This is a genomic window from Fibrobacter sp. (assembly GCF_045112255.1).
Lineage (GTDB): Bacteria > Fibrobacterota > Fibrobacteria > Fibrobacterales > Fibrobacteraceae > Fibrobacter.
Window position 1 is genome coordinate 1 of sequence record NZ_JBGUHR010000060.1, and the last position, 47,768, is coordinate 47,768.

The window sequence follows — 47,768 nt, forward strand, 5'->3', positions numbered from 1 at the left end:
CTGTGCGAACCAGACCGTGGAACCTTCGACGAATTTCCGGAAGGAACCAAGATCAGAACCTTCTTCATCCGCAACGAAGAGTCCAACACCGATGTCACCGCCACGGTGATCTTCTTGCCGGACGGAAACCGTCTCTTCCGCTACATCACCAGTAAGCTCGGAAACCGTCTGATGGCATACACTTCCGACGAAGTCGGCACTATCCACGCCTTCAACTGCTGGCTCTCCGAACACCAAGACAAGCTCTACCCGACTGGCGATCATCCGGCGGGACTGCCTCTCGACCAGATTGAAGGGTACGTCGATCAACCTACAACCAACAACCAAGGAGATAACAATGCCGAATTGGGTAAATAATCAGCTCGTCATCAAGGGCGAAAAAGCAACTCTCGAAGAAATTGCCAAGAAGGGCAAGCCCGTCTATATCGTTCCGGCCAATATGACCGTGGCCGAATTCATCCGCCACGAGTGCGAAAAGGACAACCTCACCGAGCACTGCACCAATCTGCTCATCCAACGCTATGAAGGTGTCGAACCGGATGCCGAACGCAAGATCCCCGTCTTCGACATCTACGGCAATACCGATGCGTTCTCCTTCAACCTCTTTGTGCCCCAGGACAAGACCGACCCCAACTACCATAACGGTCTCGAAGCGCACTGCGGAACCGAGTTCAACTGGTTCGACTGGAACATCGACCACTGGGGAACCAAGTGGGATGCCTCCGACTCCTCCGTCGAATGGGAAGGCGATGCACTCGTCGTCAAGTTCAACACCGCCTGGTCTGTTCCGGAAGAATTTATCAAAGCGCTCTCCAAGCTCTACCCCAAGGTCTCCATCGCAGTCTACGCCTACGAAGAACAAGGCCAGTACACCCACGGTGTCTATGCCGACGGCGTTGGCGATATGGCTCCCTATGTCTGGTGCAGCGAACAAGTTGACCGTGACGAAATCGCCAAGAAGTTCCTCGACGACTTCGCCCAGAAGAACGGTATCGAAAACATCGCCGATATCATCAACCTCGAAACCTTCAAGGAAAAGGCGTTCTTCGATGTCCAAGACGAAGAAGACATCAGAAAGTACGCCGAACCGACCGTCGTCATCAACTACTTCGACGACAACAAAGAACTCCTCGAACTCCTCAAGCAGTCCACCGACGAAGGCGACTGGGAGTACGACGAAAAGGAAAACAAGTTCTCCTTCAAGAAATAATTTTTTCCTTGGTTGGCCTACGGTTCCTCCTCGGAGCCGTAGGCTTTTGTTTCTTTTTCTTTACAAGAGGCTATCATGGCTACCATCGCTGAACAGACTGTCATCGACGAACTCACCAAGAGAAAGGTCAAGTTCGACCCCAATTCTATCAAGGAATCCAGTTCCGGTAGGATCGTCGAACTGCCGAACCCCACAATAAAACTTATCCGCGAAGAAGACGGTTGGACGATCTTCGACTGCAAAAAAGGCAAGGTAGGCGGCGGAGACTCCATCGCCGAATGCATAGAAGCCCTATACTAGTGAACTGGTAGATCCATCGCGGGACTGCCGCCCACAGTTATCAACTGGTACACAACCACAAGGAGACTATCATGAAGATCAACTTCCCTCTTACCTATACCGTCGAATACCTTCCGTCGGAAAGACACACCAAGACCCGCCGCCAGCTCAAGACCGAAAACACCAAAATCAATATCGCGACGATCACCCAGGAATCCTTCTTCCCGATCGCCTACAAGGTCAAACGCTATACGACCGTGTACCCCAAGGTTCGCGACGGCGAACAGCTCTGGGAACTCGTCCACCACGGCGACCAAGTAAACGGAATCTACTTCACGGAAACGATCCGCCGCTACAAGAAGACGCTCTACAGACCGATCCGCCATACCTACGGATCAGCCATCGCCCGTTCCTTCCCCAAGCCGAAAGAAGAACTCGCCAAGCGCCTCGAACAGTACCAGAACTTCTGCCGCCGCTTCTCAGACTGGAACGAACCGGATATTCCGTTCGATCCGGAAAAGTCCGTCGTCCTCGCTTGGAACCGTCCGAGCAACACCGCCGACGTCCAAAAGGAAGCCAACAAGTACGTCGTATTCAAGGGTGTCCTCTGGGAACCAGTCGAGGAACCTCTCTACACCTATACCACCTTCGGCTGCGGCAACAACCACGGCGGAACCGGATTCTTCATCGAATACGGTAAGCGCTGCAACGCCGACAGAAAGATCTACTGGAAGGCCAACGAAAGGGAAGCCGCTATCAAGGCAGCCATCAAGGCGGCTCGCGAACGCGGCGACACCCAGTATATCCAGGAAATCGCCCACGCCAAGGAAATGATCACGAAGTTCTAAAAAACTGGCAGCCCCTCGGCGGGACTGCCTCTTTCGCCTATGCTTTAGGCACAACACCAAGGAGATTAACCATGTTCGTAAAATCCACTGCCACGCTCGTTCCCTGCGTCACCGTCAGCCACTCTGGCGATATCATGTTCCATGTGTTCTCTTCCTCCGACGACAAGTTCGTCGAATTCCATGGAGACAAGTACTACAAGAAGGGCGAATTCCACAGCGACAACGACAAGCCTACCAACGTGCCGCTCTTCCTTACCGACGACGAAGACATCCGTAAAGTCGCCAAGGAATTCATGAGGTCTCGTCCAGAACCCTTTGGTCGCGACGTTGCTGCCGTCATGCTCCGCGACAAGGGCACTACCAACATCCACTGGTTTAGTGTCTCCAACAAGGGCACGATCAAGCTCTTCGGCAATGCCGACCCCATCGACATTACCAACATGGAAGAAGGTGAAACCTACAGCGGCACCAAGACCCAGATCTTCTTCTCGCCGATCACCGCCATCAGAACCGTTAGGGACTATCTCGTAGGAGTCTGCAACGAAATCATCGCCGAATCCACCGAACGCGAAGCCAAGGAACAGCAAGAGATCCTTAACGCCAAGTCCTTCATCGACAAGCTCCACCAGGCTCAAGAAATCTAAGGAGGCCGACATGAACAAAAAAGATTCTCAATTCATGGACGCCGTCAGAACCTTCGACAAGAAACTCCTGAAGTACGTCCAGTCCTATCTGCTCCCTGCCTTCAAGGGCATGAAGTTCGGATCCCCCAAGTGCGACTACGATATCGACGACGAAGGTACATCCTCTGTCAACGGTATCATCTACGACGACCCTAACGACAACACGTTCCACTACACCATCGCCGTCTATCCGAAAGACGACAAAGTCCGTGTCAGCATCACCAAGTTCCACCAAGGAAACCTCTGCCGCATCAATGATATCGACCACTGGGATATCAACGAAGCCAACGTCACCAGCAAGGACATCAAGGACAAGTTCCTGACACTCACCGAAATGGAACACAAGTATTCAGCCAAATATTACGGAGAATAATTTTTTATGCCTAGACTTACCGACTTCATCGACAACCTCGTCGTCCCCTGGATCAAGGAATCCCAACAAGAAACGACGCCCGAATCGCCGTCCGACAACCAGTGTCCCTATGGGGAACGGTTTGGGACGGAGCTGAACCTTGCCCTCGGCGACGGCGCAGTACCTGTCAATCCCCATGCCGACACCGATCTCCTCACGGTCACGTTCGAGGCCGACATCAAGGGATCCATCGATCCGGATCCGGATATCATCATCAACCTCAGACTCCGTGTCGATCTCGACCACAACAACCCTAACCCGTCCATGACGTGCCGACTCCTCACCGACGAAGGAGACACCACTCTGTTCGAACGCACCGAAGGACAGACGGCTCTCCAGAACCCAAGAGGTTTCATCCACAGCACGATCTCGGCATACAAGGATCAGCAGTACCAGGAAAAGCTGGAGAAGATCAAGGCCCAGGTCGCCGAAAACGAACTCAAACTCAACCGATTGTTTTAACAATCTATCAACAATCTATCAACAAGCTGTGAACATAGCTTCACGGCTTCTTTTTTCGCCGTCGGATCGGACAGACTGGCACGGACAGCACGGGGCTGACATGTCCCAAAATGTCCAGACCGTCGCGAACCCTTAAAAATATTTTTTACTTACGTGCGCACGTCTGGAACCGTGGGGCACAGTTGAGCACCATTGCCGATTACATTGATTATGTAAACCAAATTTATCATCTGTCAACAACCTATCAACACTGTCCGCACACTTCCGCTATGTCGGTTCGTTCGCGAAGCGTTGTCTCCATTTAAAATCTCCACGAGGAGGAAGCTAACTTTATTAACCTGGGCTAACTTAGTCGCGCCTATCTTATTACCTTATCCGAACTCGTCCGCGCAGTCCGCACAGAGCCGCCGAAGGGCGAACCGAGGCCCACACGCGAGACCCCCAGGCCGACCGATGTTTCCCTACTTAATTGTAAACATTTAGCTACAAAACGTGCTTTTGTGTTTGACTGACGGACGGGGACTGCCCAACTCCGTGTACCAGTTCCCAACCCCACGAACGCCATCCCAACAGAATGCACAAGTGGGCATGATGTGAACCCCTGATCTTGAAAACAACTTATCAACAATCTATCCACAATGAATACCCAACTATCCACACTTGACCGACAGTTCCCATCCAATGCCCCATAGGGCGCTAGTCGGGAACCGAGGGACTGGTCGTGGGACTGCGGGACTGCCTCTCTGTATTATGGTACGCGAGGACAACCTACTAGGAGAATGCAATATGAATGAAAAGGAACACGTAAAGGACATGACATCTACCGTATGGCGCATACTTGGGTGTGTGCTCTTGGGGCTGGTCGCTCTGTTCTGTCTTGGGTGGTTCACTGGCTGTAGCGGTGACAATGGTACAAGTGCGTCCGTTGACACCTACACTAAGAAGGTGTGCGACTACGAGGTCGTGAGGTCACGCGCAGTCAACGGATATTATCACTACGACATCAGCCCCGTCGTTGCTGAGTTCTTTGGTCTCGGAGATCCTAGTCTGGATATGTCGGCTACTGGATGGTCACTCAAGGGCTACTTATCGGCGATAAACGACAACTTCATAGTGACCGACACATTCCATATCCGAGGGCTGTACACTACCGAGGAGATACTAGAGCAGATTCCTGGTGTGCGAGTAATCGGTACATCATCCGATACTCTTGTTCGGATGTTGGTAAACGAAGGCGACGCACTTCTGTTAGATGGCATGGTCGGTAGGATATACGCTATGACCAAGGGTGTACCCAAATGGGATTCGCTCATGCAGAACGACTACAGCGAGTCAAGGTTTCGGAAGGATGTTTCCGAACTGCGTAGGCTGTTCAGCGACACCATACCGCAAGTATCTACATCTACTAGGGTGAACGAGGTTTCTTGCGAGGATGTTCCCTATGCGGTCGAGAAGGACACGACCAAGTTCTGCTACGATACCCAGATAGGCTTCCAATACATCGTTTCGGACACGAGCAAAGTCAACCGATACTACGACCGATGGGTCAAGGAGACTTGCTTGGAATGGGATGGCGACACTTGTGCCAAGAACGACCCAAACGGAAAGATATACATAACCAAGTGCAATTATAAGTAAAAATTTTTAAACATTGAGGGCATTATGAAAACGGATCGCAGACACGCTACCAATGTGGTGACGGGCGGCGTAGAGTACACCTTCTTGGTGGACGGTGCGCCCGTACCGAAGGAATTGGACTTGAAGGACTACTACATCGTCCGTCTTGGGAACTTCACCTACCGCATATTCAAGAAGGTCAAGACGGAAGTGGATCATGCGGTTCTCGAAAGGTGGAACGCCAAGGGTCGCGAGTACTTGAACCTCTCTTGGGTTCCGAAGGGCTGGAGTCCGTCTGGGGCTTCGCTGATGGCGATAGCGAAGGGCGGAGAAGACCAGGTGGTCAGCGGTAGCCAAGCGGAGTGCAAGGCCGAGGACGGACAGATTCTGTACGCCCTTCCTCACGACTTCGACTGCTTGGGAGCCGCAGAGGACAACTTGCGCCTTATTGACGCCTTTCTGAAGATGCAAGGGAATGGCTAGGGCGTGGCGGGACTGCCTCGTCCTCATATATGGTATGCACAGCCGAAAGGAGAAACGATATGAACAAGAATGCTACTACCGAGAAGGAACTGACCGAGACCGCCGTGAAGAAGGGTCTCGCGGTCGTGGAAACCGTCAAGTACTTCAGGGACGAACTGAACCGAGTGATCGCCGCTAGCACGAAGCGCAAGATCGTCGCAAGCTGTCTCTACAGCGTGGGTATAGGGGCTGGCACTTGCCAAGTCCACTTCTCGCTGAAAGAGGACGACAGGAACAACGTCGGCGAGGCTTTCGTCCTCGTCGAAGGGAAGACCGTCAAGGTCAGCATCCGTAAGTACACCAAGCACGGACAGTGGGGAAGCGCATACGTGAACCTCTACGGAAAGTCCGTGAAGAAGCAGTTCGAACGGTTCGAAATGGTCTAAAGGAGAACGAGAATGGACGCAAAGCAGTTCGCAGAGCATATAGCCGAGTGGGGCAAGGGACGCACCTTCGGAAGCGTGGAGCAGATGCTTAGAGGAATCGAAGCCGAGGCCAAGTCGGTAATATCCGCTGGCTGCATAGCCCGTTTCGCTTCCGTCCGCGACGCTGGCAAGGGATACTTTTTCGTAGTGGGCGACGGAAGTCCGTTCTGCTACCTTCGAGTGTTCACCACTGGCAAGAAAAAACTTTCAATCGTGAAGGTTCAGCAGCCTCGTCTGCTGAAATAAGCACAACCCTATCAAGGAGACAGAAAATGTTAATAACCGAAAGAATCGCCAAGATGGCGACAAAGACAATCATCAAGAACGCCAATTCAGACCTCGAAGCCACCCAAGGCAAGATGAAGAACGGGTTTGTTTCCGTGGAATCCGCGCTCGAAAAGGTCTTGAATGCGTACGACACCGCCTTCGAAAGGGGCTATGTGGTCAAGAAGTATTCGTACAAGGTGACGGCGTACAGCGAGACCCAGGGCTACAGCCGTTCAATGAAGTACAAGAAGCCGACGGTGAAGTGTACCGTCCGCATCGAGGGCGGCAAGATCAAGGACATCGCGTTCGAGCGTGACGAACTCTATCCTGAGCAGAAGGTATGGAGCAAGGTGGTCACGGACGGCTACGAGACGAGGAACGACGCGCTGACTCGCTTCATCGGCACAGACCATCCGTTCCGTACCGGAAACGAGAACGCCACTTGGGACGCAATGCTCCACAACATGCGCGACTTCGCCGTGTTCGGCTAGACTGCTACATAGGTGGCGGGACTGCCCCTTCTCCGTATGGATATGGGGCAACCGACAAACATTCAACCAAGGAGAATCACCATGAGTGACCAAGCATCTGAATTTAAGGCAATCCTGAAGACCAAGCCGAAGCCGTTCACCGCAAGCCTCAACATGAGGTGGAAGAGTCTCTACAGCCGAGTGAACAACTACATGACCAAGATGGTCGCGCACTACAACGCCCTCGTGGACTACCACGCAGCTCTGTGCGACAAGTGGGGCGACCCCGGCTGCTACTTGACCGAGATCTGCTGCGAGATCGACCGAGCCAGACACGACGCCGTCGCGTTCCTCGAAAGGATTCGCGGCGTGATGGAAGGGCTGACGCTTGCTGGCTACGTCGTGCTGAAGAAGGACGTCAAGGACATGGCGCTGAAGGCACTGCGTCCGGAAATCAAGGGCATCTTCATGTTCTGCAACAGCATGGAAGAGGCCGCAGAAAGGCTCCGTATCTCCAAGGTAGGCGGTGTCGGGCTGGTCGAGGACACGAAGAAATGGGGTTTAATGACTTACAAGGCGGTATTCGGATGGGAAAAGGACTGATTCGCAGACCCCTCGAAAGGGCTAAATTTGAAAATTTTTATGTGATGACACGCGCCTACTACCCAGGCGCGGAGTTCACCGCAGAGACCGAACGCGACGGCTTCGGATGGCTCTTCGGCTACGACACCAAGAAGCACGAGTTTGCCATGCATTCCGCTTGCGTGATGGTTCAAGGCACGGTTGACGGGCCTATGTACTATGTGGCGGTAAGGCACGGAAGGCAGTCTCACTGGCGCAGACTCTGCAAGAGCCACAGCGCGAAGCGCTTCATGACGGCCTTGAAGAAGCTGGCGGAGATCGACTGGATCTGTACCGAGACGAACAAGTGGGTAGGCGGACTGTCTGCTGAGTCGCGGGACTGCCACGGCTAGTCATTGATAATGCGCACAAAGGAGTTTTAAATGGTTGGAACTATTACCGCACTTGTGATAGCGTTCGCCGTCGGACTGACGGCGGTAGGCGCTGTGGCCTTCTTTATGGCTAAACGCTACGAGGTCGCGTTCGTCTGCAACCTCTTCGCGCTGTTCCTCTGGCTCCCGCAGATGTTGATGGACATCAACGAGCCGTTGTTCGTGGTTGGAGACCTTTTGCTTGGGTGCTACTGCTTAGTGATTGTCATGTTAAGCGAGGACGAAGCCGTAGAGGACTCTGACTCAGTAGAACAATTTTTATTTGGTGAGGAAGAATAAATGAATTACGAACTGATTATCGGAATGATAATTTTCGCGGCTGCAATGACCGTGTTCGGCACGATCTCCGCTTTCTGGCGCAAGTCCTTCGAGGTCGCGTCGCTGTCGTACGGCATGGCCTGGTTCGTCTCTATGGTCTGGGTTATGCTGGACTTTCTTGAAACAGACCGAGTTGGTGCGACCACGCTTTCAACTATTTTGGACACTTATTTTATGCTTGTCGTGGGCGGTATGTGCTTATTGTGCTACAAGTACGACATGCGGTGGAAGGAATTCTTGGAGCGTAGAAGCATGCTCTATCCGAAAATGCGTATCGAGGATTTCAACGGTCGCCGTGGGACTTTACTCGTATGGGTGAACCGAAAGGCCGGAAGAACCCCAGATGAAGTCGAAGAGTTCTTCAAGCCGTGCGGACACGTTGAAGTGACCGTACTCAGCCAATACGCCGTGGTAAGGGTCAAGGACGCCGAGAACTGCCCAGATCGTGAGCTTGACAATATCAGACAAGAGATAATGCAACTCACGGAATTTCTCACCAAACCGAGAGACACCGACAAGGAGGTTTAGAATGGCAGAAACGAAAGGAACCGCATACCCCTTGAAGAAGGGGCAATGGGCTGAAATATCCGTCCTTGAGAACAAGAAAGTCAAGCTGGGCAGCGAGAAGCGTCACCCGTTCAGCGCACAAGTCTCTGGCAAGAGGGTATGCTTGCTCGTGAAGAAGCTGAAGGACTTGGGAATCGACATCACGGACGAAAAGAAGTGGATTGCCACCTTGTACGTGAACGACGGCGACAATCGACCGGATATCTTGAGTTTCGTGAACGGACACTGGAACTGATAGGGCCGTGGCGGGACTGCCACGACCCTTTATTCATTTGGCACAACCAAACGAGGTATAACATGGAATTTACAGACGAATTACTAAAGAAGCTGGCTTCCGAAGGCATCAACTTCAGCCGCGAAGACGACGGACACATCTGCTATATGTCCAACTACGAACACGCAAGCGCGGAAATCGACCCTGTTGCCGAGAGCTTCAAGGTCGTGAACGAATGCCGCGACGGCGACGAGTCCGGCGTCATCTGCGAACGTACGTTCGCCAACCAGTTCGACGGTCGCGTACCGAGCGCCGAGGAAGTCCTGAGGGACATCTCCAAGGCATGCGAAGCGATCGACCAAGGGCTTGAAAACGCATTCAACACTTTAAGCGGATACGACATCAAGTCGTACTAGGAGGCAACCATGGCAAACATGACCACAATACTCAACCAGCTCAGCGACTTCAAGTTCCACGACAAGAAGCTCCAGACAGTCTTGGGGCACAGTCTGTTCGACTTCGCCGCTGGCCACCTCGACGATATCGACAGCTTGCACTTGACCGAACGATCCGTCCGTATTAGGCTTACCGATGGGCGTGGTGATTTCTGGCTCACTTGGTTCGATGACAAGTGCATGTCCGGATGCGGATGTACGGTCGAAGGCGACCAGTGCTACCTCTACTGGAAGGACGGCGAACCGCTGAAGGCTGTCAAGGACAGAATCAGCAAGGTCTACGACTTGTTCGTGATGTACCTCAACACCAAGAATATCCAGAAGGAACTCAAGGAGAAGTACGACGCCACCTTGAATGACGTAATCAGATAAAAATAATTTTTATTTCTCTTGAAAGTATTGACAAAATACTTTTCAAGAGTTATATTTTAGCCAAGGAGACCTAAAATGACCGATAATTTTGTACAAGCCGAATGCTATCTTGAAAGCGGAACGTCCATCAAGGGCGATCTTGGCAGACCCTTCAACAAGAAGATGAAGGAAATCATCAACGAGCATAGGGCCGAATTGGAAGCCGCTGGCGTGTGCGTACAAGACTACGGCACGATCCTGGAGTACACCGACAGACCGTTTGCTGGGAGAGACTTGACTGGTCGCACTCAGCGTATCGGCTTCGTGGATGCCAAGACGAGGTACTGGCTCATTCCTACTTGTCACCTCGAAGGATGCGACAACACTTATCTGAAGTCCATCAACGCGAAGGGAATCGAAGCCATCGACAAGCTGTTCGAGAACGAATGGTTCAAGGAACATGTCACGCTGATGAAGTACCTTGGAAGTTCCTTCAAATATCGTCCGTTAATCAGTCCGTGCATTTGGTCTGCTTGATAAGGAGTATCTATGACAATCGCTACCGACGCCCTGATTAAGGGCAACCAGTTAATACACGAATACGTGAACTCTGGCAAGCAAGGGTTCCGCAACGAAATCGTGGACACGGAAATGAAGACGATTCTGTCCAACTTCCGTGCCGACTGCCACATCACCAAGGCCCTGCTCGTCACCGAGAACGTTGTCCGTATCGACGTGGCGGACTACGAACACGACGCCAACATGTATCTGGTCACTTGGCACGAGCACCTTGGTATGTATTCCGTCCACTTCCGAGTGGACATTGACCAGTGCAACATCTACTTCCACGACAACGACAGCAAGACGAAGATCCGAACGCTGCTCCGTAGGACTTTCTCCGTGTTCCGTACTTGTCTCGACCACAACAAGGCCATTATGCAGTTGAGCGAACAATATCCGGAGTGCATGGACGAATGATCCGCCGACGGCGGGACTGCCATACATCGCCATTACCAAACCAACCCCAAAAGGAGACAACAACCAATGGAAACCAAGAACCTCAAGAAAATCGTCACCAAGAACCACAACTGGGATTTCAGGATCGACTTCACCCAGATGCGCGAAGTCAAGTGGGAAATGATCTTCGTCACCGTGTCTTTCGCGCTTGCCATCACGTCCTACGTCGGCATGGGCAAAGCGACTAGCGTCAGCGGATTCCTCGTTTCGTACATCAGCATGGTCGTGATGCTGGTGGCGTTCTCCATCAACTTCGTACATCTGTTCCGTCACCTCGTACTGATGGTATGTGGCTGCTACCACATCGTCAAGCAGAACGTGGAAGAACAGAAGGACTTAGACTACGGTACGACCACGGTCTTCTACGACCCCGATACCAAGAAGCTGTATTCCGAAGAGGACTACCTCGCTATGGTTCGTTCGGAAATGCAGAAGGATATGGAAGAACAAGCCAAGAAGAACGGAGAAGCGCGTATACAAGCCGAAATGGCACGAAAGGAATTTGAGAGAAAGGCGTGTACCGTTCCCCATGGCGACGAATTGACCGCCGATCCGAAAACCGAAGAAAAAGGAGTCAACTAATGGAAAAATTCGTAAACATCTGGATTAGGCTATCGGTCATTATCATATCCGCTGTTGGCGGTGCTCTGATTAGCAACATCTATCACTATGCCCAGGATGACTCCGCCAAGAAGAAGGTCGAGATCGAACAGAAGGTCTCCGAAGTATGCTTCACTAACTTGGTGGATATGGACAGAACGGTACGCTACCTCAAGGGCTTGGACACCAACGGAGTCTCTTGCTCCAAGGTCGTGAACCACTTGACCGCCAAGTACAACCGCGATCTCCGCGACTGGGAACTGAACAACGAGATAGTACACAAGCGGTACGACGAACTGAAGAAGGTAGGCCGTAAGTACTACGAGTTGACGAAAGATACGTCGGTGATACGGCTTCTCTATTAGCCAGACTGGGACAGTCCCGGCGGGACTGCCCCTTCTTACCATTCATAAAGCACAACAAGGAGTATATCTATGTCAGAAGCACCGTTTATAATCGTGATTCCGCCTACCGAGTCGCCCATCAAGTACGATGACGGCTTCTCCACCACATTCAAGAGCGATTTCACCATCGCCGATGCGTTCGGCGAAGACGCCGTGAGGGACACCTACAAGCGAGCCTTCAACGAATGGAAGGGCCAGTACCGCTACCTCACCGACCTCGTGATTACGCTGAACCACAAGATCTATGAACACCACGAGAAGGGCAACAAGGCGCTTTCTCAGGTCTACGACGAACTCTGGAAGGCCGCTGACGCCTACGCTTGCGATAACCTCAAGGGCGACGAACTCGCCTACTTCTACAAGACCACCGACTAGGAGGAACCAATGAAAAAATACATTCTCAATACGATTTTCAGCGGCATATTCTCTGGAACGACTTTGGTCGTGTTCATCTACTTTCTGCAACAGTACATGTACCTTAGTACCGAACTCTTGATGCACACTTCCTTGTTCAACCGAGGCTTCATGTTCTGTGTGTGCGCTGGCGCGTTCGCCACGTTCTTGTGGAACACGATAAATTGCGTGTACAACATGGTGAAGCTGCTTTCGGAAGAATAGACTGGAGGCAGTCTTGCGGGACTGCCACCTTCTTTTATCATTTGTACAACCCCAACAAGGAGACTTATATGAAGAACTTGACCAACACCATCACCGCCACAGAAACCGCATTACTAGTCCGCGTTCGCGACATCTTGCTCGAAAGTCCTTTGTACAAGGACTACGGCGACAAAGACCGCCTCTCAATGATCCCGGAATCCAAGTGGGTCGATTACCGAAAGGGCATCGTGACGATTCCCTTGGTAGACAACTGTTTCCGCACTGGCGGCTACGCAAATATGAAGCAGTTCGCAGTGAAGCGCGTAGAAAACACTGTGAAGGCCATTCTCGAAGAGCATGTGATCAACGTGAAGTGGATTCGCAGCGACAAGCTGTGCGACAGCGTTGACTTCTGTGTAGAACACTATCATACGCCCAAGACAGTCAACCTTCCCAAGACCTACGGCAAAGACGCACTGAACGGCTACGACAAGAAGGTCGCCAAGTTTGCAGCCATCATCAAGGAACTCTGGGAGACTGATAAATCGGAAGGCTCCTATTCCGTGGTGTTCTACTTGCACGAAGGCGATAAGGTCATCAAGACCAGCACCAAGCTGCTCATCGAAGGGCTTTGGAAATATTCGTACGAAAACACTGAACTTTCCTCGCTCATGGAAGCGGCTCTTATTATGATGCAAGTTCGCGATGACCAGAAATGCAAGTTCTTTAACCCGGATTCGCTGACCATCGAAGACAAATTCACTAAAGACAAGTTCAACATCACGCTCTAACTGATCCGCCGACGGCGGGACTGCCGTCGGCCTTTATTACGTAAGCAACCCACAAGGAGACCAATCATGACACGTTTTAACCTCGACACCATCACCTCGCACGAAGACACCTTAATAGACACTATGAAGATCATGGTGTCCACGTCCAAGTTCTACAAGGAACACAGCCAGAAGGACTCCATCATCAAGGTAGACCGCCGTGCTGGCTCCGTGGAGTTCCGCATCGCGGACACTTCCTTCACCAAGGCCGATGACACGCTGAAGGTCGTTGCAAGGAAGCAAGCCAACGAGCTGCTTGCCGCCATGGACAAAGTGTTCGCTGAGGAGAAGACTTCGGTCGCGATCTCGTACGACCGCTACAACAACGTCAAGTACAAGTTTACTACTTATCACACTGCCGTCAAGCAGACCGTTCCGGTTTCTTTCGGCAAGGGTGGCCTGGGTAGCTGGACTGCAAAGGTGGTTCGCTTGGCAGAAGTCATCAACGAGTTCTACCACTTGAACACTTGCGAATTTCCGTTCTTCGTCCATTTCTTCAAGATCGAAAATGGCGTAGCCGAGAAGGCCGCATATCCTCTCCAGATCCACAAGATCGACACGACCCACTCGAACTACGGCGCTGCCGTGTTCGCCGAAGCCTCCAGGCTTCTCCGCGCTTGCGAGGATGCCAAGGAATACGAATACTTCGAACCGAACTTCGTCAACATCCTCTGTGAAGACACAAAGGACATCTACCAGTTCAACCTTTAATTCCGAGGAGACCGCATGTCGTACTACCAGACCACAATATCTTTTGTGAAGCCCACGATACTCAAGTCTACCGAAGACAAAGTACTGGCCGATTGCAAACAAGCGTTTACTGGAAGCTTGTCGGTAAATACTTGCTGCGACGACCTGGTATGTATCAAAGGTGACGGAAAACTGTCGTTCGGCGGTATAATCCAGTTGATCAACATCCTTGAGAAAAACGGACTCACCGTTGACGATGTACGCCTCTATCTGAACGAGTCACGAGAATATTAAAAGGAGTCATTATGACCGAAGTCCAGAAAAAAATTTCTGCTATGTTCAGCAAGGCTAACTTCGCTTGCATCACCTCCTTAAAGTACAGCCGAGTGGTGTTCGATTTCCGAGTCCTGACCAAAAAAGAATTTGATGAAGGCTGGGGAAAGACGCACTCGTCCGGATGCGTGGGCGGATGGAACGAGGTTAAGAAGACTCACCGCTTTGTCGGCGTACTCACCATCAAGTATTGCGGACAGTACTTGCACTATGCGGTAAGCCACCGCGAACCCGTGTTCGCCGCCGCGCTCGTCCTCAAGAACACGCTTGCCAAGTTCGACGGCAAGAAACCAGATCCGATGCACCGAAAGATCATGCTCGTACACAAGAAATTTTTCGATATCGTGTGCGAACCGCCAACCGCCAAGGAGTAATCCTGGGTTCAAGAGACTGTTCCGCCGACGGCGGGACTGCCTCTTTGCTTTATTCAAGTTTCAACCAGAGGTTAAAATATGTTGCCACCCAGAACGATTCATATCCTTCAACGCATGGACAGTCATGAACGTGAAAGTTCGCTCCATCTGCTTCACAAACTCGGTGTGATTGACGGCATGGAAATTGCTGAATACATGGCCATGTGCCGTGAAGAGTCTGAACCTTCCGAATTTATGAAAGCGGCAAGCGCCATGCTTCAACGAGAAGTAAAAGAATTCGACGAAAGAACCAGAAAAATCAAGTACAAGAAATGCCCCGAATGTCACGGCGAAGGGAAACGCTACGTCACGACATGCATTTCTCTTCGTCAAGGAAACTACCGCCGCAATGACGGTTCATACCATTTCGAACAAGATGGGACAGAACGAGAAGACCATTATGAATGGAAGACTTGCCCTGACTGCCACGGAACCGGAAAGGTAATGGTATAACCCCTTGACAAACGCTTTGTCAAGAGTTATATTTTGACCAAGGAGATCTAAAATATGTCCGTAACGCTTTACCACATCTTGCTAGCCGTGTTTTTCATCGGATTTCTCGCCGAATGGTTTAACAACCGCAAGAAACACCCTTTCATCAGCCTCGCCGTCAACACTATTCTCGTCATCGTGCTGCTTCCGATTCTCTATTACGAGATAGCAAACAACATGATGTGGGATATCATCTTGGATTTTCTGATCGGCATATCGATCGGATATAGGGCGGCTGAAGCCGTAGACCACATCGACGACATCATAGGAGACGAAAATGACGATACACCATAACGGTTCCACCGTGAACATTACTTTGCTTGGAGGCACGACGATCGTCGCCGCTTGGGATGTCCTTGAAGAATCCTACGGCGCTGAACTCGACGTCGAAACCCTCACACACATCGTCCGCAAGGTTGAAAACTCGTCTGGCTACTCCTACATGACAGACGCGGAACGCGAAAAGGAGTTCTGGAAGGAACTCACGATGGCAGACCTCGTAAGGTGCCAAGAACGCTACGCGGAACGCTGCAAGAGTATGGACACCTACGATGCGTACGACGACACGCCGTTCAGCAGCCACGAAGTCGACCCGGAATGCCAGAAGCTCGAAGCATACATTGCGAAGGTCAAGAAGAAACTGGAGGCTCTTGATGGCTAAGGAATACCAGAATCTCGCAGACCAGAAATGGAACGAGTGGTGCGACAAGAACGGCATCACGAACAAGGAAACCTTGACGAGGGAACAGATCGTTCGCTTCCAAGACAGCGAAGAGTTCGGTGAAATCCTCGCCTCGCTTCCGCCAGACGCCCAGATCGCCTACTGCGTGTCCGTACGAGCATGGCCTCGGCTCAGGAAACTCTACGAGGAGTTCAAGAAGGAACAAGCATACTATCCGTATGCGATGATGCTGGAAGCCTTGTTCGCTCGGTACGAACAATGGAAGGCCAGTCAACCAAAACCCAACTAAGGAGAATGCACATGGCAACCTTTACGAAACAAGATGTAAGGAAGATGCTCTATCAAGCCGCCGACCAGATTAAGGAACTCGCAGACGATTACGTACAAGGTCGTCCGGCTGACATGGGCAAGATATCCCAGATTCACCTCGGCGTCAAGACTGGACTTGCCGTCATCGACGGATCCTGGGCACACGGCCTTGACAGCGAATTTCCGAAGCGCAAATGAGCTACGAAGAAGTCTACAAGAAAGGGCTGGCTGTCGGCTGGACTGGCTTGACCGTCCAAGAGCATGCCATCCTTCTCTATTACAAGGTCACTGAACGTGTCCTTGAATCCGAACGCACAACCAAAGGAGAATCCGAATGTTCCTCGAAATAATCTTGGCTGGTTTGGTCGCATACACCGCCCACAGCTCGGCCCACAATGCCGCCAATAACGCAACCGCATCGGTAATCAGCGAAGTCGAAAAGTCTACAAACAAGCTGGAACGCCATTTGTCCGTAGTCGATCTGAAGGTAGACCAGATCAGCATCAAGATAGACACCAACCAAGTCCGTCTTATGAGGGCGCTGACATGGCACGACTACATCCAGACGCTGCATGTCAAGGGCGCGAAGTACAAGGGCGACAACTTGTACGTGTACAAGGAGAAGCGCACCACCACGACGGCTAACCTCGTGACGAAGGAAGTCAAGGAAGTCAACGGTCGCTTTACCTTGCTCAAGAACTTCAACGACGATACAGAGAAGCTGTATGCAGAAGAGTACCTTGTCTACGAAAAGTTCCCAAATGGCGAGATAAAGGTATATGATGACCAAGGTCGCGTGTATATGCACACGAACCTATCGCACGACACCTACACATACTTGCCCAACGGAAAGACCCATTCAATCAAGTGGCACGACGGGGCTGTATGGATATACAAGTACGATAGGCACGGTCAGCCCATCGAAATCGAATCGTACAACATGCAGCCTACATCAAGGAAGCCAGTCCAGCCATTGGTTGAACTAGCCATCGACAAGTGGCAGAAATGCGTCCAGAGTCATCCAGTTGGCGCATGCGTGACGAAGTGCGACGGTTCAATGATGTACAATGTCTGGACGGGCCGGACATATCCGTCACACTGCTTCGACAAATGCAAAGCAGAACAGCAGTCCATTTGCGGAACAAAACCAGTCGGCCCAATAACGTAAGGAGAACCCATGTACGGATACAAGAAAGCGTGGTCTGCCAAAGGCCCAGTGGTAGTAAAGCTGGAGATCGACCCGACAACCGCCTTCATGGTGGTAGACATCGCGCACGAGCGTATGCGAGTGAACCAGTGCAAGGTGGTCGATATCCTAAACCTCGATGGGACAAAGGCCAAAGTCGATTTCGCCGCGTCCTACTACGATCCGTCGTTCATCTACTGCGTGGACGGAAAGACGATGACCATGGAGAAGTTCGATTTCCGTTCGAGGTCGCAGCATTCAAGGGGCATCCATTGCTACACCTCGTTCGAAAAGGCGGCAAGCTACAATGTGTTCATCCGTAGGTTCACTTGGCCTCTATGGAAGCTGAAGACGTGGGTGTTCTACGACGTTTGCTACTAGAGGAGTCCGAATGATCGATTGTACGCCCATTATCGTTGTCCTTGACCTACTTGTTTCCGCGCTGATAGCCGGAATGCTGTGGGGATTGAGGAACCCTGGCGACTTCGGCGGTCTGACCGACGAGGAATACGCAAGGGAAGAATTTAGGAAACAGCACCCAGGAAGGGAACTGGCGATCTACTTGACCCTATTCGTGATAGTGTCCGCCATATCACTTCCGATCGTGCTATCGCTGCACTGGCGAACGATCTGCATCTGTCCGTGATGTCGATACATGACTGATCCAAGGTCTGCGGGACTGCCCTCGCAGACCATTTTAACACGCACACGCAAGGAGACAACTATGAAGAAGCTCTTACTAATCATTCTCGCATTCGCCATGTCCGCAGTCGCGGTCGTGTTCGACAATACCATCAACCGCAAGGAAATGCGCATCTACATGCGCTCTGGGAACTGGAACACTGGCGACCGATACACTACCATGCCAGTCATCGTGAACGGCAAGGTGACTTGTCCCTACGTCGGCAGCATCTTCGCCGATCCGTACAAGGACGGCACATGTCCGGCGGTGAACGTGTACCACTTGGTACGCATAGCCAGATCCAATAAGGGTCTGGACTGCTATTACGACTACACGATAGGCAAGGACTTCATGTTCTCCGTCTACAACCAGCAAGGGTGTCCAGACATCCTAGCCGCATACGACGGACTAGAGTTCTTCCGTGGGGTCTACTTTGATTCCGTTGACAATTTCAAGCTGTACTACCCGGATTCGCTGCTCACGCAGACCTTCGAGGGCAACTTCGATTTGTATCCGAGGGTGAAGGCCCAGATCCGCTACCGACGGATCAACATGCGCAAGGACAAGAAGAACGAAGTAATCAGGTTCGGAGACTGATTCCGCCACGGCGGGACTGCCTCCTTTTGTTATAAAAATACACGCAAGGACTTGACAAAAGTCAAAATAAGAGTTATATTACTAGGCGGAGGTTTCACCATGCAGAAAGGTTGCTACAAGAAGTGCTACGGATTGGACTTGACCGATACTCACGCTATCGCCTATTACGGCATTGATACGCGGAACTTCAACTTACTAAAGGCTTGTTCCATCTTCAATGTCACTACCAACTTGGAAGGCAGCGCAGACCAAGACTTGTCCGAACGTGTCATCGAAGCGCTCAATAGCTTCGGTGTCCACGGCGTTCAAGTGGACAGCATCGAGTGCGGCCCCGTCGTGACTCGCGTGAACTTGAAGCTTCCGCGTGGTGTGCGCATCAAGACGGTTGCTGACTTGTCCAACGACCTCGCCATGCAGCTCACCGTGAAGAGCGCTTCGGTGACTTCCGTACCCGAAAAGGGCGTTCTTGCGCTTGACCTTCCGGCCAAGGATCGCAAGGTAGTCCGTCTCGGCAATGTCCATACCATGGCTTCGTCCAAGATGGCTCTGCCTCTCGAACTCGGTGTGACCGTCACTGGTGATGCTCGTGTCATCGACTTGGCTAAGGCACCGCATCTGCTGATTGCTGGACAGACAGGCTCTGGCAAGTCCGTCTGCATCAACTCGCTCATCTGCTCGTTGCTCCGCAACGTGTCGCTGAACGACTTCGACTTGATGCTCGTCGATCCGAAGGGCGTGGAACTGAACGAGTACCACTCGCTTCCCAACTGCATCAACAGAAAAATTCTTGTCGAGCCGAACGAATCCCTTGATGGACTCCGTTGGCTCTGCAAGGAAATGGATCGCCGCTACGAAATCCTTACCAAGTACGGCAAGCGCAACATCACCGTCTACAACGAATGGGTGAACACGCAGCCTGTCGGCAAGGATTGTGTCGAAAAGATGCGCTATGTTGTCTGTGTCGTCGACGAGTTCGCTGACTTGATGATGACTGCTGGCAACGAGCTGACGGAAATCGTGCAGAGACTCGCTCAGAAGAGCCGTGCGGTTGGCATCCACCTGGTTCTCGCCACGCAGAGACCGTCCGTCAAGGTGGTCACTGGCGACCTCAAGGCTAACTTGCCGTGCCGCATCGCATTCAAGGTAAGTTCGTCTACCGACTCCGTGACCATCCTCGGTCATGGCGGTGCCGAACGCTTGCTCGGCATGGGCGACATGATCCTCAGCAGCAACGATGCTGACGAGCGCTTGCATGGCGTGTACTTGACCGATGACGAAATTCACAACATGACTTCGTTGCTCTCAATCGCACCCGTCAACACCATCACCCGTACCGTCGACTATGTCAGCGGACATGTCTCAAACACATTGGGCATTCCGTCTTGGCTTCTCGAAACCATGAGCGAATGCGGTCATCGCTCCCTCGCTAGCGGTTCTCCGTCTTGGCTTGTCAAGCTGGTCGAAATCAACCGCAAGGTGTGGGCTGATGTCCCGCAAGCCGTCACTGGTGTCCACATGGGCGTGGCGATGTGCCGAATGGCTAAGTTCTTCGGCGAAGTCGAAGCGATCCGTCCGATCGTCGAAAAGACCTTGTTCGGAAAGGATGTGGTGTCTCGTAGCTCTGTGGGCGTGTACGAGCAGATTGTCGATACGATGATCCGCTTGGATGTGTGGAGCGCCTACGGCATTGGCTACAGACCGACCATCGCCGACAAGGCTCGTAACCGCACGGCGGAAGTCAATCAGTCGCTCGTCTACTTGAAGGCGGTCTAACTGATTCAATGGGTACGGGGCTGCCACGGCTCCGTATCCATTTTTCACAAACTAACCAAAGGAATCAATATGAAAACTGGATTAAAAGACCTCAAGGGCAATGAAATTAACATCGGCGACAAGTTTCGATTCATTTATACGGATCCTATGGGCAAGCCGTTTCCGGATACGCTCGATGACGGCTTGTACGAGATCGCCTATGAACACGGCGCTGTCGTAGCCAAGTACATCGAAGGCCACGGCGTAGAGACCGAGAACCCTCGCCTTCTCCGTAACTGGATAGAGACAGAGGAAGGCCGCTACATCAGCAACTACGGCAATCTTACCGTCTTCAAGAACGATGTCGTGCTTGGCGAAGTCGTCGAAAAGGGCCCTGGCGAACTCGATATCGAGAAGCTTCTCATGACGCTCATCGACAACATCGACTATGTCTACGCAAAGACCGACGGCACGTACGGAGACTTGCATCCGAACATCGCCGGAAATGTGCAGTACATCCGCGACCAGATCCGCAAGCACAACAAAGATTAACTTTTTAGCTACTGCCTATTGACAAACCAGTAGGTAGAAGTTATATTTTAACCAGAGGTAGAAACATGATTAGATTCAAGGTCACATCGACCCACGTAAACCCGGCCTACAGACCGAAAATAACTTGGACGAACACCAAGGAAGAAGCCGAAGCTGTCAAGGCACACGAGTCTCCGATCGCCGTCAGCGACATTCAAGAATGTGAAGTTCCTGATGTCATGTACGAAAAGATCAAGGCTCGTCTCTCCGAAAGCGAACAGTTCTGCAAGCTGGACGAATACGACAAGTTCGACGACATCTATATGTGCTATCGTCGGATGCTCTGCTCCATCGACGATTTCTACGACGGTCGCTACGCCTACTAGGAGCCGCCATGAAGACAAAGTATATGATTCGTCGTGAGTTCTACGGACTCATGCCTAAGCTGGGTGTATTCGACACCAAGGAGCTTGCCGAACGGCAGATTCAGTTGCTTCCAGAAGTAATGACGGACTACGACCACTTCGCCGTAGAGGAAATACCTTGTCCGGAATGCGAGGAAGAGTTCACCATCGACTTCCGTCGATCAAACAAGAAACACGATGAGGAAAAATCCAATGGTTAAATTCTACAAAGTCAGTTTGTCGCTCACTGGACTGATGTGCCTAGCGTCTGGCGTATACACGATATGGCGTTTCGACAAGTGGAATGATGGCGTTCTCCAAGTGATTCTGGGAACGATCTTACTGGTCGGCTACATCCTCTTGGATGTCTTGTCGAATATGGCGATCGTCACCAAGGTTGAAGTCATCAAGCCGGACAACATGGACGTGAAAATCGTCAGCAAGAACTGTTCCGACGGCGACGGGACTGCCTCGAACAACGATAAATAAGGCACACGCGAAGAGGTAAACAAATGAAAATCACCGAAAAGCAGTTTCTGAAGCTCGTCCGAATCACACAGATACTCCGAGCCGAATTCAAGCGCATCGTCAGTATCGAGTTGCTTGGTCGTCCCCAGTTCGAGAAAGAGTGCAAGGATCCCAAGACGGCATATCCCTTGGTCAAGCCGAAAGACCAGCACATCGCCATCGTGGTTTACAAGGGCACGAAAACCGACATCAAGGTTGCGTTGTCCGACAACAAGTCTCCGGTCAACGCTCTGCACAAGTGTTTGTATCACTTGATGAACGTATTAAGTCCGAATAACAAGCAGTCCAAGACGATCGCCAAGATCATCGACCGACTCAACGAACTCGATGCAGCCGAATGCGGTTACGCATACTTGGTCAAGTTCGGTGTCTGCCACGACGGCGACTTCGACTACGGTATCAGCCAAGTTCCGTATTCGTCTCGCAAGAAGGCCGCAAAAGCCGCAGAAGAACTTACTCGTCAGCTCGGAGTCCAGAACCATCGAATCATCGGTGCGACTGCGAAGGACTTCGAAAAGGGTGGCGTGGTCGATTGTCCGATTTCTCGTGGCGGCAACGGCTACCAAGTCGCAATACTCGCATACGCCGTCTTCCCGGAGAAGTACGGAGTATAACAAACAAATTCGTAGCCACGTCGAGTGGCGTGGCTACTTTTCAACAAATTAAACAAAAAGGAAATTTTTATGCGCTGTGGATTACGAAAAATTGATAAGTCTATGCAAGACATCGTCAAGAACGCTGTACGAAGCGGTCGATGGGAACAGAAATGGGGTCGAAAGCACATGAAGCTCGTCATGAAGGATACTCCTTCCAAGTGGATCCCCATTGCTGGCTCCTCTCGCGACCAGGCCCACGCAGCCAAGAACTTGACTTCCGAAATCCGCCGTCTCGAAAGAGAAGCTGGCTTCACTGAATTTTCTGTGTAGGGGTCAAAATGACTTTTGACGAATACGAACAAAAACAGCACGAAGTCGACATGTTCAGAATGAATGTACAGTGTGCAATCTGCGGAGTTCTTGGCATCAATGCTGGCGACACCGACGGATCCACATTCCACTTCAACCGCGTAAGCGAAACCGATATAGAATACCATATCGACTACGTGGATGGTCGCCGCAAGCCAATCGACCGCAAGATGGACATCAAGCTCGTAGAGCTTGCAATGGAAGGCAACGTGGCCATGGCGCGTGACCAGTACCTTGAACTTTATTGCCGAGCGAGGTAAGTATGGCAATCGAAAACATCGAAGACTATTGGCGAGGAGAACCGAACTTCGGACTCCGCAGACAAGAATGGGTGATCGAAGTCGACTGCCGAGGCACCGACATCGAAGACATCATTCCGAGACAGCGCATCAAGCTGGCGACTACCAATCTCAAACAGCCTAGCGACGACAGATTCATTAGCATGTGCGCTATGGGACTGGTGCCGACTGTTGGCGAATTACTCACAAGATAATCACAAAAGGAATTACAACCATGTTTACGAAAATCAGCAACTTCATTGAACGCATTTCCGAATGGTTCTTGTGGAGAAGCATCAAGAAGAAACTGCGCCCATTTGTCAAGGTAAGGAAGGTATTGCAGCCGAACGAAGTTCCGAGCTACATGCATCTCATTCTTCGTTCGCTCCAGAATCGCGAGTATTCCGGAATCATCTTGCTGTCCAACAACAAGCGGATCTACAACTACATCAAGCGGACTCTGGGCGATACCAATACGGTGTTCTTCCGTGAGCCGTTCACCTTCGATCCGGACAAGCTCTTCGCCAAGATCAAGGAGAACGCCAATCCTCTCCATGTCGATTATGCGGTGACTGGCTACGAGAACGACTCTCCGTTCTACATTCTGGCTGTGCCGAACGACAGACTGAACCAAGATCGGCGGGACTGCCACAAGAAACCATTGAATAAGCGCACCAAAAACCACAACAAACACAACAAGGAGTAATCAACCATGTTTACCACACTCAGTATCCTCGTCTACCTCGCAGAAGTTATCGAACGTGTCGAAGACGTCACCTTCGGAATCGGTCTGTTCTTCGGCATTTCCGCCTGTATCTCGCTCATCGTAATGGGCTGTGCCGCTGCTGAAAACGAGTTCGACACGGCGAAGACTAGCGTCAAGAAGTGGTGCAAGTACACATTCATCAGCATGATCGTCGCAGTCGTGTTCATTGCCTTGTCCGCTTTAGTTCCGACCAAGAAGGCCGTATACATGATCGCTGGCATACAAGCCGCCGAATACCTGGTCAACACCGAAACCGCCAAGGACATCGGCAACGAAGGCGTCAAGATCTTCAAGGACGTTGGAACCATCATCCACAGCTATGCGGTTGATGCGGTCGGCACAGTGAAGGAAACGGTCACTGACGGAGCCAAGAAGGCGGTTGAAACTACTAGCAAGGTAGTCGACGCCGTGAAGGACAGTGCATCTTCTGTGGTGAAGGAAACCGTCAAGGAAACCGTCAAGGAAACCATAGGCACGGACAAGTGATATGATTGACACGAAGTTCGAAGAAGAAATTTCTGTACAGCTTGCTCAGCGCATCGAAGCTCGCATGCCGTTCGCCCAGAAAATCTATGACGCGGTAGGCAGTTTCTATGTGGCTGGCAACAGCCTCAACGAGGAAGCCCCGAACGATTTCGACATATACCCCGTATGGAGGAATCAGTTCGACGATGTCCGCAGCAAGATCGGCGAAGACAATGTAGTGTGCGTGACGAAGAACGCCGTTACGGCGAAGATCGATGGCAGAACCGTCCAGTTCTGCAACTACTTCAAGCCGTCGCTCGAAGAACTTCTGAAGTCATTCGACTTCGCCCATGTCCAAGTGGGAGCGAGGTTCACCAAGGCGCTCAACGGTTCTCCGATAAGCCACGTGGACTTCACGCCTGACTGGCTCGTCGCCAAGTCCACCGGGCAGACGTTCTATACACATTCCGAATATCCTATTTCCTCGCTCGTTCGTATCAACAAGTACATCAAGCGTGGAAACTATATCGGAAAGTCGTATATCAGGGATGTCATCCGCATCTTGACCGACATCCTCAACCGTGGCATCGAGGACTACGAAGACTTCAAGGATCAGCTCGACGCCATCGACCTCGGATTGTTCGGAGAAGACGCCAGTACGGTTATCGGACTGTTCCACGCATTCCAGCACGTGAAGCCGACTCCGACGGCAGAATGACACGAACCTCGCGGGACTGCCTCGCGCCGAGATGCAAGTGGCAGCCACCGAAACTAATTCACCCTCAAACAAAGGAGCTTGACCATGGCTAAGAAAGACAACATCGCAGTACGTTATGAAGCGTTCCAGAAGCGACCGGGCAGCATGAACAATGCGCTCCGCAATTTCTCCAGAATCACTGAAGAGACCTATGCTAGCTTCAAGTCCGTCGTGGCAGATCATGCCGATATCGGCAAGGCCGCCATCGTCATCATGGCAAGCAACTTTGCCTCCCATCTGGTGAAGCTCGCCACCGACGAGTCCAAGGACAAGGCGCGTCGCATTTACGAAGTGTCTGGTGCTATCGCACCCATGTACGAAATGATGTACGATCGTCTGACCAAGGAGACTATCGAAGACATGCTCAAGCAAGTGGGAACGGAGGAAAGTCCCAATGCGTAAGTTCCTTCTAGTCCTCTTTCTGCCGACATTGATTTTCGCTTCGATGAAGCTGGAGTGCGGTGTATTCGCTGGTGCGTGGGAAAGCGTCACCAAGCAGAAGATCGAACCGCCTACCGAATGCTTCGCCGAGACGAAGTCGATGGCGGCGTTCTCCAAGAACCTCGACCGTGCTTGGATCCTCGACTCCGACAAGTACATCTTCTGTGAGTTCAGCGCACCCAACATGAACTACTCGTGTATCGTCAACAGTGCGGACACGACAAGTATCGTTCCTAGCTATATTGTCAACACGCACTACAACCTTAAAAAATTTTTACATTAGGAAGTAACTCGACTGTCAAGGTCTTTACTATATTTCATCACATCAACAACCCTTAACAAAGGAAAAGGAATGAATACCAATACAGCAGAAACTAAGACTACTGGAGATCTTTCACGAAAGAACCTCCCCTACACCGTCCAAGAAGACAAGAAGCTTCGCGATGGTGCAACCACGCTTCCTGGCCGTACGCTGAAGGCCGTGTATCAGCGCCGTCGTCAGCTCGGACTCGTGAAGCAAGCCGCGTGGAATGAGGATGAACTCAAACTCGCTCGTCAGAACATCGTTCCGGCTGGCCGTACTAAGGCAGCGCTCCGCTGTCTCCGCCACAAGCTCGGCCTTAACAAGAAGACCACCATGACCGCTAGCGGCCAGATGGAACTGACGCTTGCTCCGGTGTCCGCACACAACAACCAGCACATTTCCGACATCGTCGGCAAGTTCGTGAAGACCGTGACCATTCTCCGCAAGAGTGGAATGTCCGTCGCCGACATCGCCGACCAGACTGGCAAGACCAAGGAACAGGTGCAGAACGCCATCAATCTGTCCGATTCTCTCCGTTCCAAATAATTTTTAATTATCGCAATGGGAGTCTGGGCGTGTACCGGATTCCCATTTTTATAGCACAAAGAGGTGTTTGTATGGAAAAAGTTTTTACCAAGCGCGTATACAACAAGTGGACGCCCGAAGAGGACGACATGATCCGCCGTGGCGAGATTCCGCCCAACCATCCGAGCTACGCCAACTGTCTAACTCGCGCACGTAAGCTGGGCTTCAAGTTCGTCAAGAAGCGCCAAGAAGGAGGCCGCTGGAGCGAACTCCAGGACAACATGGTGCGCAAGGGCGTGGTGCCCCCAGAGAAGGGTCTGGAACGCGCCATACAGCGAGGAAACGAGCTTGGCGTAGACTTCTTGAAGCTGTTCTACGAGAAGATGGACACCAACGGCTTGCAAGGGCTTACGAAGGACGAACGCATGCTCATCATGGCCGCGAACGAGAACTCCTTGAAGGAGTTCAAGGTCAAGGACAGCGCTTCGATACACCGAGCCGCGCAGCGAGGAAAGAAATTCTTCTTGATGCATGCGAAGTCGCTGCTCTCGATTCAGGACATCGCGAACAAGGAGAACTGTTCTCGACAGAATGTCCACCGACTGATCGATGCGTACAAGATCCAGTATTTCAACGAACACTGTTTCGACCAAGCGGTCAAGGAAGCTGAAGATGAAGGAATTCTTTAAGGATGTGGGCTGGAATGCGTTGTGCTTTACTGGCGCACTCATCTTGCTGACGGTCGCACTCGTGCTGCTTGCCGCCGTCGTGGCTCCGTGCTTCATCGTGCCCGGTCTGCTGGTCGAACACTGGGGCAAGACGTGGTATACGATACTTCTTGGGTTGGCGTCCATTATCGTGTACTGGAGTATTGTCGATGTCATCAGTTCAGCCATTTATCGCAAGATTACTGGCCGTCCAAAGCTCAAGCGAGGCGAGATCTACATTGAATACGCCGAATCTGGAGAACGTTCGTAATGAGTATCGCATTGTTCCTTCTTGCATTTGTTGGTGGAGTTTTACTCACTGCTTCCGTGATCCGTCGCAGATACGAAATCACCTTATGGATAATCGCGATTGCTGTGTCGATTTGGCTCGGCTGCAATTACGATCCGCAACGCCGACACGCCAGCATGGCTCCCGACTACAAGGCGTACATCGACTACCGTAACGAGTACAAGCAGCAGCACAATCCGCAGTACCGATACAAGTACGTCGGTGACAACATGTACGAAAAAGTTCGTATAAATTACTAGAGGTTTAACATGGCAAAGCAGAAAGCGTCCATCTTGGACTGGACGGTAAATAAGGAGTCCAAGGAGAAGTACCAGCTCAAGTTCCGTCTGGAGAACTTGCCTGGTGTGGGCACCCTCGAAATGGTTGCTGGCGAATGCGTCGCCGACAGTCCGGTTACGGCTGGCAAGGCGATGGAAGCAAACTTGCAGCGCCGCGTCGGGGCTGCCAAGTACAAGTATGTAGCCGAGGCGAAGATCGTTGACGAGAACGGCAAGGATAGGGCTTTCTTGCAGATCGACAAGAGCTACAACAAACAAACCAATGCCTACGTCACCACGCCCTCGTGGGGACACTGGCTCAATGTATTTTAAGGAATTTATTTAAAATGAAAAACGTTATCTACATCGCCGATATCGACCAAGATATCGACGACCTCATCACCATCAGATACATGGCCGAGAGAAGCGTATTCCTCAAGGGAGTCGTTCTCGATCCGATGCCGACAAGCGACGTCGGCAAGGCCCGTGTGAAACTGATCGAGTCTTGGGGAGTCAAGGTGTTCGACAGCATCCCGGAAGATGCCGAACCGAAAAATCCGATGGGCGTCGCCGAACCGACGGAAATCGTCTATTGCGGCGGTGCGCTCACCAAGGTCGCCGAATACGTCAAGGATCACAAGCTCCAGCAGCTCGTGATGAACGGCGGATTCGTCGGCGAACCGATCGTGCCCTCGAACAAGGCGCTTCCGAAATTCCGTGGGAAGTCCGCCGTCCGTACTTTCAACTTCAACTGCGATGTCGCGGCTGCAGACGCCGTTCTGAAGTCCGACAACATCGAACAGATCATCCTCGTAGGCAAGAACGTCTGTCACGACGACAGAAACACCTTCGAGGTCATCTGGAAGGACGAGAAGTACCTCACCGAAGGACTTCCGGTCAGACCGGGAAAGAAACTGCACGACTTGCTTGCGGTATATGAAGGACTTGTGTTCTACGGCCTCAGTGGATACAAGGACAACCATGTGCTCGTATACAAGGAAGTGTACCCCTTCAACAACGGACTGAAGGGCAACATGACCGAGTGGGGCAGCTCGCTCGAACCTACTGGCTACAAGAAAGTCCTTGCCGCCGTGGGTTGGGTCTAGCATAATTAACTGGAGAGCATTATGACTGCTAAAAAATCTGAAATTGGTGCTGGCCTCATATCGTTCGACGAATGCATGGACATCTTCAAGCGCGGTGGCGACTGCCAGATGCAGTTTGATGGGAAGTGGATACCTTTCGAGCCAGAGGCAGTAATCCGCAAGTTCCGCCTAGCACCGCAGTTGTCCGAGAAGGACGGCCCCAAAGTTGTACGGTATGCGCTGTATCGTCTAGCGCAGATCATGTGCGAATACTGCCAGAATTTGGCTTTCGGTCTTCCAGAAAAAGGCCCTAAGCCCAACTGGAAGCACACCTATCCGGTCAAGTGGAATGAGAATCAGCCGAGGCTATATGGACGACTGAAAGACATTTTCAAGACGTATTTCCGTATAGTCTCTGCGCCGTACAAGAATGTAGATGTCGTCGGTAACGGCGTAGTCGGCGTTCCGCACTACATCATTCAACGTCGGTGCATTGACTCTGATCAGTGGGTTTCTGTATTCGCTGTTCGATACATGACGTACAACGGATACGACAAGTATGAATCTCGTCATTGCGCAACTTGGGAAGGCGCACATACGACGGACTGGGGAATCGTACTGATGTCCGACTTGGCTGGCAAATACATCCAAGAAGATCGATGCAACGGACATATCGACACGTCTCGCTATTTGAGGGCCGAAAGTACAGACCACTTTAATCGAGGCAAGACCGTTATCGTAAGGCAGCAGCGCATATTCACGCTCGACCCTACGAATAAGCCCGGTGACGAAGTGCTGCACAATATTGCATTGGTGCTGTCACACTATCTGGAACAGCTTTCCTCGCTTGATGTCCGCTTTCCGAACTTCAAGAGCTTCATCGACAAGCAGATTGCCGACATGATGGATTCGTCCTATACGATCTACAACGGCGAAAAATGCACTCACGTCACGATGAAGGAGTCTGTATTCAACGCGGTCAAAGAATACATGGAAGCAGTCATTGGTAAACTCAAGCATGGCGATTATTACCAAGACTATGTCTTTACCAAGGCGATCATGCTCCGCTACTTCAACGACAAGTACAACGACACGATCGACCGCGTCGATTATAGTTCGTCGTTCTAAATATTGGATCCGGCTCTGGCCAGGAAGTGCATCTCGACCTTCGTCGCGACGTAGTTTCTAAGGCCCCTAGAGCGTATCCAGTAGCCGAAAATATGTTCGGCAAGGTATCCGTCGATGCGGCGGTTAGAATCGCTCAGACCACGGTATTTGTCGAAAGCAGCCAACTTAGGGAACAGCCATTCGCAATACTCGTCCACCACGGACTTCGTGGAGACGAACATGTTGCACTGGACTAGTTCCCTTTCTTGCGTATAGTCGGCAAACTTGTCACCGAGTCCGTTGAACTTGCTGTTCATTATTTCAATGAACGCATTGAATTCGTCTGCTGGGCCAGCCTTCTGGAACCAGTCGTAGCCGGAGCTGAACCCGGTGACCTTGGGATGGTGGCGGAATCGGCAAGTGATGATGTCGTTATCCTTGAGGATAGTCTCGACTTCCTCCTTGCTCATTCGCTGCTTGTTCTTCTTCGGCGAGGCGAAGAAGCGTCTGTAGTGTTCCAGACCGACATACTTGGACGTGGCGTTCTTCCAGAGGTAGTACAAGCCAGTGAGTTCGCAGTACCAAGGGTTCAACGGGTCAATGTTCGCGCCTTCGTGAGGTGCGTCGACGATGAATTTCTCGCGGATATCGTCGCATTCAAGAAAGAGGTTCTTCGAGGAACCGACAACGTAAATACTCATGCTGTATAAATTAGGTTAATTCCATTTTGAATACCAGTTTAGTAAAGATATAAACTGCGTATATCGTATAAGGGATTTGACCATGAACCAACTATTCATCGACAAGCTGCACGAGAGCATGAACGACAAGAACAAGAACCTCTTGGAAGCAGTTGAACTACTCTACCGCACTTGCGAACAGAAGGCCCAGATGGAAAGCAAGTTCGGCAAGGCAGCCGCCATTGGCGGAATTGCCGCCGGATCGTACTTGACTGGCCTTGGAACTGGCGTAGCAAATGCCGACAAGATCAACGGCGCGATCGACGCTGGCAAGCAGACGGTGCAGCAGATGAAGGACGACGCCAATCAGTACGTCAAGGACGAGAATACCGTGGCGACCGTAAAGAACCGTTCCTATGACGGTCTGGCGCTCAAGAACAAGGGCTACAAGTTCGTAAGCGCCGATCAGAAGCCGGAACTCTTCAAGAAGACCGACAGCGGCGTACCGTCGTTCAACGGCATCTCCGTGAGCGACCTCGACAAGCAGCCGTACGTGCAAGCTGGATGGTACGTCTCCCCGGACGGCACGAAGTATTACTCCACCATCACTGGCGACGTGTACAAGATGCCGGACGGTCAGACCTTCGATAACGCCACCGCCGAGAACCCAGGAAACCGCGTAGGCCCAGGCGTCCTCATGACTGGCGACGTCACCGACGACGATGTCGAGAAGTGTTCGATCTCTATGGCTGGCAAGTATGGCCCAGACAAGGATTGCGGCCCCGCTGGCTACGTTCTGCACGACGACAAGTATCTCGACTGGGTTGGTGCCGAAAAGTAATTTAATCCATCAATAAGAATAGCCACCTAGAAGAACTAGGTGGCTTTCTTTGTTTGTGCTCTCTCCTACACAAACTTGACCAGCAATACCACTAGGGCAATGATGCTGGCCACTATGGCAACGTCTGTATAATCATCGAGCTTCATTGTGCGCCTTTATCCTTTGGGTCAGCACATCGATCATGCGGTTCCTCACGTTCAACATAACGAACCAAGATACGTTGTTCTCGTACGGAGCAAGAATATTGTCGATGTCCTTGATGCACCGAGCGCGTTCAAGTTCTGGCGAGAATATGCCGCAGTTGAACATGTCGATGATCGACGGATTCTCCATCGACTTGTACGTAATCTCTCGCTGTTTCTTTCGGATCCAGTCCCACGCGGCTTGAGGAAGCCAACCGTTGACATTGTCTGGTTCGATTTCGGTAACGAGCATGAGCTGTTTGCTCTCGTCTGAATTGCGTACCCACGGCACCAGACGGTCTGTGATTTCATTTACGCTCTTGTCGGACACGACGACCCAGTTGCACTCCATGTAGTGCATCCAATCATCAAAGGAATCCTTGATGAACCTTTCCAGTCGGTTGTCTTCCGGCTTGTTAAGCGAAATAAGATAGAACTTGCTCATACCACAAATATAGTAAAGATAGGCGTGTGTGTCAAATGACAGTTCCGCCGGGGCCATAGAAATGTTGACCAGACCGTTCCTTTCGGTCTTCTCGCTCGTTGAAGCATAGCCAGCTTCGCTTCATGCGCCTAGCCAATTTCCGAATCCACCTTGTCATTGTCGATAGTAACCTTCACGATAAAGTTAGATGTTTGCACCTTCGGCACGATCTGTGCATATATCTGTACGCCGTATTTGCTGTATTCGATATGGTCGATAACGGCATCGACATCGGTTACGCCTGGGTTTGCCTCCAGATAAGCGAGCTTTGCTCTACGCAGACACTTGTTGATATCGTTATCAGATTCCTTGGGCGCAGTATTCTCGGTCACTGCTCGAACCGACGCGACTTTCAAGAACAGCTCCATTTCGAACAGATTATCTGATACAACGTGAAGCGCTCCCCAATAATGACCATCGTCGTCTTGGACAAAGAACAACATGTCACACGTCAAATCGCGCAAGTATGCCTGGGAATCGAACGGAATGTTAGCATACCAGTAAAGGTAACGATCGCCGACGGCTTCCTTATACGCCTTGGTTTCCAGCACTGCTTCGGCAGATGTTGCGTATTCAAACTTGATGCCAGAACCATCCACGCAATTAGGAACATATTTGTTTACTCTGTACATACAACCTCTTAAAGATCGATGATGAAGTCGTTGTCGCTGCCGTCAACGGAGCCGCGTTCCAGCTTTTCTCCAGTGTAGTCGAGCAGTTCGATGTACCTAGTGCGTTCGCCGGGATAGCCAAGGGGATTGCACCAGATGTGGATTCTGTTTCCCTTGGAGTTGACGTATTCGGCCTTCCTACGACCGTGTACGTGACCGCAGAACCAGTAGGAATCGTCCGGCATCTCTTCGAGATACTTTTCGGCGTCGAAGTAGAAGGCGTAGTTCCACGGATCGTTGCGGAAGTCGAACGACACGCCAAGCTGGTACGGCACGAAATGCGTCATGATGACTTTCGGTCGTGCTTGGACAATGTTCATCATCTTCTTGTCGTAGTGGTTCCAGATGGCGGCTGGCTCTTGGTTGAAGTATCTCCAATGACGACCGTCGAACCAGTGCCTACGCCACGCGGTAAACGCATCCAGCCCATAAGAAGGGGCTTCGCACTTGAAGTCGCACATGCCCATGCAACCGCCGAAGTTTTCGCGGATATGCATGAGAGGGCCGTCTTCGCCGTCGAGAAGGAATACGTTGTCATAAGCGCGACAGAAGTCCTTTATACGAGCGATCTTCTGTTCGGTCGAAGCGAACTGCAGATTGGCCTTGGACGGCGTACTGCCGCGCACGACGAGGTCGTGGTTGCCGAGAACCATGACGACTCGTTTGTACTTGTTGCTAAGCCACGGAACGATACGGGTGAACGTCAAGTAATCGTTGGAGTAGTCTCCAGCGAGGAATATGCCTTCAGTCTCTGGGATCTTGTAGAACTTCCAGAGATGTTCGAGGGTTTCGATGGTGACTGATTCTTCCGGATCGTCCACATGCGACCTCACCTTTCCGACGGCGTCTTCAAAGTGAGTGTCGACATGTATGTCGCTTAACAGCAAGTATTTCATTGGGTAATTTCCTTGATGATCTTGTTCGTAGCTTCGATTTGCTTGAGCGTGACCTTCTTGAGGGCTTCCGCAACGTAGTTAGCGTCGACGACCTTGTAGCGGTTGGTGTAGAAATTTTCTTGACACTTGTATGTCTTCCACAAGAAGCCGCTTGACTCCGTACTAAGAACCTCGGCGCAGCGAGACGGCGTGATGTGTACGCTGTCTACATCAGACGACATCGGAGTCACATGTACAACCTTCTCGATAAGCATGTAGGACGGTGCATCATCGTTTTTGTAGTTCTGATACATTTGTTCGTCCTTCTCTTCGTCCAGATCCCACGGAATGTTGCTGACCTCTACCCATTTGCCGACAAGGCCGCTATACTTCTGCATGGCGGCTTCTTCCTTGGCCTTAAAGTAGGCGTCTCGCGCCTTGTCGTATTCAGCTTCCAGTTCTTCAAGTGTCTTGCTCATAGTTTGTTCCTTTTCCTAAATTCCCTAAGTTCGGCGGCCTTGGCCTTGATGACATCCCAACGGTGCCTAGCTGCATCCAGACCGCCTTCGAAATACTGGTCGACGACTTCGGTCGGTATGTAGCGCAGCGTATATTTCGCCTCGATGCCGTGCGGCCACAGCTCGAAAAAGACGTATCGGTCGTATGACGGCATACGCATCTTGACGTGGATCTCGTAGTCTGTCGGATCGACGTTAAGGATGGCGTATGCGGCAGTGTTCAGCTTCTTGCACAGATTGTCATACCGTCGGTTGACATCGGCTATTTCGTACTCGACCATGTTATCGGCCCTTTGATCGGTTTCACGCTCACGAGCTTATCTGCCAGCAGAGTAGGCTCGCAGTTACGGAGGATCGGTAAGCTTGGCGCAAACTTACCAATATCTATGTTAGGTTTTTGAGCCTTGCTACGTTCCTTTGCGACCAACCATGCGTCCCAGAATTCCTTGTCGTGGAAGAATACCAGCTTTCCGTCAACGACCTCGCAGCGTTCGCTATGCGGCTGGATGTCAAATGCATCGAAATGCTTCACGAAGACTGGAATGTCGCAGTCTTCATCTGCCAAGCCATCCTCGAACATGACGACTGGTTCCAGCGTACCCGGCAGAGCCTTCTGACGAGTGAACTTCTGTCCAGTACCAAGCCGCATGACGGTTTCCATTTCGTCGCAAGGGATGATCATCTTGTAGAAGCCGAAACCGAATGAGTGGATGTAATTGCATCCGGCCTCGATTAAATTACCGTCGAAGTCGCGGTAATACAGCGGCAAGTCGCCGTGCTGCTTGTAGATTCGTACAAGTTCACCAAGTTCCATGACTAGCCTTCCTTCGCTCGCTTGTCGAGATAGTTATGCAACCAGTCGCGCTGTGTTTTCATGCGCTCCATGGCCTCGTCCTTTTTGCCGTTGTAGTAGTCGTTGATGGCGCTACACGGAATGTGCATCCATTCGTTTGCGCGACCATTCTTCGTGCGGAACGACATGGACATCGTCAAGTCGTCGCCGATGACATCGGTAAAGACATTGAACTCGAACTTGGCATCGTCATCGCTGATCTGCAGCAAGTCATTGATCGCAACGAGAACTATGCTTTCAAGCATGGTACGGCGGTCGCGGAGTTCCTGGATCTTCAAGTAGAGGTTGAGCGGATGCGTTTCGGACATTAGGTATCCTCTTCGTAGGTCTTGAGGAAGATGTGCGGCTTGCAGAAGTAGAATTCGCCTTCCACGCCACGGATAACGTAGTCGCCGACGGTAGCGACATGTTCGGCCTTCACTTCGCCTTCGCCGTCTTCGAGGGTTCCGATGATGAGCTGGCCGCCCTTCAAGTGGGCACTGTCGCCAGCGAATGCCTTGACGGCGTCAAAGTTATCACCAGTCCAGATGATGGCCATGACGGAAACGGGTTTCTTGCGGAAAGATTTCGGTTGATTCATGATAGCTCCTTTAGGTTAAGTCCCAAATGTTGTCGTTCAAAATTTTCTGGTCTTCCGGATCCAGCGGCTTGGACTCGGCGATCATTTTTGCGGCCATGTTGGCGGCGGCTTCGGCCAGCTCAGCGTCCGTGACGTGCTTGCGAGGCCATTCGATGATGTGGCCGTCCTCGTACTTGGTCTTGTAGATTTCTACGTCCCAAAGACCCTTATCCGTCTTCCAGTAGTGTGCCCAGTTTTCGACATAGTCCCCGATGTGGAGACTGGGGAACACCTTGGACACCCAATGGATCGGATGGTCGAATTCGTCGAGCTCCGGCTTCATGTTTGGATCGACTGCTTTAGTTTGTTTGAGCTCTGCCATAATTACCTTTCAACTGCTTGGATTTCGAAGTCGCCGAATCGGTCTTGCAGATTCTTTTTGGCTTCTTCGGCGTATTCCTTGCTGGTGTAGATGTATGCGTTGCCGATATCGTCGCACAGATACTGGTACGCTTGCGACGACCACCACTTGTCCTCGCCAACCTTCTTGAGTACATAGTGCGTACTAGTCGCCTTGTAGGCTTGCGTGGACACTTCCAAAGTATCCGGCTTCTGGGTTACTGGGAATGTCAGTGGTTCGCTACCCAGCGTGTGGTGCTCCACAGTACAACCATAGAGGGCCACTACATGCGTTCCGTTACGGAGCCAGTCTTGAGTGTCGCCGATCTTGGGATACTGCGGAAAGTTGTCTTCTGGAAGCTTGACGATGTCGTCAGGAAGTTTCGGCGTCGGCGTGACCTTGATGTCGGTGCCAGCTTTCTGCGCGTTCGGAATGAGTCCAAGCTGGACAAGCCTAGCGTACTCGTCCGGAGTACACGTAACAAGTTGTCCGTTAAGCATTATTTCCATGGTTATCGTCTCCTACCAATTTATTCATCAACTCCACTTCGTAGTTGATGTGTCCGGAAATGTCCTTGATGCAGTTTCTGATTGCGGATTTAAGCGAATCGAGTTCAGCCTTTGTCCTATTCAGTTCTTCGCGGAGGATATCGCGTTCGCCCTTGATTCCAGCGACCTCGGAGCAGTACGCGAGGATTCCACCCAAGTTATTTGCTTCCGCATCGGCATCATCGCACCACTTGTCTTGCGGGACGAGGGTACGGCGATTGTTTTCGACAGCATAGATGTTGATGTTGAAGAACCAGTGCGTCTTTCCAGTCTCAATCACATAGGCTGGGCCGTCGCCGTTGAGCAGATGCATGGCGAAATTACGCGCTTGGTCGAACGTGGTGAACTTGTCCGTTACGAACATGGGACTGGCTTCGTCATGGAAATTCGTAGGCTTCGGTACACGAGAATGCTCGACCAAGAACGTCATGCTTGAGTTCTGGTATTCGCTCGGCACGACGAACTTCTCTGGCGTTTCAATCCACGATTCTGTGGGAAGAAACATCGTGTCGTGGCATTCCGGACAATATGTCTGGATGCGGACATCCGTCTTCAGATAGCCGCAATAGGCCAGCGACATGGCATAGCAGCGATTCTCCTTGACGATACGGTTGGCTTCCTTCTTCGCTTCGTCGAGCGTCTTGCATTCGAACGACACATCTTTGACGGATCCGCCAGCGTGGAGCTTGTACCAAACCTTGTACCACGGTTTGGGCTGATTTTGTGCATCGAGTTCCTTAATGGTCTCGTCAATGCTCTTGCTCAGTTCGCACCATTCGTCCCAAGGGACTTCCTTCTCGTACTCGCCGACTTCGACGATACGGATGTTCGCTGCGGTCGTATTCGAGTCGCCAAAATACTTTGCTCGGAAATCAGCACGTCCCAAGTCGTTAGCGAACTTGACTGCGGCGTCGCGAGAAGTGAATGACTCAGTGTCTTCCAATTCTGCACCACAAGACCATCCCTTGGTCTTGAGAAAGCATACGCGCCAACGCATAGAAGTTGTTTGTATTCCTACTCGCTGATTATTTCGTTCAGTCTGGTTTGCCATATAGTTGAGTCCTTTTGCCAAATAAGTTTCTTGTACTTGCACACTTCAGGAGACAAGTTTTCGCACTTGTACACCTTTTCTCGTGTCTCGAAAAATGCGCTGGCAGCATCCATCAAGCGGCTATCCCAGCTAGCCCATAGAGACACTTCCGCAATCACCATGACAGCGAACAATATCGACATCCCAGTGCCCAAGTCGTTTTCGCCGACCTCGAATGCTGAAAATGCCGCAGCCATGCCGATAAACGCCATTATGCCGCAAAAAATTACCAAGAAATAAGATAAAAACATTACTTGTGCTCCACTGGAGGTTTGAAGTGATAGTCTCGGACACACTTGTAGCCGGGTTCGTCTACGATCTGCAGCAAGTCCAAGTTAGCAAACTTGAACCCTTTCGAACGAATCACGTCGAACGGAGTTATGTCCATGTTGCCAGTCATGAAGTGGTAAAGGTAACGGATCAGCATGCCATGCGAAACGACTACGCAGCGGTGCATACCGAAATCACGTTCCAGCTGCCTACCGAATCCGTGCAAGATTTCCATCGCACGGTTGATCATGTCGGTATTGGTAACGTTAACGCAAGCATTGAACTCCGCTTCGTCGATTTCCCAGAACTTTCGGCTACCCAGTCCGGCGCAGTCGAATTCACGGAACAAGTCGTTCTCGATGATTTCCACGTTCTCCACGTCGCCGAATAGCATCTGTGCGGTCTGCCGACAACGCTTTGCTGGAGAACAGAAGATAGGCATGCCGGGATACCTCGGTACGAACTTGCCGATACGTTCTTCCCAGTCTGCTGGCTTCTCCATGGATACGATATCGGCATTGTCGTAGCCGTTTACCATGGATCCGGTGAAGTTAGCCGCAGTGGGCGCATGCCTAATGAAGTAGAATATCATGCGCCCCAGCCTTCCAGCAGCTTGCTCACGTTCACCAAGGCATTCTGCTTGATCTCTTCGACCTTGGCGGAGTCGACGATAGCGCTGATTTCGCTGAAGTCGACGCGGTAGTCTTCTTCGTTCGAATTGGTAATCTTGACGTTGCCAGTATTGTCCTCGTTGATGTCGGCCAGACGAGCGTCGTACGTAGTGCAGCTGTAATCGATTTCAAGACGCTTTCCGCACACATACATGAAGTCGTAGCTTACGGACAAGACGTCTTCCACCAGAACGATCGTCGTCTTGTGGAAGTTGTCGAACGAGCTGATACGAGTGTAGTTCTTGCCGTACATGAGGATGTACTTACCCTTGTACTTGGTGACAAAGTCGTCGCGCTTGCTTACGGCATGTTCGTTCTTGACTTTCTGCAGACGGCTGTCGGCACACTGGCGAAGTTCGCGCAGTTCGTTTTCGTTGTCACACGCTTCGATGGCTTCCTTGACGGCAGCCCAGTTATCTGTATTGGCCATATCAAACCTCGTTCAAATCAGAGTAGAATATAGCAAATTCCTATTCATTTTTCAACAGCTTTCCGCGTTCATACAGTTCCGCAGTACGCATTGCCTCGGCTTCGGTAAAGAAGTAGGTGTAGCCGTCGAACGGTTCCTTCAAGCAGAACTGGTTGTCGATATGCCTGGCCTCCTCGAAGAACGGATTGAACACGTATCGCAAGTGCTCGATGGCGGTAATGCTGCGCCAGAAGAACAAGAACTTGCGGTACTGGGGAATGAACCAGACTTCGCCGTTAGGCTGTTTCACTTTCTTTATTCGCCATTCCATCATTGCAGCATCGCCCTATACGAATAATAACGTTGCATGACCGTCTCGACGTAGGCCACGGTTTCCTTGTGTACATCGTCCTTTTCGAGTTCGCCTTCGATCCACTTCTGGTACTTCATCGCACCGCCGGGGCCACCGTTGTACGCGGCTGCTACAAGTACGTTGTTCTGGAACTGCTTGTACAGCTTCGAGAGGTACTGGACGGAAAGCTTTATGTTGTACCGAGGATCGGTAAGCAAGGTAAGGTCGAATTTCATTCCGGCATGTCTGGCCATTGCCTCGGCAGTCTTCGGCATCAGCTGGCCAAGTCCGATGGCACCAGCAGGGGACACCACGTCCTTGTTGAACTTTGACTCGGACTCGACCATCGCGAGAAGGAAGGCGTACTCGACTGACGAGTTGAACTCGGACTCCTCGTAGAGTATGCTTGCCAGTCTGGCGGCGTACTTGAGGTCGATATCCCTTCTTGCGTGACGGATGATGTTTGCGCCGATGGCGATCTGCTTGGATCGAGAACGGTTAGTCTCTGTGATTTCGTGGAGAGCAGACACATGGTTGTCCAGACTGTCCAGACGAGACACCATCGAGTCAGTGTAGACTTGGTTCTGCGCCAAGTGGTTCTCGATGGCGTCGAACTTTGTTGACGCTTCTCCGGCGAAGAAGCACACGAGGCATACGAGTGCCACGAGGATGAGTGATTCCAGAGTGATGAAGATGCGCTTGTTGCGGCGTCTCTTGTGATGTTTGCTTGTTGGTTTGTTTTTCATGTTAGAATATGGTGCGTAATGGTGAGGTTCGGAATATCATTTTACTGATACGGTCGGAGCATTCCTTCCGAACGGCCTCGAAGTCGTCATACATCTTGTCGTCGGGCTCTAGGGTGAATTCGTCGGTCACTCGGACGTTAACCTTGGTGTACCAGTCTGGTGCATTAAACAAGTGGATGATGTGCTTCTTACGAAGTGTGGCCATTTGGTTTGCGAAGCTACGTAGGTACTGCAGATTCTTGTAAAGGTCAAGTTCGCCTCGATTCCAACGTTCGCCGTACGCTTCGGCGTCTTGTTGGGAAATCCTACGGCGTTCCGCCAAAGTGTCCTCGCTGATGATGCCGCTGTGCTGCATGGCTTGGGCATGCCATTCAGCGACTTGCAGCAGCTCGTGCTCGGTCATCTGGTCAAAGGTTTTCTGCTTTTCTTCCATACTATTCCTCTACGCAGCTGATGCCTACAGGATACGGATAGCCTTCCAAGTTTTTATTGTAGCCAGAGTGTCCGTTATAGTAGTCAGTACGGTTCTCGATCTTGCAGTTCAGCCTTTTCTTCTTCTCATTCGGCACTTGCTTTTCAACGCAGAAAGATCGGTAGACGCCGTTCTTTTTCGCTTGTGCGGCGACGGTCTCGCACTGCTGAAGCGTATTGAATGTCAAGTCGGTGTTGATTCCGCCATTATACATTAACATGACTAAGACGAATACAATATTCATTTTACATCTCCTTCTTTACTTGTTCAAGTTCTTTTCGCCATTCGACAACCTTCTGCTCGGAAGCTTCGTCCAAGTGAAGGCCGAAGATTGACATCAACGTGTTCGCCGTATCGACTGCGGAAAGCGTCTTCTGCAGTTCGTCTTTGCGAGCTTGCGCATCCTTGGCCTTCTTCTCGATCGCTTCCACATGTTTCTTGAATACGTCGTACTTGATGTCGATGATTTCGAACAAGTGGTTACAAGAATACACTGGCAGCTTCTTGGGAACCGTACGGACGTATTCGCACGTCATGTAGGATCCGCAGCCGACGGACAGTCTGAACCGCAAGTAGCCTTGTCGGTAGAACGCCTCGACGGCAAAATCGTCAGCCGTTTTAAAGTATCCGCGTGAAGGAGTCGGCTCGTCGCTGAACGACTTGTCGTCCAAGATCATGAGATAGAAGATATCCATGAGCTTCCGCTCTTCTTCGGAATAGTCCGTATCGAGATGGTGGTGCGTCTTGTTGCGCTTCGCTTTGACCGCAGCATCTACCAGTTGCTCATACCGCCCTTGGTTGGGGTATTCGTTAACCGACCACGACTTGATTATCGCAAATTGTTCGATTGTGCGCTTGTCTAGGTAATTCATTTCTTACCTTCGTATTTGAGTAATTCGTGCTTGAGGGAATCCGTGTGGAACTTCTTGTAAGCGTCGTTCGGCACGATGTACCTGACGGAATCCCTATACCAGTCGAGTCGCTTGCTCATGCACTTGTCGGACGAGTCGTAGCAGTCCGGCTTGTGTTCCATGACGTATTTCGCCGCGACATCCATGTCGTACAACGAGTACAAGTCGTGAATGAACATACCAAGCGGAATGAACATAATGATCGACAACAACACCACTACCTCGCCGCCAAACGGAACTCGCCTGGACATCCACAGACAGTAGAGGATGCCCAGAACGAAAACGACGATGCCGACAGCAAGGCGTATCTTGAAAGCAAATACAATGTCCATTATTCCGGCTTCTTGAGGTGATAAAGGTCGAAGGCGTACTCGTTGATGAACGGAATGTCCATTTCCTTGACGAAGTACTTGTGGTTGAAGTCCCAGATGTCATTGATGTCGCCGAGTGCGAGGTTGTTGTCCTTGACGATCTTGTCGATGAAGGACTTGTCAGTGGACTGGGCGATGACGGCTTCGTTCCAGTGGTCTGGGTCGCCCTTCCCAGAGAACTGCATTTCGCGATGCATGAGGATGTATAACTTATTCATGCACCTAAATATAGCAAAAAATGCCAGTCTTGTCAACTGGTATTTAACTGAAAATTTAATTTTTACTAAAAATCTAATTTACGGTCGTTCCATGGCGGACATTCGTACTGCGGATAGAGCGACTTCGAGTAGATGTAGATCGGGCCTCCGGTCAGAACATAGTCTGGAGTCGGGCCGTTGTACTTCTCTTCAGTAAATCCGTTAAACTTGTAGCATTCACGCGCTGGTACGTTCCCTTCGTTTGTATAGATACGAGCGTACTTGAACCCACGCTGCCTACATTCCTCGGTAAATGCGTTGAGCATGCGTGTGGCGAACCTTTCCCTACGGTATTCCGGCAATACGCCAAGCCAGCCCAGCCAAGCGCTTTCAGGGTCGATGGCTTCCGTATAAATTCCGGACATACCGATAAAGGAACCCATGGGATTCTCTGGAGTGCTGTAGTTCCACAGATAGTAATGCCATAGGTCATTAGGGTCGTGGTCGTCGGAACAAGACTCGCTGAAGCAGCTCTTCATTACGCCGCCGTCCTCGTCGTACAAGTGTTCGTCGGGGAAGATGACGGCGAACATTTCGTGCGCCTTATCGACAAGTTCTTTAGTAACTAAATGCTTCGTAAACATCAGTCAACCTCGCAGTGGTGGATTGCTATGTAGACAAACTCTCCTTTCCAGTCGCCTACTTCCTCTACACCGAATTCCTCGGTGTTTCCAAGACAGCGGACTTCAATGTCCGGCTGTTCCAATAGTTTGTGTGCTAGTTCGTGGGAGGTCATGAGTGGTGTACCGTGTAGTAGTGCTTTCCGTCTACGGTGAAGTGGTGCCATCCGACGCAGTAGTTCTCGGCGCTCTGCATCAGCTGGTATGTAGGGTCGTCGTAGTCGTACGTTTTGTACGTCTTGTAATACTTGCCGTCTTCGGCTGGCTCGTCCCAAGGGTCGATCTCGTACTTCTCCTTCTCCTCGGTGACTTCCTTGTGGAGCTGTTGCGAACAACAGAAGCCGTAATCCCAGTCGTCGAGGTTAGCGCCGTGTTCCCACAGCTCGTTTCTGGACAGCCCGGTGAGCTGTTCCAAGTCCTCGACGGTGTTAAAGAAAGTAAGGTCTCGTATCATGGCGTCTCCAGATGTAGGAGTTCTCTCCGTTAGGCTCGAACCCTTGCTTCTCGTAGAATATCTTGCTTTCCGGCAAGCTGTTCAAGGTTATGTATTTATAACCCTTCTTGAGTTCGTTCATGGCGTTGGTGCCGAAGTCGAGAAGGTGGCAGTCCGAAGTGACCTCGAACGAGAACACCCGGATGGAATCCTCCGCGTCCTCTTGGTAGATGGCGACGGACATGAGCTTTCCGTAGCGCACTTGGAGCATCACGAGCACGTCGCTGCCGTCAAGGTTCTCGTAGTCGTTCTTGTCACACATGGCATGGGTCAACGGAAAGTTGACGAGGGAAAGCTTGTCTGTAAAAGCCTTGCGGTAAATCGTAACTAGGAACTGGGTCACGAGTTCTCCTTGATCAGCTTCTTTTTCAGCTGCTCCATTTCGTTGTCCATCCGTTCGATCATGGCCTTGAGGTGGACGATCTGTTCCTTGCAGAACGACAGCTCGTTCTGGTAATGTTCCTTCTTCTTTGGGTCTGTAGCCTTTTCGACCTTCTTCTCAAGCCGCTTGATTTGCTTCTCGTATGCGGGGATGCAGCCGTCGAAGTCGTGGTGCCAGTGTGTTCCCTTGCACCAGAACTCGGATACGTTCTTGCCCTCGGAATGGAAGGCGATGCCGGGAGACTGCCATAGGTAGGGGAACAAGTCCTCGACTGAACGGATAGGGACTTCCTTTCCGTTTTCGATAACCTTGTCCTTCTCGGTATCGAACTCGTCTAGTAAGGTGCCCATGCTGCACCTACCGAGGTCTCTGTACGATTTAAGCGTGAACTTCATTTCCGCCTCATAGGTTGTCCAACTTGTCGCAGAGCCAGTCGCATAGGATAGCGCCCAGCAAGACGCACCCAGGTATGCCGATCAAGTATTCCGGATCGTTGTAGGTGAACAGTGCATAAGCGCTGAACCCAAAGAAGCCGATCAAAATGGCGGCCAAAACAAAAAATGCAACTCGATTGGACATAGTTGTGCCTTCTGAGTTGCAAATTAGTTTATTTCTCGACGTATGTCAACCAAACAGCGAGATGAAGTCGATGACTTCACGCGCTTCGGCGGTTTCCTTCAGGAAGACCGTTTCCAGCTCGAACTCGTGGTAGTCCTTCGCCAGATACTTCGTGAACACGAATCCGTGTTCGAGGAGGAATATGGCGTCCTCCTTGGAGTACCAGTGGAGAAGGTCTTCCACGTTCGAGCAAGAGGAGAACCAGTTCTTGCCGTCGATGTGGTAACGAGGGTCGTACCCCATCGGCAAGTTCTTCGCCTCGCCCTTACAGTCCTTGCAGCCCCAGACATACTCGTTCTTCGAGTTGTACCAGAGGCCGTTGTTCTCGTCAACCGCTTCAAGGCGGTAAAGCCACTTGGACATAGTCACTCCTTAGACAGTGAGGTACATCGGAGCCGAACGGATCGGCTTCGGACGGATGCTGATTTCCGACACGCTCTTGATGTCCTTCATGTGAAGGTAGCAGATCGTGTCGCCCTTCTTGGTCGGATGCGGAATGTTCTCTTCCAAGTAGATGTAGTCGAGGCTTTCGTCCACGTTCAAGCGCACGATGCCAGTCTCGTCCATGGTCATCTTGATTGCGGAGAGATAGACAGAGATTTCGTTTCCGATGAAGCCCTTGGTGGACGGCTTGAGCTTGGAATTCGAGCCGACGTACTTCACGCTGCGCATGTCGATGCCGACGGTTTCTCTTGACTGGAGAGAGTCGATGCTCATGTTGAGCGTACCGGAGTAGTCGTATCCGTTGATGTTCACGCTGCACTGCAGAGCAGATACACCGATACGGTCGAGGTTCAAGTCGCGCAAGGTTTCGTTGATGTCGAGACCAGCGTTGAGTTCATCCGCGATGGCGGAAAGGCCGTCGTAGTTGATCGGGTAGTTCTGCATGATCTGCACGGCGTACTTGATGGACTTCTGGTCGACACCCTTGGTCTCGTTCGTCAAGTACTCGATCATTTCCACGTCGGACAGCGGCTTGAACTCGAAGTGGTAGTAGAAGCGGCCAGGACGGTTGATCATGAACTGGGAAATCTTGTGGCGGTAGTTGACCGATGCGATGAACATGCGCTTCTGGCTGGAGCCGAGGCCGTCGAGCATCGAGAGGAAGGTGCCTTGGTCTTCGCTCTTGTCGTCGGTGTCGAAGTTCTTCTCGAACTCGTCCATCACCACGAGCACGGGCTGCGTGATGCTGTTGATGAGTCCGACATAGGCTTCGAGAGCCTTCGTACGGCTGAGGACGATCACCGGAATGTCGCGCTTGAGCGCTTCGTTCATGGCGATACGGATGAACAAGGTCTTTCCCATGCCGCGTTCACCGGACAAGAGGACGCCAGTGTTGCGCGGACGGCGGTCGTATGCGGCGAAGCACTTGTCCACTTGGGACGGAACCTTGCCGTAGACCTTCTTGGGAATGGAAAGATCGATGTTGTCGACAATTTCGAGCTTGGGGCCAGACATTGGCGGCATGACGATCTGATAGACATGGGGTTCGAGAACGTTCGTAACTTCTCGGAGGCTGCCGATCGGCGTGTAGGTCGATCCGGACTTAACGTAATTCATAGACATATTTTCCATGTCCGAAAATATAGTAAAACCGACCAGCCTTGGCTAGTCGGTGTGTGGTATAATTGTGTAAAATTTAGTTTACTTTTTCACGTTCATTTCCATGACGGTGAACGCGATGAAGTAGAGCACTGCAAGAACGATGTACAGAGAGTTGCCAGTGAACGTATTGGCGAGAAGTGGGCCGACGATTCCGCCGATGCTCCAGCCAGTCAATGTGATCGAGTGTACACGCGATGCGTTGCTCATTCCGAAGCGCTTCGCCAGCAAGCTAGGCAACACGCTGAAGTTTCCGCCGTAGGCGGCCTCGCACAGAAGTATGCCGATTACGGACAACATAGGACTTCCGGTGATGCAGAACACCGCACCCAAGATACCGAAGCTACATACAAAGTGGTATGCTGCCTTCCTTCCTATTTTGTCCGAAATGGACGAGAATCCTAGACGTCCGCCAGCGTTGGACAAGGCAGTCCCGGACAGCACCATCGCGATGGCAGAGATACCGAGCGCGGTAAGCAGTCCCTTCTCTTGGGATATGATCGCCAAGCCGCACGATATGTTGGTCATGAACATGAACCATATCGACCACCATTCCTTGTTCTTCAAGATGTACGAATAACGGAAGCCGTTGTCGTACGTCGTTTCGGACAAAGGATAAGGGTACTTGCGCAGCAGCAACGAAGATACAAACATCACAACGGCGTAGATGCCGCCCATTATGAAGAACATGTTGGGCAAGCTGACATTGGCGAGCAGCCATTCAATGACTGGCGACGCGATGAACTTCGCAAGGCCGAAGCCAGTGATCGCAAGTCCGGACGCGAGTCCCTTGTGGTCGCTGAAGAACGCCATCAGCGTCTTTACTGGCGTGACGTAGCCGATTCCGGTTCCAGCGCCGATTACCGCAGTCGAGATATAGAAGGCCGGAACCGATCCGACGGCGACCGCAGTTCCCAGCATCATGAAGCCAGTGATGAAGACAACCGTCGAGAGCCATGCGCCCATGCGCGGATTCTTCTCGATGACTTGTCCAAATGCTGCGGCACACATGCCGAGAAAGAAGATGATGAGCATGAAGCCGATATCCGTCTGGAACCTCGTCAGTGCGAAGGCTTCCATCAAGTTAGCGGCAAACTGTGACCAGCAATAGACTGAACCGATGCACGTGGTCAAGGCGACACCGGGAATAGCGCAATTAAGCCATTTGTTGGGCATATCTGTCCTTTTGGAGTTGACAGCAGTTTATCCCTAGAACTTCAGTCGGACGAACAAGTTGAAGAGCTGGTCGGACTTCCTCTTGAGCTGCGTCTCTTGCTTCTTAGTGACCGCTTGGAGTTCCTTGACGGCAGTAATTAGCTGATCCTTCGTCATGTCCTGAAGGTCTTCGTTCGTAAGGTCAGCCGCTTGCTTGGCGAGACGGCTTCCGAGCCAGTCGCCCACTTTGTTGATATTGAAAAACATATTAACCTAGTTTATGCTGGTCGACGTCGTAACCGAGTTCGATCAGTTCCTCTCTTGGTATGTATCCGCAGTTGCGCACGTTCATGTTGTATAGGTCGAGCAAGTACAGGAGCTGTTCACGATGATCCTCAAGGAACTGGATGAACGCAGTGTGGTTGTACTTGTCCTCGTTGCGCAGATGGTACTTGTGGCGGATGCCGTTGTTGCCGTTTTCGAGCGCGATGACTGGGACGCCAGTGTAGTAGCACTCAAGGCCGATAAAGCCGTCCTCGCCGCCCCACGTCCCAAGGAACTCGCTGGAGAAGGTTTCCTCTCTTCCGTACAAGGTAGCGTTAAGTTGTCTA

92 protein-coding genes (1 of these 92 running past the window's edge) are annotated in these 47,768 nt (G+C 51.4%); 59 read left to right on the forward strand and 33 right to left on the reverse strand.

The window, feature by feature from the left end:
* The 13 genes from ACJMM9_RS07955 to ACJMM9_RS08015 form a co-directional block, all read left to right on the forward strand.
* Positions 1-357 (forward strand): hypothetical protein (locus ACJMM9_RS07955; protein ID WP_405325527.1); only part of this gene is annotated, 357 nt, incomplete at its 5' end.
* Complete coding sequence (locus tag ACJMM9_RS07960; RefSeq protein WP_405325530.1) at positions 338-1,210, forward strand: hypothetical protein; 873 nt, start codon at positions 338-340, stop codon at positions 1,208-1,210. The genes ACJMM9_RS07955 and ACJMM9_RS07960, both read left to right, overlap by 20 nt.
* 75 nt (positions 1,211-1,285) lie before the next feature.
* Positions 1,286-1,510, forward strand: coding sequence for a hypothetical protein (locus tag ACJMM9_RS07965; RefSeq protein ID WP_405325533.1), 225 nt, complete (start codon positions 1,286-1,288; stop codon positions 1,508-1,510).
* Positions 1,511-1,581: 71 nt separating this feature from the next.
* Positions 1,582-2,337 carry a hypothetical protein gene (locus ACJMM9_RS07970; RefSeq protein WP_405325535.1) on the forward strand — a complete coding sequence of 252 codons (756 nt, stop codon included), beginning with the start codon at positions 1,582-1,584 and terminating at the stop codon, positions 2,335-2,337.
* A gap of 71 nt (positions 2,338-2,408) precedes the next feature.
* A complete protein-coding gene (locus ACJMM9_RS07975) occupies positions 2,409-2,981 on the forward strand; it encodes a hypothetical protein (protein ID WP_405325537.1) in 573 nt (190 codons plus the stop codon).
* Between the two features lie 10 nt (positions 2,982-2,991).
* Entirely contained in the window at positions 2,992-3,393 is a 402-nt protein-coding gene (locus ACJMM9_RS07980) for a hypothetical protein (protein WP_405325540.1), read from the forward strand.
* A gap of 6 nt (positions 3,394-3,399) precedes the next feature.
* The gene (locus ACJMM9_RS07985; RefSeq protein ID WP_405325543.1) at positions 3,400-3,894 is read left to right on the forward strand and encodes a hypothetical protein; all 495 of its coding nucleotides are present in this window, start codon (positions 3,400-3,402) and stop codon (positions 3,892-3,894) included.
* A 786-nt stretch (positions 3,895-4,680) separates the two neighbouring features.
* Positions 4,681-5,532 (forward strand): hypothetical protein, encoded by an 852-nt coding sequence (locus tag ACJMM9_RS07990; protein ID WP_405325546.1) that lies wholly within the window; start codon positions 4,681-4,683, stop codon positions 5,530-5,532.
* A gap of 24 nt (positions 5,533-5,556) precedes the next feature.
* On the forward strand, positions 5,557-5,994 hold the full coding sequence (locus tag ACJMM9_RS07995) for a hypothetical protein (RefSeq protein WP_405325548.1): 438 nt from the start codon (positions 5,557-5,559) through the stop codon (positions 5,992-5,994).
* 59 nt (positions 5,995-6,053) lie between these two features.
* Positions 6,054-6,419: a hypothetical protein gene (locus ACJMM9_RS08000; RefSeq protein WP_405325550.1), complete on the forward strand. Its 366-nt coding sequence runs from the start codon at positions 6,054-6,056 to the stop codon at positions 6,417-6,419.
* A 12-nt stretch (positions 6,420-6,431) separates the two neighbouring features.
* Complete coding sequence (locus ACJMM9_RS08005; protein ID WP_405325552.1) at positions 6,432-6,704, forward strand: hypothetical protein; 273 nt, start codon at positions 6,432-6,434, stop codon at positions 6,702-6,704.
* Positions 6,705-6,730: 26 nt separating this feature from the next.
* Positions 6,731-7,216, forward strand: coding sequence for a hypothetical protein (locus tag ACJMM9_RS08010; protein WP_405325553.1), 486 nt, complete (start codon positions 6,731-6,733; stop codon positions 7,214-7,216).
* A gap of 81 nt (positions 7,217-7,297) precedes the next feature.
* A complete protein-coding gene (locus ACJMM9_RS08015; protein ID WP_405325555.1) occupies positions 7,298-7,798 on the forward strand; it encodes a hypothetical protein in 501 nt (166 codons plus the stop codon).
* Here ACJMM9_RS08015 and ACJMM9_RS08020 read toward each other — a convergent pair.
* Positions 7,765-8,163, reverse strand: coding sequence for a hypothetical protein (locus ACJMM9_RS08020; protein WP_405325557.1), 399 nt, complete (start codon positions 8,161-8,163; stop codon positions 7,765-7,767). The genes ACJMM9_RS08015 and ACJMM9_RS08020 overlap by 34 nt on opposite strands.
* Before the next feature lie 36 nt (positions 8,164-8,199).
* Between ACJMM9_RS08020 and ACJMM9_RS08025 the strand changes: the two genes are divergently transcribed.
* The 45 genes from ACJMM9_RS08025 to ACJMM9_RS08245 all read left to right on the forward strand — a co-directional run bounded on the left by ACJMM9_RS08025 (position 8,200) and on the right by ACJMM9_RS08245 (position 30,148).
* Positions 8,200-8,487 carry a hypothetical protein gene (locus ACJMM9_RS08025; RefSeq protein ID WP_405325559.1) on the forward strand — a complete coding sequence of 96 codons (288 nt, stop codon included), beginning with the start codon at positions 8,200-8,202 and terminating at the stop codon, positions 8,485-8,487.
* Positions 8,488-8,511: 24 nt separating this feature from the next.
* Positions 8,512-9,054 carry a hypothetical protein gene (locus tag ACJMM9_RS08030; RefSeq protein WP_405325561.1) on the forward strand — a complete coding sequence of 181 codons (543 nt, stop codon included), beginning with the start codon at positions 8,512-8,514 and terminating at the stop codon, positions 9,052-9,054.
* Position 9,055: 1 nt separating this feature from the next.
* A complete protein-coding gene (locus tag ACJMM9_RS08035; RefSeq protein ID WP_405325563.1) occupies positions 9,056-9,328 on the forward strand; it encodes a hypothetical protein in 273 nt (90 codons plus the stop codon).
* 62 nt (positions 9,329-9,390) lie between these two features.
* Complete coding sequence (locus ACJMM9_RS08040) at positions 9,391-9,723, forward strand: hypothetical protein (RefSeq protein ID WP_405325564.1); 333 nt, start codon at positions 9,391-9,393, stop codon at positions 9,721-9,723.
* A gap of 9 nt (positions 9,724-9,732) precedes the next feature.
* Positions 9,733-10,134 carry a hypothetical protein gene (locus ACJMM9_RS08045; RefSeq protein WP_405325566.1) on the forward strand — a complete coding sequence of 134 codons (402 nt, stop codon included), beginning with the start codon at positions 9,733-9,735 and terminating at the stop codon, positions 10,132-10,134.
* A 75-nt stretch (positions 10,135-10,209) separates the two neighbouring features.
* Positions 10,210-10,650 (forward strand): hypothetical protein, encoded by a 441-nt coding sequence (locus ACJMM9_RS08050; RefSeq protein ID WP_405325568.1) that lies wholly within the window; start codon positions 10,210-10,212, stop codon positions 10,648-10,650.
* Positions 10,651-10,662: 12 nt separating this feature from the next.
* A complete protein-coding gene (locus ACJMM9_RS08055; protein WP_405325569.1) occupies positions 10,663-11,091 on the forward strand; it encodes a hypothetical protein in 429 nt (142 codons plus the stop codon).
* A 66-nt stretch (positions 11,092-11,157) separates the two neighbouring features.
* A complete protein-coding gene (locus ACJMM9_RS08060) occupies positions 11,158-11,712 on the forward strand; it encodes a hypothetical protein (protein WP_405325571.1) in 555 nt (184 codons plus the stop codon).
* Positions 11,712-12,095 (forward strand): hypothetical protein, encoded by a 384-nt coding sequence (locus ACJMM9_RS08065; protein ID WP_405325573.1) that lies wholly within the window; start codon positions 11,712-11,714, stop codon positions 12,093-12,095. The genes ACJMM9_RS08060 and ACJMM9_RS08065 overlap by 1 nt, the downstream gene beginning before the upstream one ends.
* A gap of 69 nt (positions 12,096-12,164) precedes the next feature.
* A complete protein-coding gene (locus ACJMM9_RS08070) occupies positions 12,165-12,509 on the forward strand; it encodes a hypothetical protein (protein WP_405325575.1) in 345 nt (114 codons plus the stop codon).
* A 9-nt stretch (positions 12,510-12,518) separates the two neighbouring features.
* A complete protein-coding gene (locus ACJMM9_RS08075; protein ID WP_405325577.1) occupies positions 12,519-12,752 on the forward strand; it encodes a hypothetical protein in 234 nt (77 codons plus the stop codon).
* Between the two features lie 68 nt (positions 12,753-12,820).
* Complete coding sequence (locus tag ACJMM9_RS08080) at positions 12,821-13,522, forward strand: hypothetical protein (RefSeq protein WP_405325579.1); 702 nt, start codon at positions 12,821-12,823, stop codon at positions 13,520-13,522.
* Positions 13,523-13,588: 66 nt separating this feature from the next.
* Positions 13,589-14,272 (forward strand): hypothetical protein, encoded by a 684-nt coding sequence (locus tag ACJMM9_RS08085; RefSeq protein ID WP_405325580.1) that lies wholly within the window; start codon positions 13,589-13,591, stop codon positions 14,270-14,272.
* Positions 14,273-14,287: 15 nt separating this feature from the next.
* Positions 14,288-14,545 (forward strand): hypothetical protein, encoded by a 258-nt coding sequence (locus tag ACJMM9_RS08090; protein WP_405325582.1) that lies wholly within the window; start codon positions 14,288-14,290, stop codon positions 14,543-14,545.
* A gap of 11 nt (positions 14,546-14,556) precedes the next feature.
* The gene (locus tag ACJMM9_RS08095; protein WP_405325583.1) at positions 14,557-14,958 is read left to right on the forward strand and encodes a hypothetical protein; all 402 of its coding nucleotides are present in this window, start codon (positions 14,557-14,559) and stop codon (positions 14,956-14,958) included.
* Positions 14,959-15,036: 78 nt separating this feature from the next.
* On the forward strand, positions 15,037-15,450 hold the full coding sequence (locus tag ACJMM9_RS08100; protein WP_405325585.1) for a hypothetical protein: 414 nt from the start codon (positions 15,037-15,039) through the stop codon (positions 15,448-15,450).
* A gap of 54 nt (positions 15,451-15,504) precedes the next feature.
* Positions 15,505-15,783 carry a hypothetical protein gene (locus ACJMM9_RS08105; RefSeq protein WP_405325587.1) on the forward strand — a complete coding sequence of 93 codons (279 nt, stop codon included), beginning with the start codon at positions 15,505-15,507 and terminating at the stop codon, positions 15,781-15,783.
* The gene (locus ACJMM9_RS08110; RefSeq protein WP_405325589.1) at positions 15,767-16,150 is read left to right on the forward strand and encodes a hypothetical protein; all 384 of its coding nucleotides are present in this window, start codon (positions 15,767-15,769) and stop codon (positions 16,148-16,150) included. Before ACJMM9_RS08105 ends, ACJMM9_RS08110 begins: the two co-directional genes overlap by 17 nt.
* On the forward strand, positions 16,143-16,460 hold the full coding sequence (locus tag ACJMM9_RS08115; RefSeq protein WP_405325591.1) for a hypothetical protein: 318 nt from the start codon (positions 16,143-16,145) through the stop codon (positions 16,458-16,460). Before ACJMM9_RS08110 ends, ACJMM9_RS08115 begins: the two co-directional genes overlap by 8 nt.
* Before the next feature lie 11 nt (positions 16,461-16,471).
* Positions 16,472-16,678 carry a hypothetical protein gene (locus ACJMM9_RS08120; protein ID WP_405325592.1) on the forward strand — a complete coding sequence of 69 codons (207 nt, stop codon included), beginning with the start codon at positions 16,472-16,474 and terminating at the stop codon, positions 16,676-16,678.
* On the forward strand, positions 16,675-16,830 hold the full coding sequence (locus ACJMM9_RS08125) for a hypothetical protein (RefSeq protein ID WP_405325594.1): 156 nt from the start codon (positions 16,675-16,677) through the stop codon (positions 16,828-16,830). The genes ACJMM9_RS08120 and ACJMM9_RS08125 overlap by 4 nt, the downstream gene beginning before the upstream one ends.
* Positions 16,815-17,648 carry a hypothetical protein gene (locus ACJMM9_RS08130; protein ID WP_405325596.1) on the forward strand — a complete coding sequence of 278 codons (834 nt, stop codon included), beginning with the start codon at positions 16,815-16,817 and terminating at the stop codon, positions 17,646-17,648. Before ACJMM9_RS08125 ends, ACJMM9_RS08130 begins: the two co-directional genes overlap by 16 nt.
* Before the next feature lie 9 nt (positions 17,649-17,657).
* Positions 17,658-18,047: a DUF5758 domain-containing protein gene (locus ACJMM9_RS08135; protein ID WP_405325598.1), complete on the forward strand. Its 390-nt coding sequence runs from the start codon at positions 17,658-17,660 to the stop codon at positions 18,045-18,047.
* A 343-nt stretch (positions 18,048-18,390) separates the two neighbouring features.
* Positions 18,391-18,945 (forward strand): hypothetical protein, encoded by a 555-nt coding sequence (locus ACJMM9_RS08140; RefSeq protein ID WP_405325600.1) that lies wholly within the window; start codon positions 18,391-18,393, stop codon positions 18,943-18,945.
* A 99-nt stretch (positions 18,946-19,044) separates the two neighbouring features.
* Complete coding sequence (locus ACJMM9_RS08145; protein WP_405325602.1) at positions 19,045-20,718, forward strand: DNA translocase FtsK; 1,674 nt, start codon at positions 19,045-19,047, stop codon at positions 20,716-20,718.
* Between the two features lie 69 nt (positions 20,719-20,787).
* On the forward strand, positions 20,788-21,249 hold the full coding sequence (locus ACJMM9_RS08150) for a hypothetical protein (protein WP_405325604.1): 462 nt from the start codon (positions 20,788-20,790) through the stop codon (positions 21,247-21,249).
* 65 nt (positions 21,250-21,314) lie between these two features.
* Positions 21,315-21,614 carry a hypothetical protein gene (locus ACJMM9_RS08155; protein WP_405325606.1) on the forward strand — a complete coding sequence of 100 codons (300 nt, stop codon included), beginning with the start codon at positions 21,315-21,317 and terminating at the stop codon, positions 21,612-21,614.
* Between the two features lie 8 nt (positions 21,615-21,622).
* Positions 21,623-21,853, forward strand: coding sequence for a hypothetical protein (locus ACJMM9_RS08160; protein ID WP_405325608.1), 231 nt, complete (start codon positions 21,623-21,625; stop codon positions 21,851-21,853).
* The gene (locus tag ACJMM9_RS08165; protein ID WP_405325609.1) at positions 21,846-22,121 is read left to right on the forward strand and encodes a hypothetical protein; all 276 of its coding nucleotides are present in this window, start codon (positions 21,846-21,848) and stop codon (positions 22,119-22,121) included. The genes ACJMM9_RS08160 and ACJMM9_RS08165 overlap by 8 nt, the downstream gene beginning before the upstream one ends.
* 23 nt (positions 22,122-22,144) lie before the next feature.
* Positions 22,145-22,774, forward strand: a complete 630-nt coding sequence (locus ACJMM9_RS08170) for a hypothetical protein (RefSeq protein WP_405325611.1) — start codon at positions 22,145-22,147, stop codon at positions 22,772-22,774.
* A 102-nt stretch (positions 22,775-22,876) separates the two neighbouring features.
* A complete protein-coding gene (locus ACJMM9_RS08175; RefSeq protein WP_405325613.1) occupies positions 22,877-23,086 on the forward strand; it encodes a hypothetical protein in 210 nt (69 codons plus the stop codon).
* 8 nt (positions 23,087-23,094) lie between these two features.
* The gene (locus ACJMM9_RS08180) at positions 23,095-23,385 is read left to right on the forward strand and encodes a hypothetical protein (RefSeq protein ID WP_405325615.1); all 291 of its coding nucleotides are present in this window, start codon (positions 23,095-23,097) and stop codon (positions 23,383-23,385) included.
* Between the two features lie 2 nt (positions 23,386-23,387).
* Complete coding sequence (locus tag ACJMM9_RS08185) at positions 23,388-23,618, forward strand: hypothetical protein (protein ID WP_405325617.1); 231 nt, start codon at positions 23,388-23,390, stop codon at positions 23,616-23,618.
* Positions 23,619-23,638: 20 nt separating this feature from the next.
* Positions 23,639-24,109: a hypothetical protein gene (locus ACJMM9_RS08190; RefSeq protein WP_405325619.1), complete on the forward strand. Its 471-nt coding sequence runs from the start codon at positions 23,639-23,641 to the stop codon at positions 24,107-24,109.
* Positions 24,110-24,115: 6 nt separating this feature from the next.
* Positions 24,116-24,655 (forward strand): hypothetical protein, encoded by a 540-nt coding sequence (locus tag ACJMM9_RS08195; RefSeq protein ID WP_405325621.1) that lies wholly within the window; start codon positions 24,116-24,118, stop codon positions 24,653-24,655.
* Position 24,656: 1 nt separating this feature from the next.
* On the forward strand, positions 24,657-25,352 hold the full coding sequence (locus ACJMM9_RS08200) for a hypothetical protein (RefSeq protein ID WP_405325623.1): 696 nt from the start codon (positions 24,657-24,659) through the stop codon (positions 25,350-25,352).
* An 84-nt stretch (positions 25,353-25,436) separates the two neighbouring features.
* On the forward strand, positions 25,437-25,793 hold the full coding sequence (locus ACJMM9_RS08205) for a hypothetical protein (protein ID WP_405325625.1): 357 nt from the start codon (positions 25,437-25,439) through the stop codon (positions 25,791-25,793).
* On the forward strand, positions 25,786-26,115 hold the full coding sequence (locus ACJMM9_RS08210) for a hypothetical protein (RefSeq protein ID WP_405325626.1): 330 nt from the start codon (positions 25,786-25,788) through the stop codon (positions 26,113-26,115). The genes ACJMM9_RS08205 and ACJMM9_RS08210 overlap by 8 nt, the downstream gene beginning before the upstream one ends.
* 69 nt (positions 26,116-26,184) lie before the next feature.
* Positions 26,185-26,682, forward strand: coding sequence for a hypothetical protein (locus ACJMM9_RS08215; protein WP_405325628.1), 498 nt, complete (start codon positions 26,185-26,187; stop codon positions 26,680-26,682).
* A 71-nt stretch (positions 26,683-26,753) separates the two neighbouring features.
* A complete protein-coding gene (locus ACJMM9_RS08220; RefSeq protein ID WP_405325630.1) occupies positions 26,754-27,350 on the forward strand; it encodes a hypothetical protein in 597 nt (198 codons plus the stop codon).
* Entirely contained in the window at positions 27,334-27,639 is a 306-nt protein-coding gene (locus tag ACJMM9_RS08225) for a hypothetical protein (RefSeq protein ID WP_405325632.1), read from the forward strand. Before ACJMM9_RS08220 ends, ACJMM9_RS08225 begins: the two co-directional genes overlap by 17 nt.
* Positions 27,639-27,917: a hypothetical protein gene (locus tag ACJMM9_RS08230; protein WP_405325634.1), complete on the forward strand. Its 279-nt coding sequence runs from the start codon at positions 27,639-27,641 to the stop codon at positions 27,915-27,917. Before ACJMM9_RS08225 ends, ACJMM9_RS08230 begins: the two co-directional genes overlap by 1 nt.
* Before the next feature lie 9 nt (positions 27,918-27,926).
* Complete coding sequence (locus ACJMM9_RS08235; protein ID WP_405325636.1) at positions 27,927-28,268, forward strand: hypothetical protein; 342 nt, start codon at positions 27,927-27,929, stop codon at positions 28,266-28,268.
* Between the two features lie 14 nt (positions 28,269-28,282).
* Complete coding sequence (locus ACJMM9_RS08240) at positions 28,283-29,041, forward strand: hypothetical protein (RefSeq protein WP_405325638.1); 759 nt, start codon at positions 28,283-28,285, stop codon at positions 29,039-29,041.
* Positions 29,042-29,062: 21 nt separating this feature from the next.
* A complete protein-coding gene (locus ACJMM9_RS08245; protein ID WP_405325640.1) occupies positions 29,063-30,148 on the forward strand; it encodes a hypothetical protein in 1,086 nt (361 codons plus the stop codon).
* Here ACJMM9_RS08245 and ACJMM9_RS08250 read toward each other — a convergent pair.
* The gene (locus ACJMM9_RS08250; protein ID WP_405325642.1) at positions 30,145-30,828 is read right to left on the reverse strand and encodes a DUF4422 domain-containing protein; all 684 of its coding nucleotides are present in this window, start codon (positions 30,826-30,828) and stop codon (positions 30,145-30,147) included. The two genes, ACJMM9_RS08245 and ACJMM9_RS08250, sit on opposite strands and share 4 nt — an antisense overlap.
* 82 nt (positions 30,829-30,910) lie before the next feature.
* Between ACJMM9_RS08250 and ACJMM9_RS08255 the strand changes: the two genes are divergently transcribed.
* Positions 30,911-31,648 (forward strand): hypothetical protein, encoded by a 738-nt coding sequence (locus ACJMM9_RS08255; RefSeq protein ID WP_405325644.1) that lies wholly within the window; start codon positions 30,911-30,913, stop codon positions 31,646-31,648.
* A 132-nt stretch (positions 31,649-31,780) separates the two neighbouring features.
* Here the strand turns inward: ACJMM9_RS08255 and ACJMM9_RS08260 are convergent, their stop codons facing one another.
* The 31 genes from ACJMM9_RS08260 to ACJMM9_RS08410 all read right to left on the reverse strand — a co-directional run.
* A complete protein-coding gene (locus ACJMM9_RS08260) occupies positions 31,781-32,275 on the reverse strand; it encodes a hypothetical protein (RefSeq protein ID WP_405325646.1) in 495 nt (164 codons plus the stop codon).
* 128 nt (positions 32,276-32,403) lie between these two features.
* A complete protein-coding gene (locus tag ACJMM9_RS08265) occupies positions 32,404-32,946 on the reverse strand; it encodes a hypothetical protein (RefSeq protein ID WP_405325648.1) in 543 nt (180 codons plus the stop codon).
* Positions 32,947-32,954: 8 nt separating this feature from the next.
* Positions 32,955-33,881: a metallophosphoesterase gene (locus tag ACJMM9_RS08270; protein ID WP_405325650.1), complete on the reverse strand. Its 927-nt coding sequence runs from the start codon at positions 33,879-33,881 to the stop codon at positions 32,955-32,957.
* On the reverse strand, positions 33,878-34,339 hold the full coding sequence (locus tag ACJMM9_RS08275; protein WP_405325652.1) for a hypothetical protein: 462 nt from the start codon (positions 34,337-34,339) through the stop codon (positions 33,878-33,880). The genes ACJMM9_RS08270 and ACJMM9_RS08275 overlap by 4 nt, the downstream gene beginning before the upstream one ends.
* Positions 34,336-34,659, reverse strand: coding sequence for a hypothetical protein (locus tag ACJMM9_RS08280; RefSeq protein WP_405325654.1), 324 nt, complete (start codon positions 34,657-34,659; stop codon positions 34,336-34,338). Before ACJMM9_RS08280 ends, ACJMM9_RS08275 begins: the two co-directional genes overlap by 4 nt.
* On the reverse strand, positions 34,641-35,192 hold the full coding sequence (locus ACJMM9_RS08285) for a hypothetical protein (RefSeq protein ID WP_405325656.1): 552 nt from the start codon (positions 35,190-35,192) through the stop codon (positions 34,641-34,643). Before ACJMM9_RS08285 ends, ACJMM9_RS08280 begins: the two co-directional genes overlap by 19 nt.
* A 2-nt stretch (positions 35,193-35,194) precedes the next feature.
* Positions 35,195-35,539: a hypothetical protein gene (locus ACJMM9_RS08290; protein ID WP_405325658.1), complete on the reverse strand. Its 345-nt coding sequence runs from the start codon at positions 35,537-35,539 to the stop codon at positions 35,195-35,197.
* Positions 35,539-35,811 (reverse strand): hypothetical protein, encoded by a 273-nt coding sequence (locus ACJMM9_RS08295; RefSeq protein ID WP_405325660.1) that lies wholly within the window; start codon positions 35,809-35,811, stop codon positions 35,539-35,541. The genes ACJMM9_RS08290 and ACJMM9_RS08295 overlap by 1 nt, the downstream gene beginning before the upstream one ends.
* A 10-nt stretch (positions 35,812-35,821) precedes the next feature.
* Positions 35,822-36,172, reverse strand: a complete 351-nt coding sequence (locus ACJMM9_RS08300; protein WP_405325662.1) for a hypothetical protein — start codon at positions 36,170-36,172, stop codon at positions 35,822-35,824.
* 2 nt (positions 36,173-36,174) lie between these two features.
* The gene (locus ACJMM9_RS08305; protein WP_405325664.1) at positions 36,175-36,699 is read right to left on the reverse strand and encodes a hypothetical protein; all 525 of its coding nucleotides are present in this window, start codon (positions 36,697-36,699) and stop codon (positions 36,175-36,177) included.
* Positions 36,683-37,735 carry a hypothetical protein gene (locus ACJMM9_RS08310; protein ID WP_405325666.1) on the reverse strand — a complete coding sequence of 351 codons (1,053 nt, stop codon included), beginning with the start codon at positions 37,733-37,735 and terminating at the stop codon, positions 36,683-36,685. The genes ACJMM9_RS08305 and ACJMM9_RS08310 overlap by 17 nt, the downstream gene beginning before the upstream one ends.
* Positions 37,736-37,752: 17 nt before the next feature.
* Entirely contained in the window at positions 37,753-38,079 is a 327-nt protein-coding gene (locus ACJMM9_RS08315; RefSeq protein WP_405325668.1) for a hypothetical protein, read from the reverse strand.
* Positions 38,079-38,690 (reverse strand): histidine phosphatase family protein, encoded by a 612-nt coding sequence (locus ACJMM9_RS08320; RefSeq protein ID WP_405325670.1) that lies wholly within the window; start codon positions 38,688-38,690, stop codon positions 38,079-38,081. The genes ACJMM9_RS08315 and ACJMM9_RS08320 overlap by 1 nt, the downstream gene beginning before the upstream one ends.
* Positions 38,687-39,199, reverse strand: a complete 513-nt coding sequence (locus ACJMM9_RS08325) for a hypothetical protein (protein ID WP_405325672.1) — start codon at positions 39,197-39,199, stop codon at positions 38,687-38,689. Before ACJMM9_RS08325 ends, ACJMM9_RS08320 begins: the two co-directional genes overlap by 4 nt.
* Before the next feature lie 40 nt (positions 39,200-39,239).
* On the reverse strand, positions 39,240-39,488 hold the full coding sequence (locus ACJMM9_RS08330) for a hypothetical protein (protein ID WP_405325674.1): 249 nt from the start codon (positions 39,486-39,488) through the stop codon (positions 39,240-39,242).
* 20 nt (positions 39,489-39,508) lie between these two features.
* The gene (locus ACJMM9_RS08335) at positions 39,509-40,276 is read right to left on the reverse strand and encodes a lytic transglycosylase domain-containing protein (protein WP_405325676.1); all 768 of its coding nucleotides are present in this window, start codon (positions 40,274-40,276) and stop codon (positions 39,509-39,511) included.
* 1 nt (position 40,277) lies between these two features.
* Positions 40,278-40,709, reverse strand: a complete 432-nt coding sequence (locus tag ACJMM9_RS08340) for a hypothetical protein (protein WP_405325678.1) — start codon at positions 40,707-40,709, stop codon at positions 40,278-40,280.
* A gap of 1 nt (position 40,710) precedes the next feature.
* Positions 40,711-40,992, reverse strand: coding sequence for a hypothetical protein (locus tag ACJMM9_RS08345; RefSeq protein WP_405325680.1), 282 nt, complete (start codon positions 40,990-40,992; stop codon positions 40,711-40,713).
* 1 nt (position 40,993) lies between these two features.
* Positions 40,994-41,620 carry a hypothetical protein gene (locus ACJMM9_RS08350; RefSeq protein ID WP_405325682.1) on the reverse strand — a complete coding sequence of 209 codons (627 nt, stop codon included), beginning with the start codon at positions 41,618-41,620 and terminating at the stop codon, positions 40,994-40,996.
* Positions 41,617-41,991: a hypothetical protein gene (locus tag ACJMM9_RS08355; protein WP_405325684.1), complete on the reverse strand. Its 375-nt coding sequence runs from the start codon at positions 41,989-41,991 to the stop codon at positions 41,617-41,619. Before ACJMM9_RS08355 ends, ACJMM9_RS08350 begins: the two co-directional genes overlap by 4 nt.
* Positions 41,991-42,248, reverse strand: a complete 258-nt coding sequence (locus ACJMM9_RS08360; RefSeq protein WP_405325686.1) for a hypothetical protein — start codon at positions 42,246-42,248, stop codon at positions 41,991-41,993. Before ACJMM9_RS08360 ends, ACJMM9_RS08355 begins: the two co-directional genes overlap by 1 nt.
* A gap of 65 nt (positions 42,249-42,313) precedes the next feature.
* Entirely contained in the window at positions 42,314-42,871 is a 558-nt protein-coding gene (locus ACJMM9_RS08365) for a GNAT family N-acetyltransferase (RefSeq protein WP_405325688.1), read from the reverse strand.
* Positions 42,872-43,019: 148 nt separating this feature from the next.
* Positions 43,020-43,361, reverse strand: coding sequence for a hypothetical protein (locus ACJMM9_RS08370; protein WP_405325690.1), 342 nt, complete (start codon positions 43,359-43,361; stop codon positions 43,020-43,022).
* A complete protein-coding gene (locus ACJMM9_RS08375) occupies positions 43,336-43,743 on the reverse strand; it encodes a hypothetical protein (RefSeq protein WP_405325692.1) in 408 nt (135 codons plus the stop codon). The genes ACJMM9_RS08370 and ACJMM9_RS08375 overlap by 26 nt, the downstream gene beginning before the upstream one ends.
* Positions 43,740-44,177, reverse strand: coding sequence for a hypothetical protein (locus tag ACJMM9_RS08380; protein WP_405325694.1), 438 nt, complete (start codon positions 44,175-44,177; stop codon positions 43,740-43,742). Before ACJMM9_RS08380 ends, ACJMM9_RS08375 begins: the two co-directional genes overlap by 4 nt.
* Positions 44,178-44,184: 7 nt before the next feature.
* Positions 44,185-44,361 carry a hypothetical protein gene (locus ACJMM9_RS08385; protein WP_405325696.1) on the reverse strand — a complete coding sequence of 59 codons (177 nt, stop codon included), beginning with the start codon at positions 44,359-44,361 and terminating at the stop codon, positions 44,185-44,187.
* A gap of 45 nt (positions 44,362-44,406) precedes the next feature.
* Positions 44,407-44,763 (reverse strand): hypothetical protein, encoded by a 357-nt coding sequence (locus tag ACJMM9_RS08390; RefSeq protein ID WP_405325697.1) that lies wholly within the window; start codon positions 44,761-44,763, stop codon positions 44,407-44,409.
* 9 nt (positions 44,764-44,772) lie between these two features.
* Positions 44,773-45,960 carry an AAA family ATPase gene (locus ACJMM9_RS08395; protein ID WP_405325699.1) on the reverse strand — a complete coding sequence of 396 codons (1,188 nt, stop codon included), beginning with the start codon at positions 45,958-45,960 and terminating at the stop codon, positions 44,773-44,775.
* Between the two features lie 84 nt (positions 45,961-46,044).
* Positions 46,045-47,178, reverse strand: coding sequence for an MFS transporter (locus ACJMM9_RS08400; protein WP_405325701.1), 1,134 nt, complete (start codon positions 47,176-47,178; stop codon positions 46,045-46,047).
* A gap of 33 nt (positions 47,179-47,211) precedes the next feature.
* Positions 47,212-47,424, reverse strand: a complete 213-nt coding sequence (locus ACJMM9_RS08405; RefSeq protein ID WP_405325703.1) for a hypothetical protein — start codon at positions 47,422-47,424, stop codon at positions 47,212-47,214.
* A gap of 1 nt (position 47,425) precedes the next feature.
* A protein-coding gene (locus ACJMM9_RS08410; RefSeq protein WP_405325705.1) for a hypothetical protein crosses the window boundary here: on the reverse strand, positions 47,426-47,768 show its 3' portion. 575 nt of this gene lie beyond the right edge of the window; 343 of the gene's 918 nt are visible here — the last part of the coding sequence; the start codon falls outside the window, past its right edge; the stop codon is at positions 47,426-47,428.

Excerpts from the sequence above, each read along its gene's own strand:
- ACJMM9_RS08185 (WP_405325617.1), top strand. The coding sequence starts at position 23,388 with ATGGCAATCGAAAACATCGAAGACTATTGGCGAGGAGAACCGAACTTC.
- ACJMM9_RS08045 (WP_405325566.1), top strand. The coding sequence starts at position 9,733 with ATGGCAAACATGACCACAATACTCAACCAGCTCAGCGACTTCAAGTTC.
- ACJMM9_RS08365 (WP_405325688.1), bottom strand. The coding sequence starts at position 42,871 with ATGTTTACGAAGCATTTAGTTACTAAAGAACTTGTCGATAAGGCGCAC.
- ACJMM9_RS08290 (WP_405325658.1), bottom strand. The coding sequence starts at position 35,539 with ATGTCCGAAACGCATCCGCTCAACCTCTACTTGAAGATCCAGGAACTC.
- ACJMM9_RS08250 (WP_405325642.1), bottom strand. The coding sequence starts at position 30,828 with ATGAGTATTTACGTTGTCGGTTCCTCGAAGAACCTCTTTCTTGAATGC.
- ACJMM9_RS08210 (WP_405325626.1), top strand. The coding sequence starts at position 25,786 with ATGCGTAAGTTCCTTCTAGTCCTCTTTCTGCCGACATTGATTTTCGCT.
- ACJMM9_RS08275 (WP_405325652.1), bottom strand. The coding sequence starts at position 34,339 with ATGAGCAAGACACTTGAAGAACTGGAAGCTGAATACGACAAGGCGCGA.
- ACJMM9_RS07960 (WP_405325530.1), top strand. The coding sequence starts at position 338 with ATGCCGAATTGGGTAAATAATCAGCTCGTCATCAAGGGCGAAAAAGCA.
- ACJMM9_RS08325 (WP_405325672.1), bottom strand. The coding sequence starts at position 39,199 with ATGGCCAATACAGATAACTGGGCTGCCGTCAAGGAAGCCATCGAAGCG.
- ACJMM9_RS08055 (WP_405325569.1), top strand. The coding sequence starts at position 10,663 with ATGACAATCGCTACCGACGCCCTGATTAAGGGCAACCAGTTAATACAC.
- ACJMM9_RS08080 (WP_405325579.1), top strand. The coding sequence starts at position 12,821 with ATGAAGAACTTGACCAACACCATCACCGCCACAGAAACCGCATTACTA.
- ACJMM9_RS08145 (WP_405325602.1), top strand. The coding sequence starts at position 19,045 with ATGCAGAAAGGTTGCTACAAGAAGTGCTACGGATTGGACTTGACCGAT.
- ACJMM9_RS08305 (WP_405325664.1), bottom strand. The coding sequence starts at position 36,699 with ATGGAAATAATGCTTAACGGACAACTTGTTACGTGTACTCCGGACGAG.
- ACJMM9_RS08200 (WP_405325623.1), top strand. The coding sequence starts at position 24,657 with ATGATTGACACGAAGTTCGAAGAAGAAATTTCTGTACAGCTTGCTCAG.
- ACJMM9_RS08005 (WP_405325552.1), top strand. The coding sequence starts at position 6,432 with ATGGACGCAAAGCAGTTCGCAGAGCATATAGCCGAGTGGGGCAAGGGA.
- ACJMM9_RS08040 (WP_405325564.1), top strand. The coding sequence starts at position 9,391 with ATGGAATTTACAGACGAATTACTAAAGAAGCTGGCTTCCGAAGGCATC.
- ACJMM9_RS07980 (WP_405325540.1), top strand. The coding sequence starts at position 2,992 with ATGAACAAAAAAGATTCTCAATTCATGGACGCCGTCAGAACCTTCGAC.
- ACJMM9_RS07990 (WP_405325546.1), top strand. The coding sequence starts at position 4,681 with ATGAATGAAAAGGAACACGTAAAGGACATGACATCTACCGTATGGCGC.
- ACJMM9_RS07970 (WP_405325535.1), top strand. The coding sequence starts at position 1,582 with ATGAAGATCAACTTCCCTCTTACCTATACCGTCGAATACCTTCCGTCG.
- ACJMM9_RS08270 (WP_405325650.1), bottom strand. The coding sequence starts at position 33,881 with ATGAAATACTTGCTGTTAAGCGACATACATGTCGACACTCACTTTGAA.
- ACJMM9_RS08195 (WP_405325621.1), top strand. The coding sequence starts at position 24,116 with ATGTTTACCACACTCAGTATCCTCGTCTACCTCGCAGAAGTTATCGAA.
- ACJMM9_RS08340 (WP_405325678.1), bottom strand. The coding sequence starts at position 40,709 with ATGGAAGAAAAGCAGAAAACCTTTGACCAGATGACCGAGCACGAGCTG.
- ACJMM9_RS08015 (WP_405325555.1), top strand. The coding sequence starts at position 7,298 with ATGAGTGACCAAGCATCTGAATTTAAGGCAATCCTGAAGACCAAGCCG.
- ACJMM9_RS08065 (WP_405325573.1), top strand. The coding sequence starts at position 11,712 with ATGGAAAAATTCGTAAACATCTGGATTAGGCTATCGGTCATTATCATA.
- ACJMM9_RS08400 (WP_405325701.1), bottom strand. The coding sequence starts at position 47,178 with ATGCCCAACAAATGGCTTAATTGCGCTATTCCCGGTGTCGCCTTGACC.
- ACJMM9_RS08025 (WP_405325559.1), top strand. The coding sequence starts at position 8,200 with ATGGTTGGAACTATTACCGCACTTGTGATAGCGTTCGCCGTCGGACTG.
- ACJMM9_RS08170 (WP_405325611.1), top strand. The coding sequence starts at position 22,145 with ATGAAAATCACCGAAAAGCAGTTTCTGAAGCTCGTCCGAATCACACAG.
- ACJMM9_RS08260 (WP_405325646.1), bottom strand. The coding sequence starts at position 32,275 with ATGAGCAAGTTCTATCTTATTTCGCTTAACAAGCCGGAAGACAACCGA.
- ACJMM9_RS08075 (WP_405325577.1), top strand. The coding sequence starts at position 12,519 with ATGAAAAAATACATTCTCAATACGATTTTCAGCGGCATATTCTCTGGA.
- ACJMM9_RS08205 (WP_405325625.1), top strand. The coding sequence starts at position 25,437 with ATGGCTAAGAAAGACAACATCGCAGTACGTTATGAAGCGTTCCAGAAG.
- ACJMM9_RS08220 (WP_405325630.1), top strand. The coding sequence starts at position 26,754 with ATGGAAAAAGTTTTTACCAAGCGCGTATACAACAAGTGGACGCCCGAA.
- ACJMM9_RS08070 (WP_405325575.1), top strand. The coding sequence starts at position 12,165 with ATGTCAGAAGCACCGTTTATAATCGTGATTCCGCCTACCGAGTCGCCC.
- ACJMM9_RS08215 (WP_405325628.1), top strand. The coding sequence starts at position 26,185 with ATGAATACCAATACAGCAGAAACTAAGACTACTGGAGATCTTTCACGA.
- ACJMM9_RS08155 (WP_405325606.1), top strand. The coding sequence starts at position 21,315 with ATGATTAGATTCAAGGTCACATCGACCCACGTAAACCCGGCCTACAGA.
- ACJMM9_RS08135 (WP_405325598.1), top strand. The coding sequence starts at position 17,658 with ATGTACGGATACAAGAAAGCGTGGTCTGCCAAAGGCCCAGTGGTAGTA.
- ACJMM9_RS08405 (WP_405325703.1), bottom strand. The coding sequence starts at position 47,424 with ATGTTTTTCAATATCAACAAAGTGGGCGACTGGCTCGGAAGCCGTCTC.
- ACJMM9_RS08320 (WP_405325670.1), bottom strand. The coding sequence starts at position 38,690 with ATGATATTCTACTTCATTAGGCATGCGCCCACTGCGGCTAACTTCACC.
- ACJMM9_RS08385 (WP_405325696.1), bottom strand. The coding sequence starts at position 44,361 with ATGTCCAATCGAGTTGCATTTTTTGTTTTGGCCGCCATTTTGATCGGC.
- ACJMM9_RS08360 (WP_405325686.1), bottom strand. The coding sequence starts at position 42,248 with ATGAATAAGTTATACATCCTCATGCATCGCGAAATGCAGTTCTCTGGG.
- ACJMM9_RS08230 (WP_405325634.1), top strand. The coding sequence starts at position 27,639 with ATGAGTATCGCATTGTTCCTTCTTGCATTTGTTGGTGGAGTTTTACTC.
- ACJMM9_RS08095 (WP_405325583.1), top strand. The coding sequence starts at position 14,557 with ATGACCGAAGTCCAGAAAAAAATTTCTGCTATGTTCAGCAAGGCTAAC.
- ACJMM9_RS07975 (WP_405325537.1), top strand. The coding sequence starts at position 2,409 with ATGTTCGTAAAATCCACTGCCACGCTCGTTCCCTGCGTCACCGTCAGC.
- ACJMM9_RS08300 (WP_405325662.1), bottom strand. The coding sequence starts at position 36,172 with ATGGCAGAGCTCAAACAAACTAAAGCAGTCGATCCAAACATGAAGCCG.
- ACJMM9_RS07985 (WP_405325543.1), top strand. The coding sequence starts at position 3,400 with ATGCCTAGACTTACCGACTTCATCGACAACCTCGTCGTCCCCTGGATC.
- ACJMM9_RS08240 (WP_405325638.1), top strand. The coding sequence starts at position 28,283 with ATGAAAAACGTTATCTACATCGCCGATATCGACCAAGATATCGACGAC.
- ACJMM9_RS08395 (WP_405325699.1), bottom strand. The coding sequence starts at position 45,960 with ATGAATTACGTTAAGTCCGGATCGACCTACACGCCGATCGGCAGCCTC.
- ACJMM9_RS08265 (WP_405325648.1), bottom strand. The coding sequence starts at position 32,946 with ATGTACAGAGTAAACAAATATGTTCCTAATTGCGTGGATGGTTCTGGC.
- ACJMM9_RS08310 (WP_405325666.1), bottom strand. The coding sequence starts at position 37,735 with ATGCGTTGGCGCGTATGCTTTCTCAAGACCAAGGGATGGTCTTGTGGT.
- ACJMM9_RS08085 (WP_405325580.1), top strand. The coding sequence starts at position 13,589 with ATGACACGTTTTAACCTCGACACCATCACCTCGCACGAAGACACCTTA.
- ACJMM9_RS08190 (WP_405325619.1), top strand. The coding sequence starts at position 23,639 with ATGTTTACGAAAATCAGCAACTTCATTGAACGCATTTCCGAATGGTTC.
- ACJMM9_RS08110 (WP_405325589.1), top strand. The coding sequence starts at position 15,767 with ATGACGATACACCATAACGGTTCCACCGTGAACATTACTTTGCTTGGA.
- ACJMM9_RS08235 (WP_405325636.1), top strand. The coding sequence starts at position 27,927 with ATGGCAAAGCAGAAAGCGTCCATCTTGGACTGGACGGTAAATAAGGAG.
- ACJMM9_RS08115 (WP_405325591.1), top strand. The coding sequence starts at position 16,143 with ATGGCTAAGGAATACCAGAATCTCGCAGACCAGAAATGGAACGAGTGG.
- ACJMM9_RS08105 (WP_405325587.1), top strand. The coding sequence starts at position 15,505 with ATGTCCGTAACGCTTTACCACATCTTGCTAGCCGTGTTTTTCATCGGA.
- ACJMM9_RS08120 (WP_405325592.1), top strand. The coding sequence starts at position 16,472 with ATGGCAACCTTTACGAAACAAGATGTAAGGAAGATGCTCTATCAAGCC.
- ACJMM9_RS08165 (WP_405325609.1), top strand. The coding sequence starts at position 21,846 with ATGGTTAAATTCTACAAAGTCAGTTTGTCGCTCACTGGACTGATGTGC.
- ACJMM9_RS08130 (WP_405325596.1), top strand. The coding sequence starts at position 16,815 with ATGTTCCTCGAAATAATCTTGGCTGGTTTGGTCGCATACACCGCCCAC.
- ACJMM9_RS08370 (WP_405325690.1), bottom strand. The coding sequence starts at position 43,361 with ATGATACGAGACCTTACTTTCTTTAACACCGTCGAGGACTTGGAACAG.
- ACJMM9_RS07995 (WP_405325548.1), top strand. The coding sequence starts at position 5,557 with ATGAAAACGGATCGCAGACACGCTACCAATGTGGTGACGGGCGGCGTA.
- ACJMM9_RS08245 (WP_405325640.1), top strand. The coding sequence starts at position 29,063 with ATGACTGCTAAAAAATCTGAAATTGGTGCTGGCCTCATATCGTTCGAC.
- ACJMM9_RS07965 (WP_405325533.1), top strand. The coding sequence starts at position 1,286 with ATGGCTACCATCGCTGAACAGACTGTCATCGACGAACTCACCAAGAGA.
- ACJMM9_RS08345 (WP_405325680.1), bottom strand. The coding sequence starts at position 40,992 with ATGAATATTGTATTCGTCTTAGTCATGTTAATGTATAATGGCGGAATC.
- ACJMM9_RS08150 (WP_405325604.1), top strand. The coding sequence starts at position 20,788 with ATGAAAACTGGATTAAAAGACCTCAAGGGCAATGAAATTAACATCGGC.
- ACJMM9_RS08125 (WP_405325594.1), top strand. The coding sequence starts at position 16,675 with ATGAGCTACGAAGAAGTCTACAAGAAAGGGCTGGCTGTCGGCTGGACT.
- ACJMM9_RS08160 (WP_405325608.1), top strand. The coding sequence starts at position 21,623 with ATGAAGACAAAGTATATGATTCGTCGTGAGTTCTACGGACTCATGCCT.
- ACJMM9_RS08050 (WP_405325568.1), top strand. The coding sequence starts at position 10,210 with ATGACCGATAATTTTGTACAAGCCGAATGCTATCTTGAAAGCGGAACG.
- ACJMM9_RS08380 (WP_405325694.1), bottom strand. The coding sequence starts at position 44,177 with ATGAAGTTCACGCTTAAATCGTACAGAGACCTCGGTAGGTGCAGCATG.
- ACJMM9_RS08010 (WP_405325553.1), top strand. The coding sequence starts at position 6,731 with ATGTTAATAACCGAAAGAATCGCCAAGATGGCGACAAAGACAATCATC.
- ACJMM9_RS08315 (WP_405325668.1), bottom strand. The coding sequence starts at position 38,079 with ATGTTTTTATCTTATTTCTTGGTAATTTTTTGCGGCATAATGGCGTTT.
- ACJMM9_RS08100 (WP_405325585.1), top strand. The coding sequence starts at position 15,037 with ATGTTGCCACCCAGAACGATTCATATCCTTCAACGCATGGACAGTCAT.
- ACJMM9_RS08180 (WP_405325615.1), top strand. The coding sequence starts at position 23,095 with ATGACTTTTGACGAATACGAACAAAAACAGCACGAAGTCGACATGTTC.
- ACJMM9_RS08140 (WP_405325600.1), top strand. The coding sequence starts at position 18,391 with ATGAAGAAGCTCTTACTAATCATTCTCGCATTCGCCATGTCCGCAGTC.
- ACJMM9_RS08255 (WP_405325644.1), top strand. The coding sequence starts at position 30,911 with ATGAACCAACTATTCATCGACAAGCTGCACGAGAGCATGAACGACAAG.
- ACJMM9_RS08000 (WP_405325550.1), top strand. The coding sequence starts at position 6,054 with ATGAACAAGAATGCTACTACCGAGAAGGAACTGACCGAGACCGCCGTG.
- ACJMM9_RS08285 (WP_405325656.1), bottom strand. The coding sequence starts at position 35,192 with ATGGAACTTGGTGAACTTGTACGAATCTACAAGCAGCACGGCGACTTG.
- ACJMM9_RS08035 (WP_405325563.1), top strand. The coding sequence starts at position 9,056 with ATGGCAGAAACGAAAGGAACCGCATACCCCTTGAAGAAGGGGCAATGG.
- ACJMM9_RS08390 (WP_405325697.1), bottom strand. The coding sequence starts at position 44,763 with ATGTCCAAGTGGCTTTACCGCCTTGAAGCGGTTGACGAGAACAACGGC.
- ACJMM9_RS08030 (WP_405325561.1), top strand. The coding sequence starts at position 8,512 with ATGATAATTTTCGCGGCTGCAATGACCGTGTTCGGCACGATCTCCGCT.
- ACJMM9_RS08175 (WP_405325613.1), top strand. The coding sequence starts at position 22,877 with ATGCAAGACATCGTCAAGAACGCTGTACGAAGCGGTCGATGGGAACAG.
- ACJMM9_RS08295 (WP_405325660.1), bottom strand. The coding sequence starts at position 35,811 with ATGAATCAACCGAAATCTTTCCGCAAGAAACCCGTTTCCGTCATGGCC.
- ACJMM9_RS08060 (WP_405325571.1), top strand. The coding sequence starts at position 11,158 with ATGGAAACCAAGAACCTCAAGAAAATCGTCACCAAGAACCACAACTGG.
- ACJMM9_RS08090 (WP_405325582.1), top strand. The coding sequence starts at position 14,288 with ATGTCGTACTACCAGACCACAATATCTTTTGTGAAGCCCACGATACTC.
- ACJMM9_RS08225 (WP_405325632.1), top strand. The coding sequence starts at position 27,334 with ATGAAGGAATTCTTTAAGGATGTGGGCTGGAATGCGTTGTGCTTTACT.
- ACJMM9_RS08335 (WP_405325676.1), bottom strand. The coding sequence starts at position 40,276 with ATGAAAAACAAACCAACAAGCAAACATCACAAGAGACGCCGCAACAAG.
- ACJMM9_RS08355 (WP_405325684.1), bottom strand. The coding sequence starts at position 41,991 with ATGGACATTGTATTTGCTTTCAAGATACGCCTTGCTGTCGGCATCGTC.
- ACJMM9_RS08280 (WP_405325654.1), bottom strand. The coding sequence starts at position 34,659 with ATGGTCGAGTACGAAATAGCCGATGTCAACCGACGGTATGACAATCTG.
- ACJMM9_RS08350 (WP_405325682.1), bottom strand. The coding sequence starts at position 41,620 with ATGAATTACCTAGACAAGCGCACAATCGAACAATTTGCGATAATCAAG.